Genomic DNA, 43,045 nt, shown 5'->3' on the forward strand with positions numbered 1-43,045 from the left:
GCATGAGCAAGTAAAGAATAAGATTCCTGAAGAACATAGCAAAGCAACGATTGAATGGTTTAATAATATTAAATCAAGGCAAGTTTAAGATTCTTAAGATGATTTTATAATTAATGTAGATTGTGTAATTTTATTTAAAAATTGAATAATGTAATATTTATAAAATACGTTATAATTTATAAGTGTATAAATAGTAATTTATAAAACGTAAAAGGAGAATAATTATGCTTGAATACAAATTTGATACGCAGTTATTAATTGAAGGAGAGAATCTTTCAGAAGATAAAATAAACGAATATATTACAAAAAACATTGAAGGTGATTGCTTACTTGCGGTTGGTGATGAGGAACTGATTAAAATTCATTTTCACACAAATACTCCATGGAAAGTACTTTAGTATTGTGCTTCTTTGGGAGAAATTTATGATATCGTTGTAGAAAACATGGAACGCCAAGCCAATGGTCTTCAAGGTTAAACGCATGTTTTTCTTATATTGTGCAACATCAAGAGCAGAAATGCTCTTTTTTATTGTTTAAAAATAGGGCACATCTAGTATTAAACCTTATTAGAACAGATTTATGGAATATAAAACTCCTTATGTGTTTATAAGAATATTATTACAAAAGCAATAAGGAGGAGATCTTGATGTTCTTCTTTACAGATCTGGAACGATAATTATATGTACAATATGCTACAATTAATTTAGAATATTTTTATAAAGTGAACTAACAATATATTAATATTAGACATATGAATTTGGAATAAGAAATGTTTGACAACAGAACATATGTTTGCTATCCTATCTATAGAATAATTAAAAAATATATTAATTGTTATTATATTTAACCTATTACATGAAATTTTTAAGTTAAATATAATAGGTTAGGAGAGTAAAAATGTCGCTGATTGAAATAAATGGAGTAAACTTAAACATTGAAATACAAGGTCATGGGGAGCCTTTAATACTTATACATGGACTTGGTTGTGATAGTACACAATGGAGTAACGAAATTCAGAGACTTTCTAAAAATTTTAAAACAGTTTTATTAGACTGTAGGGGACATGGAAAATCTGATAAACCAGATAGTTATACATTAAATGATCATATTCAAGATATTTTATCTATAATGGATGCTTTTAAATTCACAACTGCAAATCTTTATGGAGTTTCAATGGGAAGTTATATTGCACAAGGCGTAGCAATTTCACAACCTTATAGAATAAAAAAATTAATCTTGACTGTTCCTAAATCAAATGGTTTAACATCATCAACTCAAAGATTGATTGATGAGCATGCAGCAGACTTAGAAAGACTAAATGAACAAGAAAAATTAATCTTTTTTTATAAACATATGGCATATAATCCAGAAATATTTTTACAATATCCTAATCTTCTTAAAAACTCATTAACACCTAAACAGACTCTAGCCGCAAATAAAGCATTAGAAGGTTTTGATTATCGAAGTGAATTGTGCAAGATAGCAGCCAAAACTATTGTTATAAGTGGTAAATATGATGGGCTAAATCCCCCTTCTGATGGAAAATTATGTGCTTCACTGATACCAAATGCAACCTTCATTGAAATGAAATATTCAGGGCATATACCTATGCTTGAGGAACCAGACATATATAGCAACATAATTGAGAAATTCCTAAGTAACTAAATTAAACAGATTATTAAAAGATGAGAATCAATTATAATAGATAGTTCATTTTATTATTACTGTCTATTACTGGAGGTAAAATTATGGCTTCAAATTTAGAGTTTGTAGAATACGTTTGTGAACAAATTAGTGATTCTGGAACTATAACCTATAGAAAAATGTTTGGCGACTATGGAGTTTATTGCAATGCAAAAATAATAGGATTAAGGCATATTAAAGAAAATAACAAGTCAAAGATGCGACGTATATTTCGTGTCAGACAAGGAGATGAAATCATCTCATAGCAGGGCTATGGGATGATTTCACCGACGCAGTATGACGTAAAATAGACTAGCATACTGACTTGTTATTTATTTTAATGTGCCTAATTTGTGATAATCAATTTTTCTTGAAGATAACAAAAGCTGGTAAAAATCTATTGCATGAAATTATAGAAGCACCTGCCTATAAAGGTGCAAAACCATCCTTTTTAATTGAATCTTTAGATGATAGAGATTTTTTAGCTAAACTTATTGTTGCAACTTATGAAGAGTTGCCAATGCCAAAACCAAAGAAGAAAAAACACTATAATTACTGACTTGACAATTTCTTATTAAATATCATTATAAAGCCATATAGTTTATAACATAATTTGCAATATAATATGTTATAAACTACATGGCTTTTTTGTTACATCTTATGTTATACTATCTGTTCTTTAGATATTTCTAAGCTTGTCTAATCTTCTTTTTTATCAAAAAAATAATATCCATATGATATAATCAACCACATTAATATAACTATTCTAATATCTATATTAAATAAATGTTGTAATAGTATTAAAGTTGTTGTAACAATAATGTATGAAAAGTCTCGAACATGTTTATGATATGTTTTTAATTCAAAACTAGCTTTTTGAATCTTAATTAAAAACAACATTAAAATACATTCACATATACACACTAATAAAAAATATTCAAATTCAAACATCTTTAATATGCTCCTATTGGATCAAACTAACTTGTATGAATATTATCATAATTTATACTGCTTCTATAGCTTACTATAAAGTCAATCCATCTATTATTCATTTCATTAAACTTTTTATACCTTAATGATTTTAAGTTATCTAATGATATTCTTTTCTAAAACCTCTTACTTCATCAATAAAACCTAAATTTTTATAAAATTTATGTGCTTCTTTACGAGTAGCAGATGATATAAGAATGGAGTATGCACATCTCTTTATAAATTTCACTTGATTGTTGCACTAAGTTATTATATGGAGTGAGTTCCTTATATAATTCTAATAGTTGTGGAATATCTTCAATTTTCAATTTTTCTATCATCACTATTAACTTCTTTCTCTATAACTATTTTTAAATTTAATATTTGACTCTGCTTTAATATTTAAATACATCTCACTTTAATCCTACTTCATTAGATACAGATATAGACTATATGAAGATTGTTCTTTAATTATTATTTATTTTAGATTTATTTTGGAAAAATAAGATAATAGCACTTATCAAAACTACTGCCTCTATGAACATAACCACTGTACCTACATTAGAAATTAAATACTTCTCCAAGAAAATTATTCTTAATAACTCAAATGTAAAAAACATGCAAAATAGTAAATTATAAATCTTTCTTCCTTTATAAAACGATTGAGCATTAATCACCAACATCGTGCCATATAGAACAATGTGAAATATATCGTCAAGCATAAAGCCTACCCCCTGTGTAAAAAATTAATCTAAATAAGTAATTAAATGATAATACGATACAATTCCAACATAACTTTTAATTAATTATACCATTATATTCTATAATATTACTGTTTTTAGGATTATATACAAGGAACTACCATATCGCCAACACTAATTGCACTCAGTACCCAATATATAGTTATTCTTTTAAATTTTAGAATAAAAGTTTTAGAATAAGAGTTTTAGAGTAAGAATTTTAGAGATATTAATCTAATAAATATAAGAAAATTTTAATATGAGTATTTTTGATTATATGCGTATTTAACTGAGTTTAAATTGATATTTAATATGAAATTCAAATAAATAAAAGTTACAAACTTTGTGACACTATCTGGTACTTAATTTATAACAAATAATGTATCAAAATTTGTAACTTTCATTGTAATAAAAATTGTTATATTCATATGTAGCTTTTTTAGAGATGGAATCTATTCTAGAACAGATGTTTTTAAATAAATTTAACCATCTCTTTTACTTCTTAATAGGAATCCAAATCTCACATCTGTAATCGGTCGAGTATATATCACCTTCAGGATAAACCTCAAGCTCTGGTGCACAAGCATGTTGATATCCTGCAGATGGCAACCACTCTGTAAATATCCTTTTGGTAAGATCTTGTATAGCTTCTGGAAGTGCACCAACTGATTCAAATATAGCCCAAGTTGCTGCAGGTATAGTTGCTAAAATATATCCTTTTGGAAGGGTATCTTTGATTTCCTCAATTCCTATCATATAATTAAATTCATCTTTACAAAAATCCTTACATATACCTAGGACACCAAGCTTGCCTGCTTTTGAGCTAGTCCACTGGTATGAACCATCCTTCATACAATCATTCCAGAATTTAGGTACTTGTTCGAAGTTTTCTCCGTCCACCATAGTTATCCTTGTTTGTTTACCTACTACTTTAAAGCTTCCTTTATCAACAATCTTATAATTCATATCTTTCTCTCCTTTTATTGAAATGTGAAAGGATAGTTTAGGATATGCCTTGAGATTTACTCCCGGCTCCCGAGCTGCAGTCGGACTCATTCCATGCATTTTTCTAAAAGCTTTTATGAATGCTTCCGGTGTTTCATATCCATACTTATAAGCTACATTAATGATCTTTTCACCAGATATAATATCTTGTGCAGCGAGTGTAAGCCTTCTTCTGCGTATATATTCAGCTATTGTAACACCGGTTATCATATGGTACATACGCTGAAAGTGAAACGTGGATGATAATGCAATTTTCGCCACCTTTTCAATATCAAGCTTTTCAGTAATGTTAGCCTCCAAATATTCTACTGCCTTATTCATTGAGTCAAGCCAATCCATAAAGCCACTCCTCTCTGTTTCTATATTAAGTGTTTTCTACTTAGTTGTCCTGTCTTTAAATGCTACCAGATGATAGGTTTTAATTATGTAGTTTTTATCTGATCTATAATACTAACTTACCAGTGCGATTTAATCATTATGATTATTATATCATTGAACATCATTTTTATAAATTTATACACATATATCCCACAATTTAAATAGAAACTATGTTTTAGAAGAGTGGCTGTCTCAGAATTATCAAGTGAAGCAATAACAAAGAAATAGAAATAACATTTATTAAAGAAGACTAGAAAAATTTCGCTAAGACTTTCTAATATTTAAAGTTGTACCCATAAAAGATTGCTCCTAATATGCATTAGGACAATCATTTATGGAACAACTTCAAATGAATAAACTCTAAGCTTATTTTTCAATGCTTCTTCCACAAATGTTATTTCTACTTTTTTAAATATACATCATATCATTAAATGATTTGTATTATGATACAGCTCCAGTTTTAAAAATTATATATTAATAAATGATATAAAAGCGTTAGCTACCTCATCTTTTTGATATAATAAAATAGAGAATAATAATAACAGTAAATATAAATAAATAGAGGAGTAAAGCTGCAAATGATGAGAGAAAACATTCCAGAAGTAGTAGGAAATTATTTAGATTATTTATCTACAATTCAAGAAAGAGCAGATAGTACAATTGCAGGTTATAAATTAGATTTAATTATGCTTTTTAAATTTTTAAAACATAATAAAGATTTGAGTTACAAAAATTTTAATGAAATTGATATTAGTGATATAGATGAAGAGTTTATAAGAAATATAGAACTTAAAGATTTATACTCATTCTTAGGATTTACTAAAAATAACAAGAAGAATAATGCTTTTACTAGAGCTAGAAAGATTGCTACTATAAAATCATTTTTTAAGTATTGTCAAAGTAAGGTTAAGATTTTAGATAATAATATAAGTCTTGAACTTGAAAGTCCCAAATTACCTAAAAAGCAGGTAGCTTATTTGAATTTAGATGAGAGTGAAAAGTTACTAGGATCAATAACTGGGAGAAATAAAGATAGAGATTTTTGCATAATAACATTGTTTTTAAATTGTGGTCTTAGATTAAATGAGCTATGTAATATAAAACTTGAGGATATTAGAGACGATATTTTGGTAGTTATGGGAAAAGGGGATAAGGATAGAACAGTTTATTTAAATGATTCATGCATAAGAGCTATTAAGATTTATCTCATACACAGAAAGAATGTAAACAATACATATCTTTTCATAAGTGAAAGAGATAATCACATAAGCAAGAGAAGTATTCAAACTATAGTTAAAAATAATCTTAAATCAGCAGGGCTTGATACACATAAGTATTCTACTCATAAATTAAGACATACAGCAGCTACACTACTTTATAAATATGCAAATGTAGATATAAGAACTATTCAAAAAATCTTAGGCCATAAAAACATTGCAACTACAACTATTTATACTCATGTAGATGATGAAAGTGTAAGAAAAGCTATAAGATTAAATCCACTAAATAAATAAGAGATGGAATGTAGATAGAATTAAAAAATCACTTAGGATAACTAAATCCCAAGTGATTTTTTTAAAATTGCATTACCATCTAATTTAATTTGTTTTTTAACATTTCTATATCCTCTATGCTTAATCCAGTACCCTTTGCTATGGTGTTTCAAAATATAAGTTCTTATAGTAAAGGACATGAAAAAAATATAGCAATGATACTAGATTTTTACATAATTACTTATTTATTAAGGAGTAATATTAACTTCTAAATGATGCGATTATTTCATAGAGTTTATAAAATAAATAATATAGGTTATAATTGAAATGAAAAGATTTATATGATAGGATTGTTTTTTCATAGTTAAAGGGGTGAAGTTATGGTTAATATAGATACAAAAATAAATGATTTAAAGAATTATTTTAAAAGCAATGATAATATAGTAGCAGCCTGGTTTATAGGCTCATATGGAACAGTGAATCAAACAGAAGATAGTGATATTGATATTGCATTATTATTTGATAAACCAACTGGTATTATTGATGAAATGGATATATCATGTAGAATTAGTGAAGTTCTTGATTTTGATAATATTGATAGTATTAACCTTTTATCTGCACCTATAACATTACAATTTAAGGTCATAGATGAAGGTAGAAGTATTTATGAAAAAGATTATTATAAAGTTTGTGACTTTATGGAAGAAGTTTTTAATAAATATAGAGATGAAAAGTATTATTTGGATAGATTTATGAAAGATTTCTATGAAAGTTATGGAGTTAGGAGTAGAGCTTAATGGAATTTGATAAAAATAAAATAGATCAGAAATTATTATTTATGGATACTTGTTTAAATAAATTAAAAAAACTAAGCACACTTGATAAAGATGCATTTATAGATGATTTTACAAAGGTTGATAGTGCTAAATATTTATTGCAAGTAAGTATAGAAGCAATGTTAGATATATCTAGTCATTTAATTGCTAGAAATAGATGGGGAAGACCAAAAGATAATAAGGACCATTTTCAAATATTATTTGATAATGGAATAATATTTGAAAAAGATGTATTAATATATTTTAATATGGCTAAATTTAGAAATAGAATTGTTCATATGTATTTTAATATTAGTGATGAAATGATATATGATATTGTTCAAAATAATATTAATGATTTTGAAAGATTTATCGGTAATATTGCAAAAGTAATTGTATAATTTAGCTTTTTGTTAATTAACATCTTATATTCCACTATTACTGGAATAAAATCTACCAAATAATTATACTAAAGTAAATGATTTTAAAAGCAGACAGCCAATATTTGTGTGAATATAAGGATTTATAATAATTGACTGGATTAATTATCCATAAATTGAGTATAATACATAAACTAACCAATAATAGTTGTGCTAAAAATAAATCACAATTTTATGGAGGAACAATAAATGAAAAATATTAAATTGCTTTACTGTATTTTAGGAAGTATAATTCTTAGTTTAGCAAGTACACCTATTCCATATAATACATTACATTATATACCAGTTATAGGCTTTACTTTGAGCCAACTTACTTATTATATTTCTTTTGTAGGAATTATTTTAACTATATACTTTGCTATAATGCTAATAAGAGAAAACTATAAATTTAAAAATGAATAATCTTAAAACTTAGACGAATTAACCATAAACTAAAAGGACAAGCAATGCTTGTTTTTTAGCTTATGGTTAATTATCAACAATGGTTTAAAACAAAGCATTAATTTTAAAATTCTCCAATCCCATCAATTTTCCAATCTCCTAAATTATTTTCCTTAATTAAAGTATATATTTTGTCATATGATCCACTATCTGCTGGTTCTTTGCTCTGATCTTTATATTTTATATTATAGTTAACAGTATATTTCTTTACATTTTCTCTTTTCACACTGTTAAATAATCCTAATCCACTTGTAAAATAACTATAATAAATTTCTTCATCTGTTATTAAATCTAGAGAATTTAATTCAATACTTTCTAAATTATCTAACCTAAAATTAATATTTTCATATCGTGTTGTGTAATAATTCAATAATTTTTCTTTATTGTGTTCATTTTCATATTTAAATGAATCTTTTATAACATCCTCTGGTGATTTTATAGGTTCGGATAATTCTATTTTTGTAATTTCATTATTAGTATTAGTATCAGATTTTTCACTACAACCAAACACAAAAATTGAAATCCCCAAAATAACTGATAATATAAACATACTTTGTAAGTATTTTAAAATTTTCATATACTACCTCCATCCTATTTATTATAAACTATTTTTATAATTCATTATCTATATGTTGCACTAAAGATTCTTCGTCAAATTCATATAACACTCTAAATTTTAATGTAGATTAATTATTACAACATATATCTATAAAAAAGGATTTAGACTTATTAGAAAATGAGGCTATTCTTTCTAAAAGTATTTTATCTGAATATAATAAATTATTAACTGAAACAACTGTAAGATAGTTTGAAGGAATTGACCAACAATTACAGCTCATAAGGGAACTCACAGGGGTGTTTCAAAATATAAGTTCTTCTAGTAAAGGACATGAAAAAAATCCAGCAAGGGTACTGGATTTTTACATAATTACTTATTTATTAAGGAGTAATATTAACTTCTAAGTGATGCGATTACTTCATAGAGTTTATAAATTGTTTACAGGCTCATATGGAACAGTGAATTAAACAGAAGATAGAGAATTAACTAACTTTACATTATGCTAATAATTATACTATTTTGCAAAGTATGATTCACCATCAAAGATCCAATTTATCAAAACTGTCAGACGACTTTTTATAAGCTAGCAAGGTTATTGCTGTATATAGGATAACACCTAGAAGAAATACCGGGATCTGTTTTGTCTGGTTTTCGATGCTTACACTGTCACAATAATCTCGCATATAAGGAATGACACGAAGCATTATCTCCGCTATCACGATATAAACAGCCATCATAATGGTTGACTTGACAAAAGGTACTCCGATTTTATACCCGCTCTTATAATATTGCGTAAGGAAAATAAAATTGAACAAGCCAAGCATGATAAATGACAAGCCTATGAATGCAACATTTGCTTCAATGCCGACCTGATTATTCATCGGAATGAATTTATCCCGGATAAAAGCAAATGGAATACAGGCGATGATCTGTGCAAGTTCAATGCAAACCACTAGATAAAATCTCGCCTTTACGATATTCCTTTTCCGAATTGGTAAGGCCATCATATAATATACATCATGATTTTCACGGTTTCCTTGGAATACAAAGAAAATTCCCAGACAGGTGTAGAAAAATGTGACATAATACGGGTAATTGGGAATACATAAAAGTGCACTTAAACTTAGGAAAATATATGCAACAGGGTGCATAGAAAGTTTAAACTCTTTATACATTAACTCTTTCATTGTCGTCACTCCTTCTCAATGTAAATCATGATAGATTCCAAATCAGCTGGTAAAATTTCTACATCTCCATCAATTGGAAGATTTTCAGTACGAACCAGTCCACAAAAACCATCCGCATGTTTTTTAAAACTTATCAGTTTTTTTATGATTGCCCCCGTAAGCTGCTTGGAACTTCCTTTTACAATCCTGTAAGCGTCCAGAAATGACTTCTTATCCGTACTTGCAAGAATCTCCCCATTTTTTATATAGGTAACATATCTTGCGCATTTTTCCAAATCCGATGTAATATGGGTAGAAAACAGGATGCTTACCTGTTCTTCTTCTACCAGGGTGATAAATAAATCAAGCAGATCATCTCTTGAAACAGGATCAAGTCCACTGGTAGGTTCATCAAAAATCAATAATTGGGCATGATGCGACAAGGCCAAGGCCAACTGGTATTTTACTTTCATTCCTTCAGACAACTCATCCACTTTTTTCTCCGTATCCAGATGAAACCGCTCTAAATATGCTTTATAAGCCTCCTCATCCCATTTTTTATAAAACTTTTTGGTAACTTCTGTGATGGTTTTCAATTTTTTCTTCGGATAGTAATTGACTCCCCCCGATACAAAACCAACTTTCTGCTTGATTAAAAACTCATTATCGGAAAAATCCTTCCCGAAAAATTTAATAGTTCCACTATCTGCATGAATATAATTAAGCAAAGCTTTTAATGTGGTAGTCTTGCCTGCCCCATTACGTCCGATAAAACCCATAATAGTTCCCTGTCTCATAGAAAATGAAGCATTCTTCAATTCAAATTTCTCATATCTCTTATTTAAATTTTGTATTGATAATACGTCCATATGCAATCCTCCTCTATTTGATTTCCTTAACTACTCTGTTATTTTGCTTCCTCCGGTTTTTTCTGTGCTGCAAAAATTTCTTTTGCAAACTGTAGATATCCATCATTTTGTACAATAGCAATCCCCTGATCTTTATCTGCTAGTAAAAGTAGCGTGTCCCCTGGTTTTATATCAAATAACTCCCTTGCTCCTTTAGGAATTACAATCTGACCCTTCTCTCCAACTTTCACCGTACACATAAATTTTCCTTCTGGTATCTGCATTGGCATAAATTATCATTCCTTCCAATATGATTTATTTTATTAGTATAAATTGTACTACTTGTATAACTTATACAATTTATTATACTTTTCGTTAAATTATATGTCAACAAAAAAGAAAAAGAACATTGTTACAGTTAGTGAACGTTCAATAAACTATTCATATGAATTTAAAATACGCTTCATTGAAAAATATCTTAAAGGAAAGTTACCTAGAGATATTTTTGCTCACTTTTCCAAGGCACAGACCCCTTTGTGAGTCTTACGAACTTGCTAAAGAACTAAACATTAAATAAACATAAGGTGATTAGATATTAATAAAGAAGCTAATTATATTAAAAGGAACATTAGCGTATGTTATAATTGTCTTAAAATATAGACATTATTTAAGATAAAATAGAAATTTTAAGAGGGGAAGTGAGATTGTGAGAAAAAGATTTAATACAACAGGAGTATGTATTCCTAGAAAGCATTATATGGTAGACATATCAAATAAGATAGATGAAATAGAAAAACTTGTAGAGGAAGAATTTTATTTTGTTATAAATAGACCAAGACAATTTGGAAAAACAACAACATTGAATGAATTATATAAAAGACTAAATAGTAAATATAGCGTAATAAGAATGGATTTTGAGCTTATAGGAGAAGATTTTGCAAGTGAGGAGAGATTTTGCGAAACTTTTGTAGATTATATGTCTAGATTTACTAATATAGATATAAGGAAAGCATCAACATTAACAGAACTTTCAAATAGAATAATAGATCTGACAAAAGATAATGAAATTATACTTATTATAGATGAAGTTGATAAAAATTCTAACAATAGATTATTTTTAAGTTTTCTTGGTATGCTTAGATCTTTATACTTAAGTAGAGAGCAGGATCTTGCTACAACTTTTAAATCAGTTATATTAGCAGGTGTGTATGATATTAAAAACTTAAAATTAAAGGTTAGAGATAATTCTGAAATAAGATATAATTCACCATGGAATATAGCAATTAATTTTAATGTAGATATGAGTTTTAGTGAGACAGAAATAGGAACTATGTTAAGGGAATATGCTGATGAAAATGAATTACCATTAAATATAGAACTTCTTAGTAAGGAGATATATAAATTTACAGCAGGATATCCCTTTTTAGTATCAAGAATATGCCAAATAATAGATGAGATTTTATTATGTGAAGATAAAAAGGAATGGACACTATTTGATATACAAAGAGCAGTAAAATTGTTATTAGAAGATAAAAATACATTATTTGACGATCTAATTAAAAATCTTGAAAATAACTCAAATTTGTATGAGTATTTGTATAATATCTTAGTTAGTGGTTTACAAATAACATACAATATAAATAATCCCACTATAGATTTAGGTCATATGTTTGGATATTTAGTAAAAGATAAAAATAACAACACTATTGTATCAAATCAAATCCTTAAAGAAGTTATTTACAATTATATGATATCCAAAACAGACACTAGAACAATGTCTAGATATAATTTTAAAGATAACTTTATAAATGAAGATAACACCCTTGATATGGAGAATGTATTATTAAGATTTCAACAGTTTATGAAAGAAAATTATAGTTCTAGGGATATAGAGTTTTTAGAAAGACAAGGAGTTCTTTTATTTTTGTCATTTATAAAACCAATAATTAATGGAGTAGGTTTTGATTATAAAGAAGTTCAGATTTCCGAGGAAAGAAGATTAGATATTGTTATTCAATATAATAAATGTAAGTACATTATAGAAACGAAAATTTGGCATGGAGAAATTGCACATAAAAAAGGTTTAAATCAATTAAAAAATTATCTTGAAATAGAGGGTTTAAATAAAGGATATTTATTAATATTTAACTTTAATGAAAGTAAACAATATAGCAATAGTGAATATTGTTTAGATAATAAAACTATATTTGAAGTTATTGTTTAAAGGAATTAGTAGATTATAACTTGAAAGTGAAGCTACTACTTTTTATTAATATTTTAGAATAAGAGATGGAGAACCGTACCATAAATAAATTAGGTTTTTAGCCTTAGGCATTGATATAACTTGCCTAAGGCTATCTTTACAAGTAAAAATATCTCATCATAAGTAAGTATTATTGTTTATGTGAGAAATATAGTATAATAATCGTTTGTCAAGATAACATGACTTATTTTTTATAGTGGAAAATAAATTAATAATAAATACAGAAATAAGGGTAAATATGAAAGATAAATTTAAGTATGATACACATAGAGACTATTTAATTAAAGAGTTTATATTTGATGATGAAATTAAACAAGCAGTAGCAGATATTGTTTTAATTTATAGAGATAAGTTTTTGCCTAATGGTAAAGACGAGAAATATATATCTGACAAACTGCTATTAATGAGAGCAATTCCATTATTAGAAGAATTAAAAGCATATTATAATAATGATATATGTATATCATGTGCAACTGGAATTGCAGTAGCCAGAAATACAAATTTTAATTTGAGAACACATGCTTTTTATTTTGAAAATGCTATCTATCGTGCAGCTAATGCTTGGGAGTATATTCATATATTAATAAATGAAATTTTGGATATTAATATGTGTGTGGGTAATGATATTAGGGAAAATACAGTTAATGCTAGATGCAGCAATATTTACTTTGAGCATACTAAACAAGGATATAAACTAAGAATTGAACCATATACTGGTCAAAAACTTCAAGAGGCTAAAAATAAAGCAGAGGAAGAAGAAAAATTATTAGAAGTTTCAATTAATAAAAAAAAGAGTAAATTTCATAAATTATTAAAGAAAAAGAGAACTATAAATAATAACTTTCAAATAATATTTGATTTATTTTATAGCGATGAGGTTAAAAAACTCTATGCATTTAGAAATGAATCAGTGCATAGAAGGCCAATTGGGGCAAAATTTTCAGTTGCTCCTTTAGAATTTATACCAGGACAAGGAATTAGCATAAATCCAACTGGATGGTTTATTTTTAAAGACACTGATATGTTATTGGAAAAAAATATGTCTATTTTGAAGGAAGTTATTCATATTATAACAGATATTATATTTAATCATGATATACCTAATACAAAAGAAAATGAAGGTAAAGTATATTATTGTAATGAGATAAAATGCGCTAAATGTAAAACTAGTTCTTTAGTGCCGGCGGAGATAGTAGACTTCTTTAATGAAAGAAATATTAGAGTGGCGTGTCTAAAGTGTGGAGGTAAGGATACTGTTATACAAGATAAAATAGAAGTTGATGATATGTGTTACTATGATAATTTTTGGAGTTATAATGAGATGGTAAAAAGGCATAGTAATGATATATTTAAGTAAATATGTAGACTTATTGGATAAAGAGGTATAGCAATTAAAACGTGATTAGGATGAGAATGTAAGAAATAATTCTTTACTTATGGAAACTAATGTTGAAATTTACTATATTTAAGATATATTCATATGTTGCTAAGGGGAATTGGAGCAGTAATTATTTTATTAGGTTTCGTCGGAATTCTATTGATGAAATCATTTCGGTGCGAAAGCATAAAATATAGAATTCCAATTAGGGACAGGCAGTTGCATATAACTATTGGAGTTGTTTAGGATACGTGGTTCTTTTCATGGAAAATATTCTATATCTAATTAATATAAAAAAATTATAGAGTCAGCATTGTATGCAGTAAAAGTATGAAAGATTAGTTAAACAAGTTGATATTAAGACTCAAATATATTTACTTCAATGCAAAGAAGTATTTACTTACACAGATAGTATTGTTGAACAAAACTTTCAGAAGTATAGAGAATATTCACTCATTTCATATAATATGGATAAATTCAAGCTTAAAGAAGTAAAAACGTATATCCTTAATGAGATAAAAGATAGAGGAAAATTAAGTGTTGACACTGGTTTAAGAAGATTACGTTTATATATGGTTTAAAGAAAAATAAAAAGAAGCTTATAAAAAAAGAAAGAAATAGTATTTATGTAATTTGGAGTATAAAGAACATATTTGAATGAAGAAACCGTATATAGAATTTGGAAAGAAGATGTATATAGTGAGTAAAAAAGATGAAGTATATTTATATGTAAAGTATGAAAATAATATATATAAATTTTTAAAACTAGTACAAGAAGATGATGGAAGTTTTTATATAGTATTCTTATATAATAAGAAACCTAAACATTGTATAAAATACAGATTAAAGCTTAATGAAAAAGATGGATTATCTTGTGAGAAGGAAGCTATTAATGAAAAAGAATCCATAAGATTTGAGCTCAAACGAATTTCTTATCATACAACTGGTAGAGTTAATTATCATGGAATGACTCATAATAGTACATATTTTGAACCACTAGTCAATGTTCAAAATATTAATACTTTTTTTATGATTTCAATTCCTCAAATAACTCAATTACAATTAGTTGAAGAACAAAATAAAACTAATTGTAGTATTGTTGATTTATCTAAAATACAAAATGAAAGATTAAATATTTACTTTAGTATTTTTCCCTATGAATTTGATGGGTTAGGTTCAATTAATAATTTAGTTACAGCTATAACTTATGATAAATTTTATTCTTTTGTAGTAACATTGGAAATTGATAGATTAAGCATTAATTTGGAGAAAAGAATAGAGAAAAATGCTTTCTTATATGGGGCAAGTGAATGTGGATTATATGAAAGCCAAGTATTAGGGAAAAATGAAGCATATATAAAGTTTCAACAAAAACTTTATTCTACTAAAGAGCTAATATTATTTGCACCTAATAATGCTGGGATATTTAGAATTGTATTTTGTGTTGAAATGAGAGTTCCTCCAAGAGTAAATATAGAATTTTTTAATGATAATTATCAAATAGAAATAATCAGTGTAGATACAGCCAAATTGAGATTTAAAATTCTTGATACTAAGAGTAATTCATATTTAAAAGACGCTGAAAATGTAAAAATAAAATCAATATCGTTAGATTCTGAAATATATTAGTATTATTAAAATCGAATATACTTTCGCACTTACTACTGATACGGCGAACCATATCATAAGTAAATGCGGTTTTCTAGTAAAGTATTGATATCACTAGCTTAACAAGATGTTTTATGTTGAAAATACTGTATCATAAATAATATGAATTTATAATTGAATTAACGGTAGTAGAGTATTATTGAGGATATCATATACAAATCAAATTATATTATGTAGAAAGTGAAGAGAAAGCTACAAATAATAAGGTTTAATATAACACATGGACTATATGGAAAATTAATTATATACTGTATAAAAATAGGGGGTGTAAGGATGAAAATAAAAAGAATGCTAGTGTTAATACTAATTACAATTTTCATTATGCCGACTTTGGCATTTGCAGATACTCAGAACAAAAGTATTAGCGCATCTTTTAATGAAATTAATATTAAGGTTAATGGAGTTAGTTTTCAAAGCGATAATATGGTGTACAATAATACTATATATTTACCAATATCTAATCTTTCAAAACTTCTTAACTTATCTGTGCATTACTATGATGCTACAAATACAGTGTACATTGGACAAATACCTGCTGGAGAGGTTCCGATTAGTATTGCTGAGTCTTGGAAATCATATGAGGAACCAAAAGATGTAATTCCAAAAGGAGTAAATAATATTGATGTAGCATTTAATAATGTTACTATTAAAGTTCATGGAGAAAAGGTTAATGCTGCAAATATATCATATAAAAATACAATTTTTGTTTCTCTAAAAGCAGTATGTGAAATATTGAATACTAATCTTATATACGATGCGCCTACATTAACTGCATATGTAGGACAGATCAACCAAAATGTAGCACCTTACGATATTTATAAAAATGGTTTTTTAGATAAACAGAAAACATTATATGCTGAACCAGCAACTGGAGATATGGAAGGGTGGCAGAAAATTAAAGGACATGAATATGAGGGCATAGTTGAGATTTATTATAAATTAAATGGAAATATCCAAAGTATACAAGTAAAAAACATAAGAAATGTTGATTTAAACAAAGTTGTTGAATGGATAGATGATAATGGTATAAAGAGATATAATTCTGTAGGATATATATACGAATTATTTAATCGTTTTGGTTCATATTCAACAGAATGGTTTAATAATAAATTCGGTAATCTTTATAAGGAGTGGTTAATGGTAAACTCTATAGATTCTGAGAAAATTGTATCAGATTATTTAGAAATGAGAGGACAAATTCAAAAACAAAACAAAATAACACTTACTCCAGATGCTGAATTTAAAACTATAGAGCCATAGAAGAAGGATATCAGTACTGAAGAAGTAATAAAAAACATTGAAAAATATATGAAAAAACAGTCAAAAAATAAAGTGAAGAATTGATTTAAATATATACAAAATAATAAAATCACTTACTTAATTGTAGGTGATTTTATTATGTCAAAATTTAAAGAAGATTTTTTACAGAGTCGAGGATTTTTATTTATTAGGAGATCTGATAAGAGGTTCTCCTTTTTCTGTTGTTTCAAAAAGGATGCTTATGATAAATCCTGTGAATATAAAAATTTGTATATAATAATACTGAATATGTTTTATTTGACGAAGTAAATTAAAAAAGAATTCTTTGAAAATTTAGTAGTGCTATTTGTAAAATATGTTACAATTTATTGAAAGATAAATAGTAATTTATAAACTGGAATTTTTGTTTAAGAAGCGTGAGGTGAAATTATGGAGAGTGTCGCAGAATTGATTGAAAGACTATACTCTAAAGATAATAAAGTTGCATATCAAGTATTGCAGCTGTTAGAAACTGAAAGCGAAAAATCTAATGCTGTCTATAAATTTTTTGATAGGTTTGCTGAAATGATTGAAGATAGTAATTCATATATCAGAACCAGAGGTATTGTCTTAATATCTGTTAACGCTAAATGGGATACGGAAAACAAAATTGATGAGATTATAGATAATTACTTAAAGCATATTTTAGATAAAAAGCCAATTACAGCAAGACAATGTATTAAGACATTGCCGAGTATTGCAAGATATAAATCAGATTTGGTTGAATGTATCCGAGAAGCCTTAATGAAAGCAGCTGTAACGATATATGGTGAAAGTATGCAGACACTGGTATATAAAGATATTTCGTCTTCATTAAAGAAAATTAGATGATAAATTCTAAATTTGAAAGGAAGTTTCATTATGGGGGAATTAGCAAAACTATCTAATATCGGAAAAGAAGTTGAAAGGCAGTTAAATAAAGTAGGGATATTTACTTATGATGAATTAAGAGATATTGGTGCAGAGCAGGCGTGGCTGAAAATACAAGAAATTGATGTTTCTGCATGTATTCATAGATTATTAGCACTGGAAGGTGCAATTCAAGGTGTTAAGAAAACAGAGTTACCACAGGAACGTAAAGCAGATCTAAAAGATTTTTATAATTGGCATAAAGGTAAACAGTAATTTGTAAGTTAGTTAAATAGACATTTAATTTAAGGGGAGGAGTTTAAGAATGAGTAAGAGTTTTGATTTTTTAAAATCATGTGGAGTGTTTTTTGTAACAACTATTAATGGTGAAGTTCCTGCTTCAAGACCATTTGGAGCAGTTATGGAATATGAAGGAAATCTATATATTTCTACTGGCAATACAAAAGATGTTTATAAGCAACTTGTGCAAAATCCCAATATTCAAATTGTTGCATTGAAAAAAGAAACAAGAGAATGGATAAGAATTAATGGAAAGGCAATAGAAACAAATGACTTAAAAGAGAAGATGACTATGCTTAAGGAATGTCCTATTCTTTCTAAAAGATTTAATTCTGCAACTTGCGAATATTTTGCCTTATTCAAAATTACGAATATGGAATCTTATCTATGTACCGACAACGGAATGAGTAAAATTGATTGAATGAGATTCTCAAATTCCAATTTAAGATTGGGTATTGTAAATAGTAATTTAGTCAATTCAGAAGGGGAGATATTAGGTGGATGGAGTGGCAAAGTTAATAATACTAAGAGGTAATTCTGGAAGTGGTAAAACTACGACAGGCAAGGCTTTACAAAGAAAATTTGGACATGGTACAATGCTAATTTCACAAGATGTCGTTAGAAGAGAAATGCTATTTGTGAAAGATGGACATAATCCAGAAGCAAGTCAGTTATTATTGGAACTTGGACTATACGGAAAAAGCCATTGTAATATCGTAATATTAGAAGGCATTTTAAATTCAAAGTGGTATGAAAAATTATTTGAAAATTTACTAGACGAATTCAACGACCAAATTTTTGCATATTACTTCGATATACCTTTTGAAGAAACTTTAAATCGTCATCAACAAAAGCCTAATTCACATGAATTTGGAGAAAAGGAACTAAGGGAATGGTGGAATGAAAAAGATTTATTAGATATTATCCCAGAAGTATGCCTGCATAAAGAATTAAGCTTAAATGAAATAGTGGATACAATCTACCAGGATGTTATAAAGTAAATAGCAAATTCCAATTTATAGAGTTGATTATAGATACAGGATAATAGTCCAATGTAGGGGACAATATCCTGTATTTTTTTAATATGCCTAAAACTATGCTTGGGGTTTTAATATACGTGGCTCATAAACTTCTGCAACTGCTTTCATAATGAAAATGAAGCAGACAGCAAAAAATATTATTGTTACAATGAGAAGTACATACTGGTAAGCAAATTTGCCAAGTATAAATCCATAGATTAATGATCCAAAGGGAACAGCTCCTTGACAGAACACACCCAATAAAGCAAAGAACCTTGCTCTCATTTCATTTGGAACCATTTTTTGAAAATTTACATTCATAGGTGTGTTTATTCCTGAATTAAACAATCCACATAATAGCATTACTACCGCTAAAATTATAAATAGTTTCAAGTTGTGACCACCAAGATAATTTACAGCATTTGGGTATACTGAAAATGTAAGTACAAAAAGCATAGCTGCTTGAAGTAAAATTGCAAGTTTTATTACTATTTTTGTACTAAATTTCTTTAAATAAGCCCCTAGTGCTATATTTCCAAGTAGTATACCAACGGTAAAACATGAAATTAAATAACCATACTGCTGTGAATTAAAACCTACACATTTTTTTAATACATAGGGAAATACTATATCAAAGAACGGTGCAACAAGAAAATTACTTATCAAGCAAAATAGTAAAAGTTGATTTAAAGCCTTATTTTTCTTTATAAAGCCAATTACACTAGCATTTTCTGTAAAAAATGATTTTAAAGTTATTCTTTCTCTTTGTCTATTTATATTTTTATAAATTATAAGAAATGAACAAAGTGCTGATATTATAAAGGATAGACCATTTAAATAAAATACTGTTTTTATTCCTAAAATTCCATATATTATACCTCCAAGACAAGGGCCTATAATCATGGAAATTGCATCACTGCCACCCCGCATGGACATGGCTTTCATAAGTTCTTCTTCTTTTATGAGTTCTGGAAGAATTGCTGTAGATGATGCTGAAAAAATACTATCCATAATAGAAATAAATATCTGTATTAAAAATAGTGTATAAATATTTAAACTATTCCATAAGGCTAAAAATCCTAATGTGAGCATTAAAATTCCTCTGCCAATATCGGTTATTACCATAATGTTTTTTCTATTCTTTCTATCACCTAAAATGCCTGCAAAGGGTAGTGTAATTATATTAGGTAACAGATTAAGAGCAGAAAATATTCCCATCATAATTGCAGAATGAGTTATATCCAATATATAAAGTGGTATTGCTATCTGTTGTATTCCAGTTCCAATGTAGGATATAAATCTTCCTAACATATAAAATAATAAATTTTTTTTAAGTTTCATTTTATCTCCTTATATTAAAATTGATATTTATAAAGTTATAGTAACGTGACTTCCATCTTTCGAGTGTACATCAACAATTTTTAAACCTTTGTATTCTCTTAAAATGTCAATACAACTTGAAAGTTCTTTCCAATCAATTATATTTATATATTTTTTATCTTTTTCAGGTATATGCTTTTGAATAAATGGGGTATCTACAATTGAAATTCCAAATTTTAAAAGTGCATTAGGCACAGGCACTGTAAATCCCCTTTTACCTGACTTAATATATATTTTCATAAAATTTCCTCTCTATTCTATACTAACTTCTACTAAATCACCATCTGCACTTTTCACATCTACTATTTTTCCTGAAAGGTTATTGTCTATTGCATCTGAAATAAAATTTAAATCTACATTTTCCATTCCCTTAATGTTATCAGTTATTGGTATTTTACCTATAGTTTTAAGCATAGTTTTTATAAACTTAATTGGAAGATTTACATTTACATCATCTCCCTCATGAGAAGTAACCTTTATTTTAAGCATTTTGTTTATGATGTCTGTATCGTTTGAAGTATTTCCTAAGGTTTCAATGGATGTGCTCTTAGTATTAAGTGCTTCTATAAGTTGTTCTGCTTTTTCAGAAGTTATTTTACCTTCTTGTACCATTTTTAATATTTTTGACATTTCTTCATTCATTTTAAACGCTCCTTTAATAACATATTAGGCATAATCAATTAAATAATAAGTCCATCTGTCAAGCCTATTTTTTATTTTCTTTCATATGCCTTATTCATTTAACATTTTAATAGCTTGGTCTGAAGTTATCTCTCCTTTGTCTAACATATCTACTATTTTCTTTTTATCTACTGAAGGTTCCTTTGCTACCTTATATCCAAGAGAAGTTATAACTTCATCTAATTTTGCTCTTACTGTTGGGTAGGATATGCCAAGTTCTTTTTCAACATCTTTTATATTTCCTCTATTTTTTAAAAACACTTCTATAAATTTTAATTGTTCTCCTGAGAGATATTCAAACTTTGACATTTCAAAATCATTTTCTATTACAGTACTGCATTTAGAGCACTTTAGTTTTGAAATAAAAAGTTTAGAAGAACAAACAGGGCATTTACTAATAACTTTATATGCCAAATTATCACTTCCCTTCCTGTGTTTATAATATATCACTTTAAATTAAATAAATCAATATTAAAATTAAATAAATCAATATTAAAATTAAATATTTTAATATTATTAATATTTATATTCATATCTTTAAGTTTTAAATTGATAATCAGGGGAGGTATATTAAAGTATTTTTCATAGGAAGAGAAAATGGAAGTAATTAAAAAGATATGCTATTTTTAATTGATGTATGAAAAAATTGATTATATTTCAGAAATAAATTTTATAATATAAAAATAGACAATATATTGACTACAGTAATATACATTGATATAATCGGATAGTCAATATATTGTCAAAGTTTTAATACGTTTGTTAAGTTACTTAATGAAATAGAGCTCTTTATTCAAAATATAAAGAATAATATTGCAAGGAGAATGTGATTATGAAAATAGAAATATCTAATATAGAAGCACTTGTAGTTGAAAAAATTAAAATTAAAGTTTTGGAACTAAGCCCAAATAGTAAACTAAGAATTAGCCTAAAAATGGAATTACCATGGTGCAAGGGAGAAGAATATTCATCTTACGGAGTATTTATTTCTGATGAAAAAGGTGAAGTGGATTTAGATTTAGCTAAGCCTTTGGAAGGTACTTATGAAGCTAATGATAGTATGGGATTAATTTATTCATTGAAAAAGTCTAGGACTGAAGGCAAAAACATTGCAGAAAATATATCTATTGATGAACCAATGATTATGAATATGGTATTTGAATCTTCTGATGAAAAAAAGGAAATTAATTTAAAGAGATTGTTTAAAACAGAAGATGTTATTATAAAGAATATATGTGAAGAAGAGTTTAGTGGGCAGTTATTTTATAAAGAAAAACTTAATAATAAAACAGTTTTAATGGTAGGCGGATCAAGTGGAGATGTAAGAGCATTAGCTCTGTTAGCAGCACCGCTTGCATCTACTGGATTTAATGTTCTTATAGTTCCATTTTTTGATTCAGAAGGATTACCAAACAAATTAGAAAAAGTTCCACTAGAATATTTTGAAAAAATATTTAAATGGATTGAGAATAATGAAATTACGTGTTCTAAAGAGATATTTCTACATGGAACATCAAAAGGTGGAGAATTATCACTTTTACTTGCTTCAAGATACAAACAAATTAAAAAAGTGGTTGCAGTAGAGCCTCATGCTTATTGTTTTCAAGCACTTAATGGAATGATGAGCGGAAATAATGTTTCATCTTGGGGCTATAAAGGAGAATCAATTCCATATATAGAAGTTGATAATGATATTTTTTTTGAAGATCAAAAGAAGGCTGTAGAAAAGGGAATCCCATTTGGATTTGCTAGTACTTATAAGAAAAGTATTGAAAAAGCAGCAAATAAAGAAGATGCAAGAATAAAAGTAGAGAATTCTGAAGCAGATATTCTTATGATTGCAGGAAAAGAAGATAATATCTGGAACAGTTATGATGGGTGTTTAGAAATATTAGATAATCTGAAAAAGAACAACTATAAATACAATGCAGAATTACTAACATGTGATAAAATGGGTCATCCGATGCCAGTTCCATATATTATTCCGATAAGCGAAACCTTATCCATGAATATGATGGGAGGAGTATTTTCTTCAGGTGGAACTATAGAAGGTAATGCAGAAGGACAGTTTAGATCATGGAAAAGAACAATTGAATTTTTTATGAAGCCTTTATCACAAAAACTAAAAAAATAAAAATGAGTATATTACAATAACCTCAGCATTATTGATATTTCTTCAGTAAAGTTATATAATCTATAGACAATGTATTGACTAAATGCAACGTCTATAGATTGTAGGTTAAATTTTATGAAGGAGATTTTTAGCATGGATTATAGTAAAGAAATTTATTTATTGCATATTATGCAGCAGGCATATTCAAGCCTTGTTTCAGTTTCAAATAAATTACAAATTACAGGTGATCAATATTGTGAGCCATTAACCTCTAGGCAATATATGACAATGCTCGCAGTGCTTCATTTACCTAAAGATGAGACTACGCTTATTAATATTGCTAAGAAGTTAGGTACAACAAAACAAAACATAACCCAATTAGTTAAAAGTCTTGAAAAAAAGAATTTTGTATCTATAATACCTAGTAAAAAAGACAAGAGATCTGTAAATGTATGTGTGACTGATTTAGGAATGGATGCCATTATTAAATGTGGGAAAAATGGTACTATTGATTTCATGGCTGATATTTTTAAAGATTTTACTAAAGAAGAAATAGAAACTCTTTGGAAGCTATTGATTAAACTATATCGTTTTGATGGTGTAGAAATGGATGGATTTGAAGAGAATGTTCAAATTCCTAATATTGATTTAGAAGAAGAAGTAAGATTTGGATTAGAAAAGTTTTTTAAGAGAAGAAATGCTAAATAATTAAGGAATAGTTATCAGGAATATTCTGGGAATAATTTTTTCTCTCACTAATAAGCTTCGAATAAAAGGTGATGTATATGTTGATAAAATATAAAACGAATAATATTATCACGGTAAAAAATGAGAATTCGAGTTATGAAAAATAAGTTTGGGAGATTAATTTACTATGAGGAATATGTACATATTAATGGTATAAATCAATATTTATTTCATACTGGGACAAAGTATGATAATCCAGTAATGTTGTTTTTACATGGTGGACCTGGTTTTGCAGAATCAACACTTTCACATGTTTTTCAAGAAAAATGGGAAGAAATTTTTACAGTGGTTCATTGGGATCAACGTGGTGCTGGAAAAACGCTTACTAGGAATCCTGATAAATGTCCTGCTATTGACTTAATGTTAGAAGACTTGTTTGTAATTGTTCAATATCTAAAGAAAAAATATAACAAAGAAAAAATAATTGTACTTGGGCATTCGTGGGGAACTGTTTTAGGAAGCATGTTTATAAAGAAGCACCCAGAAGAGGTAGCTTATTATATTGGGGTTGGGCAAGTTATCAGTATGTTTGAAAATGAGCGTCTTGGATACGAAAAAGTTAGAGAATTAGCTTTGCAGGCAAATGATATGAAATCTTTAAGAAAGCTTGAAAGTTTAGGTGATTATCCAGGGAATAACCATGGCATTAACTTTAAGAAAAAATCTGAGAAATTACGTAAAATTCAAGGTAAATATAATTTGGCTGTTAATTGGAATTTCTCCACAATTATTGGTTTAATTAAAAGTCCAATTTTTAAATTATCAGATATTTATGCATTGATAAAAATGGATAAAGTAAACGAAGAAATAATAGAATTTTGGAGTAAATTTGATATAAGATTAGAATCAATAGAATATAAAGTACCAATTTATTATATTTTAGGTAAAAATGATTGGCAAACACCATATGTTATTGCAGAAGAATATTTTAAGGAGATTAATGCACCACATAAAAAGTTATATTTAATACCTAATGCTGGACACTTTACAATGCTGGATCAATCTAACTTGTTTTTCTCTTCATTATTAGAAATTAATAATGAAGAGAAAAATTAAGGTGGAACCTAATAAAGAAGTATTATCACTTACTTACATTTATGAATAATTTTAGGATATTTTTTGATTATGATTTGAGTTACCAGCATACGGAAGTTTAGGGTCACATATTACAAATTGAAAGCTGTCTCTATCCACGTATCCAACAGTTTTGTCACTATCATACAGATCAAGTAAAAAATTTGCAATTTCATTACTCATAGCAGATACAAATACTAAAAAATGTTTTATTAAGAGATACTAAATTCACTACATTAGAAATAAAAGAAATGAGTTTTTATTTTAATACAGATAAAATATACTAAGAGCTTAATATAAATGATAACTTAATAATGTATTTAAGATATGTAGGAGAAGCAAGTCTAGATAATGGAGGAGGTTCTCCTTCTTATTTCAAGAAGAAAATTGATGATAAATCTGTGAATAAAAAAATTTGTATATAATAGGTTTTAAATAAAAATGTCTAAATAGTTAAAAATAGTCTAAATAGAGAAGAATGATTTAGAATAAATACAATAGCCCATGTAAACTTCATTTGATAATTTTTTATATCATTTTCATGAAGTTTACACGAACTATTTTAGAATCACTAGAATTTGATTAAAAGCAATGTACTACTTTTTCCTTTTTGCTGAAGTTACATTTTGCTTAGCTTTCTGAGTATTGCTATCAAAAACATTATTAGAGGAGTTTCGTTCTGAAGGGGGTGAATTTAGTATCTTTAAACCTGGTACGTCTTTAGCGTTTCTGAGCAACAAAGATAGTCAGCAATCTTCCAATCTTTGTAAGGTACCTGTTACCTTACCAAAACTTGACAAAAGAGTATAGTAGCTATATACTTTCGTTATGATGAATTTCAATAATGAACGAAAAAATAAAATAAGTTATTCTTTATTAACAGTAATTTACAAGTTTATCGAGAATGATACACAGACCCGTTATTATGGAACTGATACACCTTTATTCAGCTCAGAAATACACATGATAAGAGCAATTAAAGAGGAGGAGGGTATTCATATTACAGGATTGGCAAATAAATTGGGTGTAACAAAAGGGGCTGTATCACAAATTGTTAATAAACTGAATAAAAAGGGCTTCATAACAAAAGAAACTGATTTACATAATCAATCAAAGCTTATTATAAAATTAACGCCAAAAGGTGAAATTGCAGATGCAAATCATGTGAAATTGCATAATAAATTTGATACATTAATTAATAATATATTAAAAGATGCTTCAAATGAAGAAGTTACATTCCTAAAGAATTTTTTAAATAAAGTTGAAGAGCAAATTGACGATTTTGAAAAAAATCTTACGGAATAAATATTTTTATTCAAAGTGTATAGCAGGTATACATATTAACGGTAAACTTCTATTTGAGAAATTTTCTGTTAATGTGTATGTCATAAATATTTTTTTTACCAAAGCGTATAGCTACTATACTCTTCGTCGTAAATAGATTACAGGAGGTAAATATTAATGAATAAAAAAGAAAATAAAATAAAAATGATAGGTGAAGGTGATATTAAAAAAGTATTATTTCAGCTTGGCATACCGGTTATTATCGGAATGCTTGTGACTTCCCTTTATAATGTTGTGGATGCTATGTTTGTTGGAGGATTAGGGACAAGTCAAATGGCTGCTGTCTCAATTACATATCCAATTGGGCAGTTGATTATTGGATTGGGGTTAACATTTGGAAGCGGTTCTGCATCTTATATATCAAGACTTTTGGGTGAAAAGAATAATAAACAAGCCGATTGTACTGCTTCAACAGCATTATTTACTAGTATCATTGTAGGATTAATAACTATTGCGCTAACAATGTGTTTTCTTGACAAAGTGTTAACTTTTTTAGGTGCTACGCAAACAATTCTGCCTTATGCAAAAGAGTTTGCTATTATTTACATACCGGGTTCAATATTAAATGTTATTAATGTAACAATGAATAATATTTCGGCATCAGAGGGTGCCACAAAAATTAGCATGACGTCAATGCTTATGGGAGCCGGATTAAATGTTATTCTTGAACCTATTTTTATATATACGTTCCAGTGGGGAATTAAAGGTTCAGCGATTGCAACTGTGATTGCACAGGGAGTTACTACTCTTCTTTATGTGTGGTATATCTTAAGTGGAAAAAGCAATTTGCATATTTCGATTAAACATTTTTCTATAAATAAAATAATATATGTTCAAATCTTGAAAATTGGAATACCAACCTTACTTTTTCAATTATTATCAAGTGCTTCAATGGGATTGACCAATACTGCATCAAGTCATTATGGTGATTCAGCTGTTGCAGCAATGGGGGTCGTTGCAAGGGTTTTAGCTCTCGGTTCATATGTTATATTTGGATATGCGAAAGGATTCCAACCTGTTGCAGGATTTAGTTTTGGTGCAAGAAATTATAAAAGATTGAGAGAAGCTATTGTGGTTTCACTAAAATGGTCAACTGTTTTTTGTGCAGTAACTGAAATTATATTCTTTATTTTTTCAAGGCAAATTATTGGTTTGTTTAGTAAAGATGCTTCTGTTATTGCAATAGGTAGCAACGCCTTAAAAGCAAACAGCATAACTTTTATTCTGTTTGGTTTTCAATATATATACACAACCCTATTCCTAGCTCTTGGAAAAGCATTCAAAGGTACAATCTTGAGTATTGCGCGCCAAGGTATCTTTTTTATACCAGTAATTCTTATTTTACCAAGTATTTTAGGATTAAATGGTATCATATTTACACAACCTATAGTTGATGTTATGACTACAATACTAACTCTAATATTCGCTGTAAAAATACAAAGAAAAATAAAGTATTCTAGTCAAGAATCAAATTCAAAAATCATTCAAGGGTAACAACAGTATTCATGTAGCTCTTGGCAAGATTGATAAACAATATTATTATTTTTGTTTAATAATTATATTTGAATAATATGAGGAATACTTACAAGAGAATGAAGCAACAAAGATAGTCAACAGGATTCCAATATTTGTAAGGTACCTGTTACCTTACAAAAACTGGAACATTAAACTTTTTTACTTATGATGTTGTGAAGCGTATCTGTGGAGAAACAAAATTATCAAAAGTGTTTAAAAGATTAAAAATAAGCAAATGATATTAGAAGTATCATTGGCTTAGGCACATTCAAAAAAATAACAAGTCAATATACATGCCATATTGGACTTGTTATTTTTTTCATGTGCCTTATGTTATAATTAAGATAAATAAGTTAGAAATTAAAATGAGTATAATGGACATTCAAAATAATCGGTTAACATATAAAGATATAGGGGGCGGAGCTGTATGGCTATATATTTAAATACTAATAAGCCTTTAGAAAATTACAAGAATCTCTATAGAAGCAAATATTTTGTAGATAAATCTTTAATTATAGAAAATTTAAATCAATTAATAGAAACATCAGATAGATATTTATGTATAACAAGACCAAGAAGATTTGGCAAGTCTAGTATTGCTGATATGTTAGGGGCTTATTATTCTAAAGCTGTGGATTCAAAAGAGATTTTTAATAGACTTAATATAAGCAAATTTGATTATTATGAAGAGCATTTAAATAAATATAATTTAATTAATATTTCTTTCAATAAAATACCGGAAATCGGAAAAAGTTTTGATGCTTATATGGATATGATAAAGACATCATTAATAAATGATATTAAAGAAGCTTTTCCAAAAACTGATAGCAAAAAGTATTTCACCATAAGTGATATGTTAATTGATACAGGAGAGAAGTTTATATTTATTTTTGATGAGTGGGACTATATTTTTAATAATAATCTTTTTATAGAAGATCAAAATAATTTTCTAGAATTTATAAGAAATTTACTTAAAGACCAACCTTATGTAGCACTTGCATATATGACTGGAGTACTACCAATAAAGAAATATTCTAGTGGTTCAGCCCTTAATATGTTTGATGAGTTTACATTTTTAAAGGATAGAATATTTGATGAATATTTTGGTTTTATAAATAGTGAGGTTATAGCTCTTTGTAAAAAAATGAATCAATTAATTTTAATGAATTAGAGGCATGGTACAATGGGTATCTAACAGCAAAAGGTACAAGAGTATATAATCCACGTTCAGTAGTTAAAGCACTACAAAATGGCTATTGTGAAAGCTATTGGACAAATACTGGAGCTATGGATGAAGTTAAGGAATACTTAAAATATAATATCAGAGAAATAAGAGAAGATGTTATAAAAATGGTATCAGGTGAAGAAATTGATATTTCAATAAAGGAAGAGTTTAGAGCAGGTCAAGCTGCACCTAGGACCAAGAAAGAAATATATTCAGCAATGATAATACTTGGATTTTTATCTTATTCTGATGGTTATTTAAAAATACCTAATAAAGAACTAATGCAAGAATTTGAAAAAGCACTAGAAGATGAATCGTTTGGATATGTAGCAGAAATTATTGATAACTCTAAAAAGATGTTAAAGGCAACAGTTTCAGAAGATACAGAAACTATAGTAAAAATACTACACGATATTCATAACTCTGAAATACCAATACTTCAATATAATGATGAAAATAGTTTAGCATGTGTTTTAACTTTAGCGTATCTTTCAGCAAGAGATACATATAGAGTAGAAAGAGAAGAAAAATCAGGAAAATGATATGCCGATTTTACTTTTCACCCTAGAAGAAAGAATGATATTGCTTTTATAGTTGAACTTAAGAAGGATGAAACTCCAGAGGTGGCAATAAATCAAATAAGGAAAAAAGAATATGTAGAGAAGATGCGACACGAAAATGAAGGCAAAAAAGTATTAGCAGTGGCAATATGTTATAATTCAAAGAGTAAAGAACATAGCTGTAAAATTGAAGAAATTTAAGATTATAGATAGGCTTAAGGCACATGAAAGAAAATAATAGACCCAATATACATGGCATATTGGACTTGTTATTTTTTTGAATGTGCCTTATGTTTAAATGAGGTTAATGTGTGATAAAATAATAGCAGAGGATGGTGAAAATTTTTGGAGAAAGAATTTAATATAACAGGAACGTGTATTCCTAAAATGCATTATATGGTAGACACATCTGATAAATTAAAAAAAACTATGAAACTTATATATAAAGGAAAGTATTTTATAATAAATAGACCAAGACAGTATGGAAAGACTACAACTTTATATATGTTAGAGAGATTTTTAAATAAAGATAAGGATTATTTAGTTTTATCTATTAGTTTTGAAGGAATTGGAGATTTAATTTTTGAGGATGAAGCTAGATTTTCTAAAGGGTTCTTGAAAATATTAAAAAGAAGTATTGAAATAGAAAACATGGAGCTTGCAGATTTTGTTAATAAAGAAAAAGAGGAAGTTGAAGATTTAGATGATTTATCAAGCTTTATAACTAAATTAGTAAAGAAAACAAACAAGAAAGTAGTATTAATGATAGATGAAGTTGATAAAAGCTCAAATAATCAATTATTTTTAAGTTTTTTAGGAATGCTTAGAAATAAGTATTTACTTAGAAATGTTGGCAAGGACTACACATTTCATAGTGTAATACTTGCAGGTGTTCATGATGTTAAAACTCTAAAGGTAAAGATAAGACCAGATGAAGAACAAAAATACAATAGTCCTTGGAATATAGCTTCTGATTTTGATGTGGATATGAGTTTTTCAAAAGAAGAAATAATGACCATGCTCGATGATTACGTGAAAAATAAAGAAGTAGTTTTAGATAAAGAATATTTTTCAGAAAGATTGTATTTTTATACCTCAGGCTATCCATTCTTAGTAAGTAAATTATGCAAAATAATAGATGAAAAGATAATGATAGAAGATAAATTAGTATGGGAAAAAGAATATATGGACTTAGCTGTAAAGGAAATCTTAAGAGATAGCAATACTAATTTTGATAGCTTAATTAAAAATATTCACAATAATTTAGAATTAACAAGTTTAGTAAAGAAAATTATTTTAGATAATGATCAAGTAACTTATGTACCTGATAATCCAATAATAAATTTGGGAATAATATATGGTATTTTTAAGAATGACAATGGAAAAGTCAAAATTAATAATAGAATATATGAACAAAGAATTTATAATTATATGAGTTCACTAATAGAAACATCAGTTAATGTAGGTTCTTATAATCAAAGAAGCTTATATATAAAACCAGACGGCAATTTAGACATAAAAAAGATTTTAGTAAAATTTTCAGAATTTATGAAGCATGAGTATTCAGAAAAAAGAGAAGCTTTTTTAGAAGCAGATGGAAGATTATTATTTTTAGCTTTTATAAGCCCAATAATAAATGGAACAGGATTTGCCTTTAAAGAAGTTCAGGGTGGAGAAGAAAGACGTTTTGACATAGTTATAACTTATAATAAGAAAATGTATATATTAGAACTAAAAAAATGGAATGGAGAATCCTATCATCAGAAAGGCTTAATTCAATTAGGAGAATACTTAGAGCAGTATGGATTAGATGAAGGATATCTTTTAATATTTGATTTTAGAAAGATTAAAGGGGCAGTAGGTAAATTAGAGGAAACTATTGTAACTTTAGGTGAGAAGGAAAAAAGGATAGTTGAAGTTTATTGCTAGAGAAATAAGGCATATGAAAAAAAATAACAAGTCCAATATCCCATGTATATTTTGTGTCAGGCAAAGAAGCAGAATGGTTTAATAGCGAGCTATTAGACTAATCTACTGACTCAGTATGACTTAAAATAGACTAGAATATTGACTTGTTATTTTTTTTGAATGTGCCTTATGTAGATTCCTTTTTACAACATATATAATAGAAAAATATTGAAAATATATTATAAAAATAGTATTATTGAAATTGAGAATCTATGTCAAAGATATTTTAAGAAGTTAAGAGATTCTAACTGATTTGCGGACAGTTAGAATCTGTATAAAAAATAGTATTAGCAATATTAGATTTTTTCTAATATTGCTTTTTTAAATTTCGCTTTGTTTTAAAACCGTGTTGATATTGTTATATATTGTAAAGTGGGCTAAGAAATTGAACTTAAGAACGTCTAAATGAGTATAGTCCCCTTTTAGCTTGCTCCAAAGACAAGCTTTGGACAAGCAAGAAAGATGACAATACTCATTAAGAGTTCTAAAAGTCCAATTTCAATGTCCACTTTACAAAAATATAACAATATCAACACTCTGCTAAAACATAGCTTTGAATTTAAGAGATATAAGCTATTACAGCTAATGTATCAGGAGGAATAAGTTGTGGAATCAACATACAAAGAAAAATTATTATATGGAAGTAAAATAATAGTTATAAAGAGAGAAAAAAAATTAAATATTTATAAAGTAGAAGATAATACAGGTAGTGGAATAATGACAAGCTACAATATATTAGACGGGATTGAATTAGTTTATAATGATATTCACATGGAGTCAGCATCAATAGATTTAAATCCACCAGAAGGAATTTTTGAAATAAATCATTGTAGAGAAGGTAGAATAGAATGTGAATTTAAGAATGGGGAATTTTTATATATGTCAAAAGATGATTTTTCCATTAATAGGAAAAATGGTACATGCCATCAATCATATTTTCCTTTAAGTCATTACCATGGTATTTCTATATGCCTTGAGATAGATAAAGCTCAAAAAGAGATAGATAAATACCTTCCACATAGTTGCATTGATTTAAAGAAATTATGTAATAGATTATGTAAAAACAGTAGTTTTATGATTATGAAAGCTAATGAATCTATAGGACATATTTTTGCAGAATTATATTCAGTACCTGAAAGAATAAAGTTAGAATATTTTAAAATTAAAATATTAGAAATAGTTTTGTTTTTAAGCACTATAGGTGAAAGTAAAGAAGAAAAAAGAGAGTATTATACAAAAAGACAGGTAGAAGTAATTAAAAATATACAAAAGCAAATTATTGAAAATATTCAGAATAGGTACACCTTAGAGGAATTGTCACATAAACATGATATTGCTTTAACTACAATGAAAAAATGTTTTAAAGGAGTTTATGGAAAAAGCATTTATTCATATATGAGAGAATATCGTATGAAAATAGCAGCAGAAAGACTTATTTCTACAAATGATAATATATTAATAATTGCAAATTTTGTAGGATATGAAAATGGAAGTAAGTTTGCATCTGCTTTTAAAGAGATAGTTGGCTTATCACCAAGAGAATTTCGTAAGAATAGGGAATAGTTGTCCATTTGGAGCTAAGTTAAACTTAATGGAGTAGATAGCGATGCAGATTAGAAATAAAATATACTCAGTGAAAGATAACAATATAAAATTTTAAAATTTAAGGCTATGTTTTAGCAGCGTGTTGATATTGTTATATAAAGCTCATGGACGATGAAATTTATATAATAATATCAACACTGTTTTAAAACAAAGCGAAATTTAATTATTGTTATTGATTAACTATTATTAGGAGGTGTATTTTTTGAAAAAAAATAAAGAAAAAGGAATGCTAGATTTTGCAGGGAATTATAAGTATTTAACTTATATAGGATGCATATTATCAGGTATTAGTGCAGTACTAGTTTTAATTCCTTTTATTTGTATTTGGAAAATGGCATATGAGATAATTCAGGTATTTCCAAATATTTCTATGGTATCAGACTTATCTTTTTATGGGTGGGAGGCTGTTATATTTTCTGTTGTAGGTATTTTTGTCTATTTTGGAGCATTAATGTGCACTCATATTTCAGCTTTTAGAACAGCTAGGAATATGAAAAACGAATCACTTCATTATATAGTTAAATTACCTATTGGATATTTTGAGGAGAATGGGAGTGGAAAGATTAGAAGAATTATAAATGAGTGCTCTGTCCAAACTGAAACATTTTTAGCCCATATATTGCCAGATATTACTGGTGCAGTTGTCACACCAGTTGCTATGATTGTATTGCTTATGTTATTTGATTGGAGGCTTGGAATAATCAGTCTTATTCCAATAGTAATCAGCATATATTTTGCTAATAAAATGATGGGAAAAGATTTAGTAGAATCTATGAAACAGTATCAAAATGCTTTAGATGATATGAACAATGAGGCTGTTGAATATGTAAGAGGAATACCAGTTGTTAAGACGTTTGGACAAACTGTTTTTTCTTTTGAAAACTTTCATGATTCCATTGAACATTATAAAAAATGGGCAGTAAATTATACAATAAAATTAAGAATACCTATGTGTAATTTTACTGTAAGTATTAATTCTATATTTGCTCTTTTAATACCAGCAGGAGTTCTTTTAATTGCTTCAGCTATAAATCCAAATAAATTTATTTCAGATTTTATATTCTATATTATATTTACCCCAATTCTTACTGTTGTTATGAATAAAATTATGTTTTCTAGTGAAAATTTTTTATTAGCTAAGGATGCTACAAAAAGAATTAATTCTATTTTAAGCGAAGAGATATTAAAAGTGGCTGTAAAGAATAAAGTACCTAATAATGCAACTATTAAATTTGAACATGTGGATTTTTCATATAAGGGTTCAAATAATAAAGCTTTAGATAATGTTTCTTTAGAAATAAAAGAAGGATGTAAAGTAGCATTAGTAGGACCTTCTGGAGGAGGAAAAACTACAGTTGCTAGTATGATACCTAGATTTTATGATGTCAATTCAGGAAAAGTTACTATTGGAGGAGTAGATATAAGAGAAATATCAAATGAGAAACTTATGAGTATGATTTCATTTGTATTTCAAAACACTAAATTATTTAAAACAAGTTTATTTGAAAATATTCGTTTTTCAAAACCTGATGCAAGTCGTGAAGAAGTTCTTGCAGCAGCTAAGGCTGCACAATGTGAAGAAATTTTTGAAAAATTTCCAGATGGCATAAACTCTATAGTAGGAAGCAAAGGAATTTATTTATCAGGTGGTGAAGCACAGAGAATATCACTTGCAAGGGCTATTTTAAAAAATGCTCCTATTATATTGCTTGATGAAGCAACAGCATTTGCAGATCCTGAAAATGAGTATAAGATCCAGAAGGCATTTGAACAGTTGATAAAAGGCAAAACTGTATTAATGATAGCCCATAGATTATCTACTATTAAAGATGCAGATGAAATATTGGTTATTGATAAGGGAAAGATTATAGAAAAAGGGTCACATCATGAATTATTAAATAAAAAAGGTATTTATAATAATATGTGGTTAGATTATCAGACTTCTATATGTTGGAAAGTAAAGGAGGTAGGATAAGATATGGTTAAATATTTAAAAAATAGATTATCACTTAGTGATAAAGGAGCAAAAGATTTAGTAAAAGCAATGTTTGCTTGCACAGTAACAAATATTAGTTTTATGTTACCAGTAGGACTTTTATATTTAGTAGTAGAAGGAATGATTGGAAGATATTTAGGTGTAGAGGGAAAAGTATATCCTATTACAATGTATGTAGGAATTTCCGTAATATTTTTATTTGCAATTTTTATTTGTGAAAAAGTTCAATATAATGCCACTTTTCTTGCTTCTTATGAGGAAAGTGCAACCAAAAGAATAACTATAGCAGAAAAATTAAGAAAAATACCATTATCATTTTTTGGAAAAAGAGATTTAACTGATTTAACTACTACAATTATGGGAGACTGTGCAGGTCTAGAAACATCATTTTCACACTTTATACCGGAACTTTTTGGAGCTATAATGTCAGTAGTTATTGTTGGTATAGGATTATTGCTTTATAATTGGAAATTAGGCGTTTCATTATTATGGGTTATTCCAGTAGCATTTTTATTAACACTTTCAGGGAAGAAAACAGTAAAAGAATCAAATAAAAAACTCAATGAGTTGAATTTAACTAATGCAGATAGTATTCAAGAATGCATTGAAAATATAAGAGAAATTAAGGGGTATAATCAAGAAGAAGAGTACCTTAAACATGTAGAAGAAAATCTTATATGCCAAGAAAAAACAAATATTAAGACAGAACTTAAAATGGCAGTTTTTGTTATTTCCTCTCAAATGTTATTGAGAGTTGGAGTTGCTACTATGACACTTATAGGAGCTAAACTTATAACTGATGGAGAAATTGATTTTTTAACTTTTCTTATGTTTTTAATTGCTGCTTCAAGAGTTTTTGATCCTTTAGCTATAGCATTAGAAAACTTAGCTGCTATTTTTGCTACAGAATTTAAAATAGATAGGATGAAAGAAATTGAAGGACAAGTAATACAAGAAGGAAATGATAATGCACATTTTGATAATTATAATATCACTTTTAATCATGTTAACTTTACTTATGATGGAAATGAAAATGTATTAAATGATGTTTCATTTTTAGCAAAACAAGGAGAAATTACAGCTTTAGTAGGACCATCTGGTGGTGGAAAAAGTACAGTAGCAAAATTAGCCGCTAGATTTTGGGATATAACAAGTGGAAAAATAAAAGTGGGAGGCAAAGATATTTCTAATATTGAGCCTGAAGAATTATTGAAAAAGTATGCGATTGTTTTTCAAGATGTAGTATTATTCAATAATACTATAATGGAAAATATTCGTATAGGAAAGCGTGGAGCTAGTGATGAAGAAATAATTAGAGCTGCTAAGCTATCATGTTGTGATGAATTTATTAACAAGTTACCTAAAAAGTATAATACTATAATTGGTGAAAATGGTTCAAGCTTATCAGGAGGAGAGCGTCAAAGAATATCTATTGCTAGAGCACTTTTGAAAGATGCACCAATAATTTTATTAGATGAAGCTACAGCTTCTCTTGATGTAGAAAATGAATCAAAGGTACAATCCGCAATATCTAAGCTTGTAAAAAATAAAACAGTATTAGTTATTGCTCATAGAATGAGAACTATTGCAGAAGCAGATCATATTATCGTATTAGAAGATGGAAAAGTAGCTGAGGAAGGAATTCATAAAAATCTACTTGATAAAAAAGGTATATATAATAAATTGTGGACTTTACAAACAAAAGCTGCAGATTGGACAATATAATTTAAACTTAAAGTTATACTCAAAAAAGAAAGTAAAGAAAAGTACTAGTCTTAATTTATTAAATAGATTGGCTATGTTTTAGCAGAGTGTTGATATAAGAATCAAATACTTGCTTTTATGCATAACTTTAATGTACCTTTTATTAAGCACATTGGATTGTTTAAATTCAATTTTCACTTTGAATCCACTTGATCCGACCTTAGTCTAACTAAGATAAATTTAGAGGTACTTAGAATTTCAGTACCTCTATTTTTTGTATCTAAAATCATATTAGAAATAAATTAATTTGCTATGGCTGAATAGTTACGAATGCAACCATATAAACAAATATTTACATTAATGTATATTTATTTAAAAAGTAAATATTTTATGTTATAGTTTATTTATAGAAGTTAAGGGGGGGATAAAGATGCTAATGGATAATTATGTAGTAGTCATAGGTGGAATGAATTTAGATATAGCAGGTCTGTCAGGAGATTTATACAAAGAAAAAGATTCAAATATCGGAGAAATTCAGATGACAGTTGGTGGAGTAGGACAGAATATTGCCCAAAATTTAGTAAAATTAAATGTTTCTACATACTTGATAACAGTCTATGGAGATGATTATTTTGGAGAATTTCTAGCTGACGAGTGTAAAAAGAACAATATTCATTTAGATTATGCTCAACGCATTTTTAACACCAGAAGCTCGACTTATTTATATGTTACAGATGACCAAGGTGATATGGTTACAGCAGTTAATGATATGAAGATTACAGAAAATATTACTTCGGAATTTTTGGAAAAGCGTATAAACTTTATTAACGGAGCATCAATCTGTGTAGTTGATGGGAATATCCCCCAAAATTCTATTGAATGGCTTGCAAATCATTGTACTGTACCGATTTTTGTAGATCCAGTTTCTATTGCTAAAGTAAGTAGATTTGAAAATATTTTAGATAAGATTGATACTTTTAAACCCAATACATTAGAAGCAAGTGTTTTATCAGGAGTGAAAATTGTTGATATAGAAAGTGCTAAACAAGCAGCTAAAATTTTATATAAAAAAGGAATAAAGAATGTATTTATATCGTTAGGATCAAGGGGAATCTTATGTTCAAGAGAAGAAGAAGTAGATTTCATTCCGATTTTGCCAACACGTGTAGTTAGTGTAAATGGAGCTGGGGATTGTAATATGGCAATGATTGTATGGGCACGTTTTCAATATGACAATAAAATACCATTAAAAAGAATAGGGATGTTGATTCAGGCGGCAGCTAGTTTAACAGTAGAAGTTGCACAGTCAGTATCTCCAAATTTAAACATTAAAAATATAATAGAAAGGTCAAAAAAATTTTTAAAAGAGGTGTAAAAATATGAAAAAACAAATTTATTCTTTAGTAAATTATAATGAAAGTGTTGCAACAATGAATGCTGGTGCAGATCATATTGGTTTGGTGCCTATGCAGAGTGGTGGTATACCAGCTCATCGTGTTCCATTTGATGTTGTGGATCGTATCTTTAATGTGGCGAAAAAGCGTGGTGTCAAATGTGTGGCTATCATGTTGAATACAGATCCAGATGAAATGATTTTCATTGCAAATAGAGTAAAACCTGATATTCTGCATATTGCAGGCATGGAATTTACAGCTGATGCAGCATTTGCTGAAAGACTACATAAAGAATGTCCAGGTGTTGAATTGATGCAAGCTGTTCTTGTCGATGGACCTGAAGCTATAGAACGTGCAAAAGAATATGCAAAATTCTGCAATTACATCTTAACCGATTCAGGACTTGCACGCGATACAGGTATTGGGGCAAGTGGCATGATTCATGATTGGAATATTGATGCAGAAATTGTGAGAAGTATAAATATACCAGTAATTATTGCAGGTGGTTTAGGCCCAGATAATGTAGAAGAATGTATCAAACAAGTAAAACCTTATGGTGTAGATTCTTTAACTAAGACAAGCCATAAATATAATGATGGTGTTATGGAAAAAGATATTCCAAAAGTAAAGCAATTTTGTGAAAGAGCAGATAAGATTGCTGAAAAATTGGGTTTGTAAAATTAAATTCATTAGTGAAAACCTAATCTTGTGTGATATATATCACCAAGATTAGGTTTTTCATTCTTTTAGCACAACAGTTTAACTTATAATAAAAAATAGCCAGAATGAGATTAGTTATAAAGTTTACTTGATATTTCTTTTAAGATATATATTCTAATAATCTTTTCCCAGTAAAAGATGAAGGACATTTTGTAATACCATTGGGATATCCCATATATATAAGATCTCCTCCATTAAAGCCGCCTAAGGGACCTAAGTCAATAATCCAGTTAGCATGGCACATTATACTTAAATTATGTTCTAGTATGATAACTGTTTTTCCTTTATTAATTAATTTATTAAATAGTTGTATCAATTTTTTTATATCTGACTCATGTAATCCTGTGCTTGGTTCATCTAATATATAAATTTCACCAGTATTCTTTAAAAGAGTAACAGCAATTTTTAATCTTTGTAGTTCTCCACCTGACATAGTGTCAAGAGATTGTCCAAGCTTTATATAACCTAGGTTTACTTCAGAAATAATATATAATATTTTTTTCAACTCTTTATCGATAAAGACTTCCAAAGCTTCATCAATTGAGAGGTTAAGAATATCACTTATTGTATATCCGTTATACTTATAATTTGATATTTCCTGTTTGTATCGTGTTCCTTCACATAATTCGCAAGTCTCTTCCACATCATCCATAAAAGCCAAATCTGTTTTTACTATACCTTTACCTTTGCACAAAGGACAGGCACCTTCTCCACTAAAGCTAAATAATGAAGGTGATTTACTGCTTGCTTTACTAAAGATATTTCTAATTTTATCAAAGAAGCCAATGTAAGTTGCTAATATTGAACGGGAAGATGTATAAATTTTTTTTTGGTCTAAGAGTATACTATTTGGATACTTGTTACGGAAAAGACGTGTAATTAATGTACTTTTACCAGAACCTGCTACTCCAGTTATAACTGTTAAGGCGTTCTTAGGTATTTTTATAGAGATATTCTTTAAATTAAACATCTTTGCATTATTAAGTTCGTAGAAATCATAAAATTCCTTATTTACTGTATTTATATTATGTTTTTTAGATAAAGCATTTCCAGTAGTGGTATCACTATTTAATGGCTGTGGATATGTTCCTTGAAAAGTGATTTTTCCGCCGTTAACTCCTGATCCTGGACCCATATCAATAATATGATCTGCTATATTTATCACATCAGGATCATGCTCCACAATTATAACTGTATTTCCTTTCTCTTTAAGCCCTTTGAATATCTTATTTATACCAGTGATATCGTGAGGATGTAATCCAATACTAGGTTCATCAAATATATATACAACGTCACTTAGACTGCTGTTTAAATGTTTTGACATTTTAATACGTTGAGATTCTCCACCAGATAATGTATTAGTTGTACGATTTAGTGTAAGATAATCTAATCCAACTTCTTCTAATGTACTTAAACGCTTGAGAATATCATCAATAACTGTCTGAACTTTTGACTCATGGATTATTTGAAGGAAAGATTTTAATTCATTTATTGGCATGTCAGCACAATCAGCAATTGATTTCTCATTGATTTTGCAGGATAAAACAGTATCATTAAGACGTTTTCCATTGCAATGAGGGCAAATTTGTTCGTCTACAAGTTGTTCAAGCTCTTTTTTATATTGTTTTTGATCTTTTTCTAAAAAAGAGTTTCTTATTCTTGGAATAAGTCCAATATACTTTGCTGTCTTATGCCAATTGCTTGTTGGATTATCAGGAGTTTTTTCTTCTTCATAAAGCAGAGTATTAAGTTCTAAATCTGAGTAGTCTTTAATTGGCTTTTCAATATTGAAATAACCAGATTCCGTATAACGGCTTAATCGCCATCCCCCTGGTTGAAATGTTGGAAATTGAATAGCACCATTATTTAAATTTTTATCAAAATTTATTAGTTTATGAATATCAATATCTTTAATTATCCCTAATCCTTGGCAATAAGGACACATACCATTTGTACTGTTGAAAGAAAAATTCATTGAGTAACCAACAAAAGGTTTTCCTATTCTAGAAAAGAGAAGACGTAACAAGGTATAGATATCAGTGACTGTACCAACAGTTGATCGTACATTTCCGCCTATTTTCTTTTGGTCTATAATAATAGAGACAGGAAGATTGTTAATTTTTTCAACATTAGGCCTGCCATAGTGAGGTAATAATTGTTGAATGTAAGAGGAATATGTATCATTTAACATCCTTTGAGATTCAGCAGCTAATGTATCGAAAATTAGTGAAGACTTCCCTGAACCAGATAAACCTGTAATTATAGTGATTTCCTTTTTGGGTATATTTACTGATATATCCTTAAGATTATTTTCATTTGCATGGAAGATTTCAATCATTTCTCTTGGCATATTAGCGCCTTCTTTCTTCAAAAACTCTGCTTACTTTAAGGCATAGTTCAGCAAAAAGTTCTTGCTCATTTGAAGTTAAAGCAAATGATGTAATTTCAGCCAAATGTTCATGGTCTTTTTGTACTTCTTTTAAAAATTTAAAACCTTTATCTGTTAATACTGTCCAAAGCTCTCTTGCATCAGAGTTGCTTTTTTCCTGTTTTACATAACCCATATCTTTAAGAACTTTTAATCCTTTAGATATTTTAGAACGAGAAACTCCCAAGTTACTACTTAATTCTGCAGGACGGCTTCCATTTGTATGATATAGAGATTCTAATAAATCATACTGAAACCAAGAAATGTTATCTTTATTTATCTTATTTCTTTCAGCAACAAGTTCACATTGAAGTCTTGATAATCCTTCTTCTAATTTAGAATTATATAATTGTTTATTCATATTGTGCATATCTCCTTAATATTAATAAAAAATAGTTTCTTTTCGGAAACTATTTTAGCACTTTATTAAAATGATTGCAATATGGAAATTATTTTCTAGAGCTGACCTACAAAAACAAATAGATGCAGATTTGGGTTTAGCAAATCTATTAGGATCAGATTTAACTGACTGGATTGGTTATGCTGCTGATTTAATTTGTAAAAATGCAATAGTTTCTCTTTCAGTAATGATATTAAAACCACTGTTAAAAGCAGATGCATCAGAAATAGCATCAACAATTAACAGTATGGTTAGCAATCACTATAATTATATAGTAGTAACTTACACATATGAATATCAAGGGTATCTACCAGGCAGTAGCTATCCTAACTATAATGTAATAGTACGCATATTAGATAAGATCATACTCTCAAGATTAAAATAATAATAATTTCAAAGTTGTCACAGTTTAAACTTAACTATTGAAATTAGAACAAAAAGAGCTAATTTTAAAGCTATTGAAAATATAGAAATATGATAAAAGGGGCTGTCTTATAATACAAATGATTTAATGATGTGATGTATATTCAAAAAAGAAATAGAAATAACATTTGTCGAAGAAGCATTGAAAAATAAGCTTAGAGTTTCTTCATTTGAAGTTGTTCCATAAATGATTGTCCTAATGCATATTAGGAGCAATCTTTTATGGGTACAACTTTAAATGTTAGAAACTCTTAGGCATATAAAACAAAATAACAAGTCAGTATGCTAGTCTATTTTGAGTCATACTACGTCAGTAACATTAGCTAATAGTCTACTATTGACTAATATTACTTTCTTGTCTGACTCAAAATATACGTCACATCTTTGACTTGTTATTTTGTTCATATGCCTTAGCGAAATTTTTCTAGTCTTCTTTAATAAATGTTATTTCTATT

The 43,045-nt window shown here is 27.9% G+C and carries 39 protein-coding genes and 3 pseudogenes; 29 read left to right on the forward strand and 13 right to left on the reverse strand.

Annotated elements, in window-relative coordinates; genetic code table 11:
- Positions 1-224 precede the first annotated feature (224 nt).
- The 4 genes and pseudogenes from BM027_RS15555 to BM027_RS15570 form a co-directional block, all read left to right on the forward strand.
- Positions 225-476 (forward strand): annotated as a pseudogene (locus BM027_RS15555) (kinase to dihydroxyacetone kinase).
- A gap of 421 nt (positions 477-897) precedes the next feature.
- Positions 898-1,665: an alpha/beta fold hydrolase gene (locus BM027_RS15560; protein WP_090093854.1), complete on the forward strand. Its 768-nt coding sequence runs from the start codon at positions 898-900 to the stop codon at positions 1,663-1,665.
- A gap of 83 nt (positions 1,666-1,748) precedes the next feature.
- Positions 1,749-1,949, forward strand: a complete 201-nt coding sequence (locus tag BM027_RS18955; RefSeq protein WP_423230340.1) for a TfoX/Sxy family protein — start codon at positions 1,749-1,751, stop codon at positions 1,947-1,949.
- Between the two features lie 80 nt (positions 1,950-2,029).
- Positions 2,030-2,242: pseudogene (locus BM027_RS15570) on the forward strand (TfoX/Sxy family protein); the annotation flags it as partial.
- A gap of 140 nt (positions 2,243-2,382) precedes the next feature.
- Here the strand turns inward: BM027_RS15570 and BM027_RS15575 are convergent.
- The 3 genes from BM027_RS15575 to BM027_RS15590 all read right to left on the reverse strand — a co-directional run bounded on the left by BM027_RS15575 (position 2,383) and on the right by BM027_RS15590 (position 4,736).
- Positions 2,383-2,634: a hypothetical protein gene (locus BM027_RS15575; protein ID WP_090093856.1), complete on the reverse strand. Its 252-nt coding sequence runs from the start codon at positions 2,632-2,634 to the stop codon at positions 2,383-2,385.
- 485 nt (positions 2,635-3,119) lie between these two features.
- Positions 3,120-3,374, reverse strand: coding sequence for a hypothetical protein (locus BM027_RS15585; RefSeq protein WP_090093858.1), 255 nt, complete (start codon positions 3,372-3,374; stop codon positions 3,120-3,122).
- A 513-nt stretch (positions 3,375-3,887) separates the two neighbouring features.
- A complete protein-coding gene (locus tag BM027_RS15590) occupies positions 3,888-4,736 on the reverse strand; it encodes an AraC family transcriptional regulator (protein ID WP_090093859.1) in 849 nt (282 codons plus the stop codon).
- Positions 4,737-5,353: 617 nt separating this feature from the next.
- Between BM027_RS15590 and BM027_RS15595 the strand changes: the two genes are divergently transcribed.
- The 4 genes from BM027_RS15595 to BM027_RS15610 all read left to right on the forward strand — a co-directional run bounded on the left by BM027_RS15595 (position 5,354) and on the right by BM027_RS15610 (position 7,925).
- On the forward strand, positions 5,354-6,289 hold the full coding sequence (locus BM027_RS15595) for a tyrosine-type recombinase/integrase (protein ID WP_090093861.1): 936 nt from the start codon (positions 5,354-5,356) through the stop codon (positions 6,287-6,289).
- A gap of 359 nt (positions 6,290-6,648) precedes the next feature.
- Positions 6,649-7,065, forward strand: coding sequence for a type VII toxin-antitoxin system MntA family adenylyltransferase antitoxin (gene mntA, locus BM027_RS15600; protein ID WP_090093863.1), 417 nt, complete (start codon positions 6,649-6,651; stop codon positions 7,063-7,065).
- Positions 7,065-7,484, forward strand: a complete 420-nt coding sequence (gene hepT / locus BM027_RS15605; RefSeq protein ID WP_090093865.1) for a type VII toxin-antitoxin system HepT family RNase toxin — start codon at positions 7,065-7,067, stop codon at positions 7,482-7,484. The genes mntA and hepT overlap by 1 nt, the downstream gene beginning before the upstream one ends.
- A gap of 228 nt (positions 7,485-7,712) precedes the next feature.
- Entirely contained in the window at positions 7,713-7,925 is a 213-nt protein-coding gene (locus BM027_RS15610) for a hypothetical protein (protein WP_090093867.1), read from the forward strand.
- Between the two features lie 103 nt (positions 7,926-8,028).
- Here the strand turns inward: BM027_RS15610 and BM027_RS15615 are convergent, their stop codons facing one another.
- The 4 genes from BM027_RS15615 to BM027_RS15630 all read right to left on the reverse strand — a co-directional run bounded on the left by BM027_RS15615 (position 8,029) and on the right by BM027_RS15630 (position 10,827).
- Positions 8,029-8,541 carry a DUF4829 domain-containing protein gene (locus BM027_RS15615; RefSeq protein ID WP_090093869.1) on the reverse strand — a complete coding sequence of 171 codons (513 nt, stop codon included), beginning with the start codon at positions 8,539-8,541 and terminating at the stop codon, positions 8,029-8,031.
- Between the two features lie 521 nt (positions 8,542-9,062).
- Positions 9,063-9,710 carry an ABC-2 transporter permease gene (locus BM027_RS15620; RefSeq protein ID WP_090093871.1) on the reverse strand — a complete coding sequence of 216 codons (648 nt, stop codon included), beginning with the start codon at positions 9,708-9,710 and terminating at the stop codon, positions 9,063-9,065.
- 5 nt (positions 9,711-9,715) lie between these two features.
- Positions 9,716-10,558, reverse strand: coding sequence for an ABC transporter ATP-binding protein (locus tag BM027_RS15625; protein WP_175560013.1), 843 nt, complete (start codon positions 10,556-10,558; stop codon positions 9,716-9,718).
- Between the two features lie 38 nt (positions 10,559-10,596).
- Positions 10,597-10,827, reverse strand: a complete 231-nt coding sequence (locus BM027_RS15630; protein WP_090093875.1) for an AbrB/MazE/SpoVT family DNA-binding domain-containing protein — start codon at positions 10,825-10,827, stop codon at positions 10,597-10,599.
- A gap of 416 nt (positions 10,828-11,243) precedes the next feature.
- On the opposite strand from BM027_RS15630, the gene BM027_RS15635 reads away from it, so the two are divergent.
- From BM027_RS15635 to BM027_RS15670, 8 genes are all read left to right on the forward strand, one after another.
- Positions 11,244-12,761 (forward strand): GxxExxY protein, encoded by a 1,518-nt coding sequence (locus tag BM027_RS15635; RefSeq protein ID WP_090093877.1) that lies wholly within the window; start codon positions 11,244-11,246, stop codon positions 12,759-12,761.
- 277 nt (positions 12,762-13,038) lie between these two features.
- Positions 13,039-14,157: a hypothetical protein gene (locus BM027_RS15640; protein WP_090093879.1), complete on the forward strand. Its 1,119-nt coding sequence runs from the start codon at positions 13,039-13,041 to the stop codon at positions 14,155-14,157.
- 678 nt (positions 14,158-14,835) lie between these two features.
- A complete protein-coding gene (locus BM027_RS15645) occupies positions 14,836-15,807 on the forward strand; it encodes a hypothetical protein (protein ID WP_090093881.1) in 972 nt (323 codons plus the stop codon).
- Positions 15,808-16,119: 312 nt separating this feature from the next.
- Positions 16,120-17,106: a hypothetical protein gene (locus tag BM027_RS15650; RefSeq protein WP_090093883.1), complete on the forward strand. Its 987-nt coding sequence runs from the start codon at positions 16,120-16,122 to the stop codon at positions 17,104-17,106.
- Between the two features lie 429 nt (positions 17,107-17,535).
- The gene (locus BM027_RS15655) at positions 17,536-17,976 is read left to right on the forward strand and encodes a SufBD protein (RefSeq protein ID WP_090093886.1); all 441 of its coding nucleotides are present in this window, start codon (positions 17,536-17,538) and stop codon (positions 17,974-17,976) included.
- Between the two features lie 30 nt (positions 17,977-18,006).
- A complete protein-coding gene (locus BM027_RS15660) occupies positions 18,007-18,270 on the forward strand; it encodes a TfoX/Sxy family protein (protein WP_090093888.1) in 264 nt (87 codons plus the stop codon).
- Positions 18,271-18,319: 49 nt separating this feature from the next.
- Positions 18,320-18,715 carry a pyridoxamine 5'-phosphate oxidase family protein gene (locus BM027_RS15665; RefSeq protein WP_090093890.1) on the forward strand — a complete coding sequence of 132 codons (396 nt, stop codon included), beginning with the start codon at positions 18,320-18,322 and terminating at the stop codon, positions 18,713-18,715.
- 76 nt (positions 18,716-18,791) lie between these two features.
- Positions 18,792-19,295: a kinase gene (locus BM027_RS15670; protein ID WP_242943354.1), complete on the forward strand. Its 504-nt coding sequence runs from the start codon at positions 18,792-18,794 to the stop codon at positions 19,293-19,295.
- A 93-nt stretch (positions 19,296-19,388) separates the two neighbouring features.
- Here the strand turns inward: BM027_RS15670 and BM027_RS15675 are convergent, their stop codons facing one another.
- The 4 genes from BM027_RS15675 to BM027_RS15690 form a co-directional block, all read right to left on the reverse strand.
- Complete coding sequence (locus BM027_RS15675) at positions 19,389-20,654, reverse strand: MFS transporter (protein WP_090093893.1); 1,266 nt, start codon at positions 20,652-20,654, stop codon at positions 19,389-19,391.
- Between the two features lie 27 nt (positions 20,655-20,681).
- Positions 20,682-20,933, reverse strand: a complete 252-nt coding sequence (locus BM027_RS15680) for a hypothetical protein (RefSeq protein ID WP_090093896.1) — start codon at positions 20,931-20,933, stop codon at positions 20,682-20,684.
- A gap of 12 nt (positions 20,934-20,945) precedes the next feature.
- A complete protein-coding gene (locus tag BM027_RS15685) occupies positions 20,946-21,335 on the reverse strand; it encodes an SHOCT-like domain-containing protein (protein WP_090093898.1) in 390 nt (129 codons plus the stop codon).
- 90 nt (positions 21,336-21,425) lie between these two features.
- Positions 21,426-21,788: a DUF2089 domain-containing protein gene (locus tag BM027_RS15690; protein ID WP_090093900.1), complete on the reverse strand. Its 363-nt coding sequence runs from the start codon at positions 21,786-21,788 to the stop codon at positions 21,426-21,428.
- Positions 21,789-22,206: 418 nt separating this feature from the next.
- On the opposite strand from BM027_RS15690, the gene BM027_RS15695 reads away from it, so the two are divergent.
- From BM027_RS15695 to BM027_RS15750, 12 genes and pseudogenes are all read left to right on the forward strand, one after another.
- Positions 22,207-23,508 carry an acyl-CoA thioesterase/bile acid-CoA:amino acid N-acyltransferase family protein gene (locus tag BM027_RS15695; RefSeq protein WP_090093903.1) on the forward strand — a complete coding sequence of 434 codons (1,302 nt, stop codon included), beginning with the start codon at positions 22,207-22,209 and terminating at the stop codon, positions 23,506-23,508.
- A 132-nt stretch (positions 23,509-23,640) separates the two neighbouring features.
- Positions 23,641-24,195: a MarR family winged helix-turn-helix transcriptional regulator gene (locus tag BM027_RS15700; protein WP_175560014.1), complete on the forward strand. Its 555-nt coding sequence runs from the start codon at positions 23,641-23,643 to the stop codon at positions 24,193-24,195.
- Between the two features lie 135 nt (positions 24,196-24,330).
- Positions 24,331-25,290 carry an alpha/beta fold hydrolase gene (locus tag BM027_RS15705; protein ID WP_090093906.1) on the forward strand — a complete coding sequence of 320 codons (960 nt, stop codon included), beginning with the start codon at positions 24,331-24,333 and terminating at the stop codon, positions 25,288-25,290.
- Positions 25,291-26,136: 846 nt separating this feature from the next.
- Positions 26,137-26,613, forward strand: coding sequence for a MarR family winged helix-turn-helix transcriptional regulator (locus BM027_RS15710; protein ID WP_090093909.1), 477 nt, complete (start codon positions 26,137-26,139; stop codon positions 26,611-26,613).
- A gap of 156 nt (positions 26,614-26,769) precedes the next feature.
- On the forward strand, positions 26,770-28,146 hold the full coding sequence (locus tag BM027_RS15715; protein ID WP_090093911.1) for an MATE family efflux transporter: 1,377 nt from the start codon (positions 26,770-26,772) through the stop codon (positions 28,144-28,146).
- Between the two features lie 448 nt (positions 28,147-28,594).
- Positions 28,595-30,153, forward strand: a pseudogene (locus BM027_RS15720) (AAA family ATPase).
- A gap of 144 nt (positions 30,154-30,297) precedes the next feature.
- A complete protein-coding gene (locus BM027_RS15725; protein ID WP_090093913.1) occupies positions 30,298-31,881 on the forward strand; it encodes an AAA-like domain-containing protein in 1,584 nt (527 codons plus the stop codon).
- A 645-nt stretch (positions 31,882-32,526) separates the two neighbouring features.
- Entirely contained in the window at positions 32,527-33,483 is a 957-nt protein-coding gene (locus BM027_RS15730; RefSeq protein WP_090093915.1) for a helix-turn-helix domain-containing protein, read from the forward strand.
- A gap of 268 nt (positions 33,484-33,751) precedes the next feature.
- A complete protein-coding gene (locus BM027_RS15735; RefSeq protein WP_090093936.1) occupies positions 33,752-35,500 on the forward strand; it encodes an ABC transporter ATP-binding protein in 1,749 nt (582 codons plus the stop codon).
- A 3-nt stretch (positions 35,501-35,503) separates the two neighbouring features.
- Positions 35,504-37,246, forward strand: coding sequence for an ABC transporter ATP-binding protein (locus BM027_RS15740; protein WP_090093917.1), 1,743 nt, complete (start codon positions 35,504-35,506; stop codon positions 37,244-37,246).
- A 415-nt stretch (positions 37,247-37,661) separates the two neighbouring features.
- Entirely contained in the window at positions 37,662-38,600 is a 939-nt protein-coding gene (locus BM027_RS15745; protein WP_242943355.1) for a carbohydrate kinase family protein, read from the forward strand.
- A 4-nt stretch (positions 38,601-38,604) separates the two neighbouring features.
- The gene (locus BM027_RS15750; RefSeq protein ID WP_090093923.1) at positions 38,605-39,297 is read left to right on the forward strand and encodes a phosphoribosylanthranilate isomerase; all 693 of its coding nucleotides are present in this window, start codon (positions 38,605-38,607) and stop codon (positions 39,295-39,297) included.
- A gap of 142 nt (positions 39,298-39,439) precedes the next feature.
- Here the strand turns inward: BM027_RS15750 and BM027_RS15755 are convergent, their stop codons facing one another.
- Complete coding sequence (locus BM027_RS15755) at positions 39,440-41,689, reverse strand: ATP-binding cassette domain-containing protein (protein ID WP_090093925.1); 2,250 nt, start codon at positions 41,687-41,689, stop codon at positions 39,440-39,442.
- A gap of 1 nt (position 41,690) precedes the next feature.
- Positions 41,691-42,128: a MarR family winged helix-turn-helix transcriptional regulator gene (locus tag BM027_RS15760; protein WP_090093928.1), complete on the reverse strand. Its 438-nt coding sequence runs from the start codon at positions 42,126-42,128 to the stop codon at positions 41,691-41,693.
- A 70-nt stretch (positions 42,129-42,198) separates the two neighbouring features.
- On the opposite strand from BM027_RS15760, the gene BM027_RS15765 reads away from it, so the two are divergent.
- Positions 42,199-42,552, forward strand: coding sequence for a hypothetical protein (locus BM027_RS15765; protein ID WP_090093930.1), 354 nt, complete (start codon positions 42,199-42,201; stop codon positions 42,550-42,552).
- Positions 42,553-43,045: the final 493 nt, after the last annotated feature.

Source organism: Clostridium uliginosum, assembly GCF_900112485.1.
GTDB lineage: Bacteria > Bacillota > Clostridia > Clostridiales > Clostridiaceae > Clostridium > Clostridium uliginosum.

Excerpts from the sequence above, each read along its gene's own strand:
- BM027_RS15560 (WP_090093854.1), top strand. The coding sequence starts at position 898 with ATGTCGCTGATTGAAATAAATGGAGTAAACTTAAACATTGAAATACAA.
- BM027_RS18955 (WP_423230340.1), top strand. The coding sequence starts at position 1,749 with ATGGCTTCAAATTTAGAGTTTGTAGAATACGTTTGTGAACAAATTAGT.
- BM027_RS15575 (WP_090093856.1), bottom strand. The coding sequence starts at position 2,634 with ATGTTTGAATTTGAATATTTTTTATTAGTGTGTATATGTGAATGTATT.
- BM027_RS15585 (WP_090093858.1), bottom strand. The coding sequence starts at position 3,374 with ATGCTTGACGATATATTTCACATTGTTCTATATGGCACGATGTTGGTG.
- BM027_RS15590 (WP_090093859.1), bottom strand. The coding sequence starts at position 4,736 with ATGGATTGGCTTGACTCAATGAATAAGGCAGTAGAATATTTGGAGGCT.
- BM027_RS15595 (WP_090093861.1), top strand. The coding sequence starts at position 5,354 with ATGATGAGAGAAAACATTCCAGAAGTAGTAGGAAATTATTTAGATTAT.
- mntA (WP_090093863.1), top strand. The coding sequence starts at position 6,649 with ATGGTTAATATAGATACAAAAATAAATGATTTAAAGAATTATTTTAAA.
- hepT (WP_090093865.1), top strand. The coding sequence starts at position 7,065 with ATGGAATTTGATAAAAATAAAATAGATCAGAAATTATTATTTATGGAT.
- BM027_RS15610 (WP_090093867.1), top strand. The coding sequence starts at position 7,713 with ATGAAAAATATTAAATTGCTTTACTGTATTTTAGGAAGTATAATTCTT.
- BM027_RS15615 (WP_090093869.1), bottom strand. The coding sequence starts at position 8,541 with ATGAAAATTTTAAAATACTTACAAAGTATGTTTATATTATCAGTTATT.
- BM027_RS15620 (WP_090093871.1), bottom strand. The coding sequence starts at position 9,710 with ATGAAAGAGTTAATGTATAAAGAGTTTAAACTTTCTATGCACCCTGTT.
- BM027_RS15625 (WP_175560013.1), bottom strand. The coding sequence starts at position 10,558 with ATGGACGTATTATCAATACAAAATTTAAATAAGAGATATGAGAAATTT.
- BM027_RS15630 (WP_090093875.1), bottom strand. The coding sequence starts at position 10,827 with ATGCCAATGCAGATACCAGAAGGAAAATTTATGTGTACGGTGAAAGTT.
- BM027_RS15640 (WP_090093879.1), top strand. The coding sequence starts at position 13,039 with ATGAAAGATAAATTTAAGTATGATACACATAGAGACTATTTAATTAAA.
- BM027_RS15645 (WP_090093881.1), top strand. The coding sequence starts at position 14,836 with ATGAAGAAACCGTATATAGAATTTGGAAAGAAGATGTATATAGTGAGT.
- BM027_RS15650 (WP_090093883.1), top strand. The coding sequence starts at position 16,120 with ATGAAAATAAAAAGAATGCTAGTGTTAATACTAATTACAATTTTCATT.
- BM027_RS15655 (WP_090093886.1), top strand. The coding sequence starts at position 17,536 with ATGGAGAGTGTCGCAGAATTGATTGAAAGACTATACTCTAAAGATAAT.
- BM027_RS15660 (WP_090093888.1), top strand. The coding sequence starts at position 18,007 with ATGGGGGAATTAGCAAAACTATCTAATATCGGAAAAGAAGTTGAAAGG.
- BM027_RS15665 (WP_090093890.1), top strand. The coding sequence starts at position 18,320 with ATGAGTAAGAGTTTTGATTTTTTAAAATCATGTGGAGTGTTTTTTGTA.
- BM027_RS15675 (WP_090093893.1), bottom strand. The coding sequence starts at position 20,654 with ATGAAACTTAAAAAAAATTTATTATTTTATATGTTAGGAAGATTTATA.
- BM027_RS15680 (WP_090093896.1), bottom strand. The coding sequence starts at position 20,933 with ATGAAAATATATATTAAGTCAGGTAAAAGGGGATTTACAGTGCCTGTG.
- BM027_RS15685 (WP_090093898.1), bottom strand. The coding sequence starts at position 21,335 with ATGAATGAAGAAATGTCAAAAATATTAAAAATGGTACAAGAAGGTAAA.
- BM027_RS15695 (WP_090093903.1), top strand. The coding sequence starts at position 22,207 with ATGAAAATAGAAATATCTAATATAGAAGCACTTGTAGTTGAAAAAATT.
- BM027_RS15700 (WP_175560014.1), top strand. The coding sequence starts at position 23,641 with ATGGATTATAGTAAAGAAATTTATTTATTGCATATTATGCAGCAGGCA.
- BM027_RS15705 (WP_090093906.1), top strand. The coding sequence starts at position 24,331 with ATGAAAAATAAGTTTGGGAGATTAATTTACTATGAGGAATATGTACAT.
- BM027_RS15710 (WP_090093909.1), top strand. The coding sequence starts at position 26,137 with ATGATGAATTTCAATAATGAACGAAAAAATAAAATAAGTTATTCTTTA.
- BM027_RS15715 (WP_090093911.1), top strand. The coding sequence starts at position 26,770 with ATGAATAAAAAAGAAAATAAAATAAAAATGATAGGTGAAGGTGATATT.
- BM027_RS15735 (WP_090093936.1), top strand. The coding sequence starts at position 33,752 with ATGCTAGATTTTGCAGGGAATTATAAGTATTTAACTTATATAGGATGC.
- BM027_RS15740 (WP_090093917.1), top strand. The coding sequence starts at position 35,504 with ATGGTTAAATATTTAAAAAATAGATTATCACTTAGTGATAAAGGAGCA.
- BM027_RS15745 (WP_242943355.1), top strand. The coding sequence starts at position 37,662 with ATGGATAATTATGTAGTAGTCATAGGTGGAATGAATTTAGATATAGCA.
- BM027_RS15750 (WP_090093923.1), top strand. The coding sequence starts at position 38,605 with ATGAAAAAACAAATTTATTCTTTAGTAAATTATAATGAAAGTGTTGCA.
- BM027_RS15755 (WP_090093925.1), bottom strand. The coding sequence starts at position 41,689 with ATGCCAAGAGAAATGATTGAAATCTTCCATGCAAATGAAAATAATCTT.
- BM027_RS15760 (WP_090093928.1), bottom strand. The coding sequence starts at position 42,128 with ATGAATAAACAATTATATAATTCTAAATTAGAAGAAGGATTATCAAGA.
- BM027_RS15765 (WP_090093930.1), top strand. The coding sequence starts at position 42,199 with ATGATTGCAATATGGAAATTATTTTCTAGAGCTGACCTACAAAAACAA.